This is a genomic window from Selenomonas dianae, assembly GCF_030644225.1.
GTDB lineage: Bacteria > Bacillota > Negativicutes > Selenomonadales > Selenomonadaceae > Centipeda > Centipeda dianae.
In genome coordinates this window covers 2,315,001-2,372,671 of the sequence record NZ_CP128650.1, presented here as the reverse complement: position 1 = coordinate 2,372,671, position 57,671 = coordinate 2,315,001, and the positions used below count along the sequence as shown (strand labels likewise).

The window sequence follows — 57,671 nt, the reverse complement described above, 5'->3', positions numbered from 1 at the left end:
CTGATAGGCGGTGTAGTAGAGTTTCTGTGCGAGTGCGCCGAGCGTCGCTTCAACCTTGCCGCGTTCTTCGGGATTCTTGGAGCCGGGGTTCAGTCCTGCGTTGTCGGTGCGGAGGGTGATGCCGCTGTTCGGTGCTGCCTTTTTGATGACAATATCGCCGCCGATGATGGAGGACGGATTTGCAGCGTCATGCTTATACATGAGATTTGTATAGCCACTGTAGTTCTCAATCGAGATGGGGCGATCGTCCTCCTGATGGATGGTGCCCGCCTTCTCGGGGGTCTCCCCGCCGATCAGTGCGCGCAGTTTGCTGCCCGTAAAGTCATGCGTCCGACCGCCCCATTTTCCTGTGAGGAGTGTGCCCCATTTGCTGTTGTGCCATGTCGCGCCGTTCTGGAGGTACAGGTTCAGTCCCGTTTTCTCGCGAACGGCTTGTTTTTCAGGCTTGTAGGTTGTATCCTTCTCTTTGAAGTCGTCGAGCACAACGCCATGCAGTACGGAGTCCGCTGTCGTCAGTCCGAGGTTGATGGTGGTCGGCGCATTCCCGGGCGTGGTCTTGCCATCCTCGCGGCTGATGAGCGCAATGTTCCCGTAGACCTTGGTCGTGCGGGTGCCGGCACCCGTCACGTTGCCCGCGCTGTCACGCACGACGTTCATGTGGATGGTGCCCTCCTCCGCGTTCAGTGCGAAGTGGGGCAGTGGGGTATCCTGCTTCGTGCGGATCGTGCCGCCGCCGCCGATCGTGATGAGGGAGCGTGCGCCCGCATGGACACCGGTGCCATCGACATCGACATCCACATCGCCGCCGATGGTCACCGTGCTGCCCGGCTTGTCCTCGTCATAGTTCAGCCCTGCAAAGATGCCGTTGACATAGTAGTGGCTCAGGAACTTGGGTGGACGGTTGGGAGAGTCCTGCTCCTGCTCGGGCACGCGCACATGGACCTTGGCGTTGCCGTTTACGACGATATTGCCATGATGCACGGTCGCAATGCCGTTCGTAAAGGTGGGATCCTGCTCGCCTGATCCGTTCGGCGCTTTGTAGTATTTGTTCTTTACCGTAATATCCACATCGCCGTTCACGGTCACCGTGCTGTGAGGTACATTGTACTTTGTATTATCCGAGCCGCATACGATGCCGAACGTCTCCTTGCCGCTGCCGCTTTTTGCAATCTGGTCGACGTTGATGACGACCTTTTTCGCTGTGATGGTGATGTCCTTGGTCTTTTTATAGTTGTGATCCGCTTTAAATCCACGTTCGCAGTAGCTCTGGATGCCGTACTGATCCTTGGAGTTCAGCGTGAGCGTGACCCCCGGGGCGCTGACCTTGATCGGATTCGCTTCCCCCGTGATGGATCTCACATTGAGGGTGCTGTCCTTGGTGAACGTGTAGGTCTTTGTTGCGCTGTCCCATACATTATATTTCTTAAAGTCACTGGATGAGGCAAAGAGCGCAGGTTTCCCGTCGATACGCCCATTGTTGAACGTCGTCCCCGTCTGCTCCGCCGCAAAGGCAGAGGAACAGACACTCAGTCCCAGCAGCACGCTGAGTGTCAAAGCACCATACTTTTTGTGTGTCATTCGGACACCTAAGAAATTCCGCATCAATTGCCCTCCATTAAACTGCGTGTAAATTACTGCTTATCATAATATAATCAGTTCTTATTCCTGTCAACATTTCTGTGAAAAAAATCACATTCAATTTAATTATGAATTTAATTCCTCTTGTTTATATTGTTTGGATCTATCATCTGAGGCGATATGGGGCTGACTGCGCTGTATGGCGACATCGTGACAGACCCTCAAAAATCTGTTATAATGGAAAAGATTTCTATAGAAGGAAGGGAATGTAGATCAACTCTGTTGAAAGGATATGAAATGAGTGAGCAAGGTGCAAGACCCGCCGCAACGGCGGGGGTCATGACTGCCGCAGCGGTGGTCTACGCGCTCGCAGCGATCTATCTGCCCATGCTGACGATGATGATGGGGATGCTGTGGCCGGTCTTTATCGCGCTCGTGACGGTGCGCGAGGGGCTGCGTTGGGGCGTGCTTGCTGCTGCGGCATCCCTCCTGCTGACAATGCTGTTTGCGACGCCGGCGACGGGGGCGTTCTTCGTGCTCTCGTTCGCGCCGACGGGGATTGTTCTCGGCGCGCTCTTTCGGCGGCGGGAAAAGACCGTGCGCGCCCTCATGGGCGGCGCACTCGCCTCGCTCGTCGGAAAGGCGGCGGCGGCGGGGATGATGCTGCTGCTCTTCGGGCTGAATCCATTCGCGATGGATCTGTCGGCGGCGGATGCGACGATGGATGAAACGCTCGCCATGTACCGCAGTTTCGGCATGGATGAGGCACAGCTGGAGGAGACACGCGCTGCGTCGGCGCAGGTACTGGATCTGTTCGTCCTGATGCTGCCCGCGCTCTTTCTCGGGAGTTCTGTGATCGAGGTGATGGCATCGTTCGTGCTTCTGCGCAAGGTGCTCGCACGCCTCGGGATACCCGCCGCACCGCTGCCGCCGTTTACGACGTGGCACCTGCCGGTCTTTTTCCCGTATCTCTTTGCCTTCTCCCTGATCGGGATCTACTGGGGGGCGACGCGGGACATCGCGTGGCTCTATCAGGTGGCGCTGAACGGCTATCTGATCGCATTCGTTGCGGGTCTGGTGCAGGGGATTTCCCTCGTGCAGTTCCTGATGCAGCGCTTCGGGCTCTCTCTGTTTGTGCGTATTCTGATCTATGCGTTCATTGCACTCAACGGCTTTCTGACACAGATCATCTCGTGGACGGGGCTGTTTGACATCGCCTTTGACTATCGGAAAAAATTTAGGAAATACAAGTAAGATACATAACATAATATATACAAAAGAAATGCAAAGTAGGTGATTCTATGCCGCGAAATCTATCCGCGTGGATTGATCTGACGATCCATCTGATCGTCATGCTCGCGCTCGCGCTCATGACGTATTGCTACAATTCCTATGTGGGCGCTGCCGCGCTTCTCCTGTGGGCGCTGCTCGCCGCATTTGCGTGGGAACGGTGTCATGACAGGGAACGGCGTTTTGAACGCTACTGTATGGGCATCATCCGTAATGTCAACAATGTGATGAACTATGCGGTCGATCGGCTCCCGCAGGCGATTCTCGTTGTGGCGCAGGACGGACACCTGGAGTGGTGCAACCGTCAGCTTGCGGAATATCTCGGCGGCACGAAGCCGGAGCAGGGGACGCGCATGGCGGACATCTGGCCGGATTTCAAGGTGGATGAGATCTGGGGGACGGAGGGCGGTTACCGCTTTAGCCATGAGGGGCGTACCTACCATGTCTACCATCGCGTTGTGCCGACGCAGATGGATGCGCTGATGGCGTTCTATGTCGAGGATGAAACGGAGCTTTGCGATCTGCAAAAGCGGTTTCGCGAGAGCCGCACCGCTCTCCTCTACATCCAGGTTGACAACTATGACGAGATCATGCAGGGACAGACGGAGGCGGAGAAGTCCATGCTGCTGCTCGCGGTGCGCGAGCGTCTTGATGCGTGGATCAATGGGCTTGGCGGCTTTATGCGGAGTGTCTCGGACGGGGTGTTCTTGGCGCTGCTCGACCGCGCCGCCCTCGATCATGTGATCGCGGAGAAGTTTGACATCCTCGATCAGGTGCGCAAGATCGTGAATACGAAGGGGATGCCCGTGACGCTCTCCATCGGTCTGTCGCTCGCGGCGGATCAGACGTTCAAGGAGCTCGGTGAGGAGGCGGCGGCAAAGCTCGACCTCGCGCTCGGACGCGGCGGTGATCAGGTGGCGGCGGGCATCAGCGGCAAGACGCAGTTCTTTGGCGGGAAGGCGAAGGCAGTGGAGAAGCACACACGCGTCAAGGCACGCGTTGTGGCGCACGCGCTGCGTGATATTATGGAGAGCGCGGACGAGGTCTACGTCATGGGACATCAAAATGAGGACTATGACTGTTTCGGCGCTGCCATGGGTGTGGCGTGTATGGCGCGTGCGCTCGGCAAGCCCGTGCACATCGTGCTCAGTGATACGAATGAGGGCATTGACCGCGTGCTCGATATGGTACGGAAGGATGAGTCGTATGACGAGATCTTTGTCCGTGCCGGCGATATTGCGGGGGTCGCCTCCGCAACGGCGCTGCTCGTTGTGGTGGATGCACACGTTCCACACATTCTCGCGGACAAGTCGCTGCTCGACCGCATTCCGAAGGTCGTCGTGATCGATCACCACCGCCGCAGCGAGAACTTTGTCAAAAATCCGCTGCTGGTCTACCTTGAGACCGCATCCAGCTCGGCGAGTGAGCTGGTGACGGAGCTTCTCATGTATTTCGGCGATACCGCGCGTCTGACGCGTCTCGATGCGACGGCGCTGTATTCCGGCATCGTGGTGGATACGAAGAATTTCAACGTCAGTGCGGGTGTCCGTACGTTTGACGCTGCGGCGTATCTCCGGCGTGCGGGTGCAGATCCTGTGCTCGTGCGGGCACTCTTTCAGAGCGACTACGAAACGACGGTGGCACTCGCACGGGCAAAGGCGAATGCAGAGTTCTTCGCGGGCGGGCTCATCGTCGGGAGCATTCCGGAGCGTCTGGCGAACGGACAGATCATCGCGGCTCAGGCGGCGGATGGGATGCTCCGCGTGGACGGGGTACGCATGAGCATCTACGTGTTCCAGATGCCGGGCGATATGGTCGGCATCAGTGCGCGCTCGACGGGTGAGCTGAATGTGCAGGTGATTATGGAGGCATTCGGCGGCGGCGGTCACGCAAATGTCGCAGGTGCACAGGTCAGGGGCGTACCCCTCTCGGTGGTGCGCGGAAATGTTGTTGAACAGGCGAGAAAATACATAGAGGAGAGTGACACACATGAAGGTCATATTGCAGGCGGACGTTAAAAATATCGGGAAAAAGGGCGAGATTGTGGAGGTTGCGGACGGGTACGGGCGCAACTTCCTCCTGCCGCGAAAGTTCGCGCTGCCCGCAAACAGCGCGAATGTGAATGTGGCAAAGGCACAGGCGGGTGCAAAGGCACGCAAGGATGCGATGGCGGTTGATGAGGCAAAGCTGATGGCGGCACAGCTCGAAAAGGTCGAGGTGGAGATCCCCGTGCGCATCGGCGAGAACGGGCGGCTGTTCGGCGCGGTGACGGGCAAGGATGTCGCGGAGGCGCTGAAGAAGAAGAACATCGACATCGACCGCCGCAAGATCACGATTCGCGGCGAGGTCGTGGGCGAGGGGCTGTATGAGGCAATCGTCAAGGTGCATCCGAACATCTCCACCACGATCAAGATTCATGTGAGAAAAGAGTAGACACGGTGTCGAGTGCCCTTCGCAAACACCTCGTTACGCAAGCGAACGTACACTTATCGCTGAGGGAAGAACTGACTCAATGAAGCGATTCAGATTGGTGTAGATTTTTCGTCCTGTCAAGAAGATAAACCGAAAGCATAGCGATGACTATGCTGAGAGTTTGTCGACGCAGAGAGGGCGGAAAAGATGCGACAAGATGAATGGCTGAGTGAGTTAGTTCTTCCCTAATACCTGCGGATTTCAAACGCGCTTGCTTGAACGAATGAAATCCTCAGGGGGTAGAACGTGGACTTTTCTCGCTTGCTTCACTAGGGTTTCTCAGGGCATCTCTTCCACCTATACATCATATTTCCAGTATTTTACAAAGAACTATCAAACACTATAAACGCAGGCTGATGAAGGCTTCTTCATCAGCTTTTCTCTCAAAAGGAAACAATTTCTATGTCATTTTTAAAGGATTTGTTCGGCGGGGACGGGAAAGGCGAAAACACGCCCGCGCTCACCCCTGAGGCACGCATCGACGCGGAGATCGCCGCACTCTTTCGGATGCTCGCGGATACGATGGGGACGGAGCGGCTTGTCATCCAGGCGGGCAAGATGAATGCAATGGCGCTCATGCGCTCGGAGAATCGCCGTGAGCGCGTGCTCGCCCTCATGCGGATCCTTGAGGAGGATCCGCTGCTTGCCCCGCCGCCGTCCGAGGCGGAGATCCCCGAGATCCTCGCCCGCATGACGGAGCAGATGGCGGGGATGCTCGCCCGCCGCGACCTTGAGGATCGGATCGAGCGCAAGGTGACGGAAAAGCTCGAAAAGGATCACGAGGAGTATGTAGACGATATCCGTCGGCAGGTGATCTCAGAGGAGAGCCCCGGCGCAGAGTCGCCGCACGACAAGAAGAAGCGCGAGGATCTGGAGGCACTGGAGGAGATTCACCTCACACAGTCCGTCATGGAGCTGCTGCGCCCGCGCAGCTTTGACGAGGTCGTCGGACAGGAGCGTGCCGTGCGGTCGCTCATGGCGAAACTGTCCTCGCCCTACCCGCAGCACCTCCTCCTCTACGGTCCGCCGGGCGTGGGCAAGACGACGGCGGCGCGGCTCGTGTTGGAGGCGGCAAAGAAACGCACCGTTTCCCCGTTCGCGGCATCCGCACCGTTCGTGGAGACGGACGGGACGACACTGCGTTGGGATCCGCGCGACATGACGAACCCTCTGCTTGGCTCGGTGCATGACCCCATCTATCAGGGAGCGCAAAAGAGCCTCGCGGACAGCGGCGTACCCGAACCAAAGCCCGGGCTTGTGACGGACGCGCACGGCGGCATTCTCTTCATCGACGAAATCGGCGAGATGGACGAGATGCTGCAAAACAAGCTGCTCAAAGTTCTTGAGGACAAGCGTGCCTACTTTGAATCGGCGTACTATGACCCCGACGACAAGCGCGTGCCGCCCTACATCCGCAAGCTCTTTGAGGAAGGGGCGCCGGCGGACTTTGTTCTCATCGGGGCGACGACGCGCGATGCGGATCACATCAACCCCGCGCTCCGTTCACGCTGCGCGGAGATCTACTTTGAGCCGCTGACTCCCGCACACATCCTTACGATTGTGGAGAATGCAGCGCAGCGACTTCATGTCTCCCTTGATGATGGCGCGGCCCAGCTCATCAGTGAGTACACCATCGAGGGACGCAAGGCGATCAACATTCTCGCGGATGCCTACAGCCTCGCACTGAACCGATTGTCGGATACGGAGATTGAGCGCATTGTTTCACGTGAAACAATCCACGAGGGACAGGATGCTTCCGCAAGGGAAACGGGGCAGCCTGCGATGGAAAATGTTTCACGTGAAACAATCAACGTCCCCCTCCATGTAACAAAGGAGGATGTTTACGAAGTCGCACAGGTCAGCCGCCTCTATCCGTTCGGTCGCAAAAAAGCATCCGATACCCCTGCGGTCGGCAGGGTGTTCGGCCTCGGGGTCTCCGGGTTTCTCGGCTCGCTCATCGAGATTGAGGCGGTGGCGTTTCCTGCCGCAGAGAAGGGGAAAGGGACGGTGCGCTTCAACGAAACGGCGGGCAGTATGGCAAAGGACTCCGTGTTCAACGCGGCATCGGTCATGCGCCAGCTCACCGGGCGTGACATCCACGACTACGAAATCCATGTCAATGTGATCGGCGGCGGCAACATCGACGGCCCAAGCGCGGGTACGGCGATCCTCGCGGCAATCGTGAGCGCAGTGACGGGGGCTGCCGTTCGTCAGAATGTCGCTGTGACGGGTGAAATCTCGCTGCAAGGGGAGATGAGACCCGTCGGCGGCGTGTTTGAGAAGGCATACGGAGCGCGACAGGCGGGCATCTCCACCCTCATCATCCCGTGGGAGAACGAGAAGGACATCCCCGAGGAACATCTGGGACTTGAGATACACCGTCTGAGGAAAGCGGAGGAGGCGTTTGCGATTCTCTTTGCGGACGATGCGTGGAAGAAGAAAACCGAAGAAGTGTAATATGAGTTGGGCGTTATCCTCCCCTTGCGAACGCTTAGTTGCGTAAACGGTCGCGTGCTCGTCCGCCGAAATACCTGCGGATTTCAAACGCGCTCCGCTTGAACGAATAAAATCCGCAGGGGGCGGGTCGCACGCTTTTTCCGTTTACTTCACTAGGATTCGCTGCGGGGAGGATATTATTCTGCGCATAGATACAGAATGATAAATCATCAAGAAGAATCTCTATCTCTACCGAGGCAAAGGGAAACACGAATGTTTATCTCGAAAGGAGAATCCGATGGCGGAAGGACGTATCCCACCGCAGAACATTGAGGCGGAGCTGTCCGTCCTCGGAGCGATGATGCTGAAACCTGCGGCGGTCACACAGGCGATCGAACTGCTGCGTGCGGACGAGTTTTATCGGCAGGCACATCGCGCTGTATTTGAGGCGATGGAGGAACTGGTTCGCAACGGCGAGCCGGTTGACATCGTGACGGTGACGGAACTGCTGAAAAAGAAGAATCTCATCGAGCAGGTCGGCGGCATCTCATTTCTCGCGAACCTGACCAATCGTGTGCCGAGCACGGCGAACCTCGTCCACTATGCGAAGATCGTGCGGGAGAAGGCGGTTCTGCGTGCGCTCATCGACGCGAGTACGGAGATCGCAGGCGCGGCGTATGAGGCGAGCGAGGACATCGCCGAGCAGCTCGATGATGCGGAGCGCAAGATCCTCGCCATCGCAGGCGGACAGACGACGGGTACATTTGTGCCGATCAAGGACGTGGTCTTTGATGCCGTGGATCGTGTCAGCGAGCTTGCCAAGGCAAAGGGGGGGATCACGGGTCTCTCGACGGGGCTTGTAACGCTCGACTCCGTGACGCGCGGCCTGCAAAAATCCGATCTCATCATCGTTGCGGCACGCCCTGCGATGGGGAAGACGGCATTTGTCCTCAACCTTGCGACCCATGTCGCGCTCCAAGGCGGGACGGTCGCATTCTTTTCTCTCGAAATGCCGCGCGAACAGCTCATGCACCGTATCTTCTGCGCCGAAGGGCAGATTGACGCGACGCGTCTGGCACGCGGGGAACTGGACGATGAGGAGTGGGAACGCCTCGTCAAGGTCGCCGACCGCATGATGAAGACGAACCTGTACTTTGACGATACGAGCAGCACTACGGTTCTTGACATCCGTACGCGTGCACGCCGGCTCAAGGCGGAGCACGGACTGGATCTGATCGCTATCGACTATCTGCAGCTGATCCAAGCGCCCGGACGCGCGGAGAACCGCACCCTTGCCGTCGCCGAGATGACGCGTTCGCTGAAGGTGCTCGCGCGCGAGCTCTCTGTGCCGATTGTCGTCCTCTCGCAGCTCTCGCGTGCAACGGAGGGACGCTCGGACAAGCGCCCCATGCTCTCCGACCTGCGTGAGTCCGGCTCCATCGAGCAGGATGCGGACATCGTCATGTTCCTCTATCGTGAGGACTACTACAATCAGGATACGGAGAACGCGAACATCACCGAACTGAGTATCGCGAAGCACCGCAACGGCGCGACAGATACGGTGAAACTGTTCTTTCAGAAGGAGTATACGCGCTTCCGCGATCTCACACGGGAATCCTGATTGTTTCACGTGAAACAATCATTTTCTCACCCCTCTTTTCAAAAAAGAGGGGATTTTTTTTGTCATTTGTGCTATGATGAAGGGAGTTCATATGTATGGATTGCGTGCGTCCTGTACGCATCAATAGGCAGGGGAGGAAGAGTCGTGTTAAAGAGTATTGCGATCATGACGAGCGGGGGAGACAGCCCGGGGATGAATGCGGCGGCGCGCGCGGTTGCACGTACGGCACTCTATGAGGGCGTGAAGGTCTGGGGCATCACTGACGGGTATCACGGGCTCTTGGAGGAGAACCTTCGGGAACTCCAGTCGCGCGATGTGGGCGACATTATCCAGCGCGGCGGGACGTTCCTCGGGACGGCACGCTGCAAGCGGTGGCAGACCCCCGAGGGACGCCGCCTCGGACATGAGAATCTCATCAAGCGCGGGATTGAGGGGCTCTGCGTGATCGGTGGCGACGGGTCGCTGCGCGGCGCACAACTGCTCTCCGAGGAGTACGGTTTTCCGATTGTAGGACTGCCGGGGACGATTGACAACGATGTCTGGGGCATGGACTACACGATCGGCTGCGACACGGCGGCGAACACGATCATCGACGCGATCAACAAGCTACGCGATACGGCATCGGCACACCGCCGCGTCATTGTCCTTGAGGTCATGGGGCGCGGCAGCGGATGGCTCGCCCTCGTCTCGGGGATCTCGGGCGGTGCGGAGTACATCATTGTGCCCGAGGAGGAGTTCGATCTGGAACAGCTCACGCAGGATCTTTCCCGCGCCTATGAGCACGGCAAACGCTACATCCTCATTGTGGTTGCCGAGGGCGCGGCATCGGGACAGGAGGTCTGTGACTACATCGCATCGCATACGGACATCGAGACGCGTGTCTCCGTGCTCGGTCACATCCAGCGCGGCGGCTCGCCGACCGTCATTGACCGCGTCCGTGCAAGTCAGCTCGGGGAGCAGGCGGCGCTCGCCCTCATCTCGGGGCTCTCGGGCGTGGTGTTCGGCTACAGCAAGGGACACGTCGTCTCGGTCAACCTCTACGATGCCGTGAACAACAAGAAGAAGCTCGACCCCGACTATCTGCATCTGGCGAAGGTACTGTTCTAAAACGCAGGGTTGGGCTTTCCCCCTGCAAAATCAGTTGTTAAACAGAGCCTACGTCAAATGATACGGATATACGTGCTCCACGCAAACACTTAGTTGCGCAAGCGTTCGTGTGCTTGTACGCTCAAATACCGCCAGACTTCTTAAACGCGCTACGCTTGAACGAAAGAAGTCCGGCGGGGCGTACCGCACAAGCGGTCAACGTCATCCAATCACACTTCGCTAACGCTTGTGTTCTTGGGACGTTTTCCCATGCGACCTGTTACCCAATCAGCTTCGTCCTGCGGACTTGCTTCTTGGACAGGTCAGTATTTTCCCGCTTGCTCCACTAGGGTTTGCTTAGGAGCATCGCTGTCCGCATTCTTCCGTAACACTTATCATAGAATCGTTAAACACCACTCCCGCAGAAAGGATGATCCCGTGGCAAAGATCATAGCGATTGCCAGTCAGAAGGGCGGCGTCGGCAAAACGACGACGGCGGTCAATCTCGCCGCCGCTGTCGCACGCATGAAACGCCGTGTCCTGCTCGTTGACATTGACCCGCAGGGGAATGCGACGAGCGGGTTCGGCATTGACAAGAATATGCTCATGACCACGACCTACCGTGTCCTCATCGGCGGGGACAGCCTGCGGGATGCGGTAATTCACTCGGATTACCGCGTGGATGTCCTGCCCGCGAACGTCGAGCTTGCGGGCGCGGAGGTGGAACTGGCGTCCCTTGCACGGCGGGAGACGCGTCTTAGGGATGCGCTCTCGACCGTTGCGCACGACTACGACTACATCTTCATCGACTGCCCGCCGTCGCTCGGCTTTCTCACACTGAACGCACTCACGGCGGCGCACGCCGTCCTCATCCCGATCCAGTGTGAGTTCTACGCACTCGAAGGGGTGGCACAGCTGATGAACACGATCGGCCTCGTGCAGGAGAGTGCGAATCCCGCCCTCACCGTCCAAGGGGTTGTGATGACCATGTACGATGGGCGCACACGCATTGCGACGCAGGTCGTCGAGGAGGTAAAAAACGTCTTTGGTACGGCGCTCTATCGTACGTTGATCCCGCGTAATGTGCGGCTCTCGGAGGCACCGTCCTTCGGACAGCCCATCACCTCCTACGACATCACATCGCGCGGTGCGGAGAGCTACATCGAGCTTGCGAGGGAGGTCATGAAGCGTGAAGAAAGCTAAGACCGGCGGTCTCGGGCGCGGCCTCGGCGCACTCGGACTGGGGAAAAACATGATCGCAGGGCAAAAGCCGACGGATGCACCTGCCGCAGAGAGGCGGACGGCTTCTCCCACAGAGCAGACGGCATCCGCCGTACCGGCAAGCCCTGCACAGATCGCTGTGGATGCCATACAGCCGAACCGTTTTCAGCCGCGCCGTGAGTTCGACGAGGCGGCATTGGAGGAGCTGCGCGAGTCCATCGCACGGCATGGCATTCTGCAGCCGCTCTCCGTGCGTGCCATCGGCGACGGCAGATATGAGCTGATCGCGGGCGAGCGCCGCCTGCGTGCGGCACGCCTTGCAGGGCTCACGCACGTTCCCGTCGTCATGCGCACGGCGACGGATGCCGAGATGGCGGAGATGGCGCTCATCGAGAACATCCAGCGCGAGGATCTGAACCCGATCGAGGAGGCGCGTGCCTACGAGCAGTTGCTGACGAAGTTCCGCCTCTCGCAGGAGGAACTGGCGCGGCGCGTGGCACGCAGCCGCTCGGCGATCGCCAACAGCGTGCGCCTCCTGCGCCTCGCCGAGGGCGTACAGGCATTTATCGCGAACGGTGTCCTCACGATGGGGCAGGTGCGCCCTCTCCTCGCAATTGACAGCCACGCGCTCCAATACGAGGCGGCGGAGTACATACAGGAGCATGAGCTCTCGGCACGCGGCGCGGAGGCACTCGTGAAGCGGCTCGCCAAAGACGCGAACGCCCTCAAAAAACGGGAACAGACGGAAAAACAGGAGCGTACGCCGGACATCTTCGTCCGTGCGGCGGAGGAGCGTCTGACGCAGAAACTCGGGACGAAGGTCCGTATACAGGAGGGACGTGAGAAGGGAAAGGGACGGTTGGAGATCAGCTATTTTTCCGCCGATGATCTCGAACGCCTGTTGGGACTTCTCACGGGCACGGATGGCCCGTCCAAGGAGGATAAGCGTGCGGCGCTGCGTGCGATCTCCACGCAGTCCTTCACCGTCTGACTGCCGACATAGGGAAGGAAGAAAACATTGTTTCTGAACAGTCTCGTCAACTATATCACAGCACATGAGGCAGCACTCCTGCTGACCTCCATGCTGCTTATTCTGGTCTTACTGATTTTGGTCATCTATACCATGGTGCGCCTCAGCTCGATGCGTGCACGCTACCGCGAGATGATGCGCGGCACGCAGGCGGACGATCTGGAGGGAATGCTGATCGGACACATCCACGAGGTCGAGGCGATCGCTGCGACGAATGCGCAGATTCTTGAGGAGAACGAGCTCATCCGGCAGTTCATCCGCAAGTCGATCGTGCGCGTCGCCTCCGTCCGGTTCCGCGCGTTCGAGGACATGGGCGGCGATCTCAGCTATGCGGTCGCCATGCTCGATGCGAACAACGACGGCGTGATCTTTTCGAGCATCTTCGCCCGTGCGGACTCGCGCAGCTACATCAAACCGATCAAGAACGGCTCCTCGGAGTATCCGCTCACCGATGAGGAGAAGGGCGTGCTGCGCGAGGCGATGGCGCAGCCGCTGCCGATCAAGTATTGAGGAAGCATAGAAAACCTGCTGGCACTCAGCAGGTTTTCATTTTTTTCGGCTAGGATAGGTCGGAGGAACAGTGCCGTCTGTCTGTGCGCTCCTCGCAGAACCCTCGTTACGCAAGCGGTCGGACACTTGCTTCACTAGGGCTTGCTGCGGAGCAACACAGACCGTCCGTGCCCTTCCCCGTTGAACAAGGAAAGACCTCTATATCATCCAGGAGAACAGCTTGAACGAAGAAACACGCTATCAAATCCAATTCATCGACAACGCAGCGGATGTGACGCGCACGGTGCGTCTCTCGCTGCGTTCTGCACGCTTGCTCGCCGTGGGGGCTGGGGCGGCGGTCGCTGTCCTTGCAGCGGCATCGGTGCTCTCCATTTATACCCTCATGCGGGGCGATACGAACAATGCGGAGACGGCACAGCTGCGCGAGGCGAACCGCATCCAACAGGAGCAGATTCTGCAGGTATCGAAAAGGGCTGCCGCCCTCCAACAGGATCTCGATCAGCTGCGCCGCTCCGAGGACGGGCTGCGTGCCATCGTCGGCGCACCGCCCGCCGCTGCGGACGAGACTGTGCAGGAGGGGACATATGCCCCGACGGGCGGCGCACCGCATGACCTCACCACCGCCGATGTCGGTGAGGCGCTCACGATGATCGAGCAGCGTCTTGGTACGCGCCGCTCCTCCATTGACCTCCTCGCCGAGACCCTGCGCAGGGAGTTCCCCGGGGCGGCAGGGTTCGTCTCGGACGATGCCACACATACCGTACCCTCCATCTGGCCGGCGGCGGGCTATGTCAGCTCGCCCTACGGTCTGCGTTTTGACGGCACGGAGTTCCATCAGGGGATCGACATTGCCGCCGAGATGGGTACGCCCATTGTTGCGACCGCCGACGGCGTTGTCACGGCGGCGGGATGGAACGGCGGCTACGGCAACATGGTCGATGTGGATCACGGCGGCGGCATCGTGACGCGCTACGGACACGCCTCCGCGCTTGCCGTCACGGTTGGACAACAGGTACGGCGCGGCGAGGTGATCGCCTACGTCGGCTCGACGGGACACTCGACAGGTCCGCACGTTCACTATGAGGTGCGCGTTGACGGTCAGCCCGTCAACCCCGCAGGATATTTATAAGGGAGAACGGTATGAAATCCATCATTTGTATGATTGCCGCAGGGCTTTTCCTCCTGTCCGCATGGGGCGTGCGTGCGGAGGCAAAGGACATCCACGAGGTTATGACGGCACAGGAGCAGCATGAGAGCGCCGCGCCCGCAGATGCGGATGCAAAAAATGCGGACGAGGAGAGCACTCTTGAGGAGGAGCTGGATGAACTCGGTGATGCGTCTGTCGGTTCGCACGAGGAAGAACGCACATCGCATCCTGCGCATGAGGGCGCAGCAGCGCAGGAGTCTGCTGCAAAAGAGCCCGCACCGCAGGACGGTGGGCACGGGATCGGCATTGCTCCCACGGCATCTGACAATGCTGCCTACGGCGCGGCGACCGCGATCGAACCCGTGACGCTCGCGGAGGGCGACTGGGTCTTTATCGAGGGCGACGAGCGGCGCGGGTGGTTCTTTGACCGCACGCGGATGCAGCGGAACGAGGACGGCACACTTTCCTACTGGCAGCTCATCCTCTACAACGACCTCGGCAGCGCACAGTTCGTGCGTGCGATGCACGACGAGGCATACGAAAACGTCCGTTACACCCTCCAACGGCGCGTGCTCGACCCCAAAAAGAACACGATCCGCACCTATGAGATCATCGCCTATGACGGCGCGAACACGGTGATCACGGATGCGGAGCGCGACGGGCACGCTGCCGAGATCCGTCCGAACACCATGGCGGAGAAGGAGCGTGACGCCGTGAAGAAGGCGGCGAAGAAATACAAGGTGAAAAATAAATCTCGGACATACTGAGAATAAATGTCGTATATTGACATTTTCCACAAAATCTGTTAGAATTAACAAACGATTAAGAAAGCGTAATCCGTGCTTCCTTCCATAGCAGAGGGGGAAACTCCTCTCCGTTTCCGAGCAAAAATATCTAAGGGCATGTGCCTATGATATTGCGCCTGCGCTGCGGCTCGGCCAAGACGCGCACAGGGTTCGGGCAGAAATGCCCGTGCCTTCCCGTCGGGAGGCATCGTCTCTCCCTTGAAAAGGAAACGACAGAATCGCCAATCACGGGATGTGTCTGCATCTGTTTCGATGTGCATAGATGCGGTGGATACGACTGTGTCATGGGCTGTTTGTCGTGCCTTGGGTACGGGGGACAGCCTTTTTGCGTGAAAAAACGAACGTAAAATTAGTTTCTCTGCCGCACAAAAGTGTATTTCTTTTTTTTAGGAATCGGTGTATAATTATAAAAATTTTCTATAACTATGAGTAATCATTATCAATTATAAATGGTGTATAGATTAGGAGGATTCGTGTGAGTAAAAGGGAGAGCTTGTGGGAGGCCTATCTCGCAAAGGGCATGAGTCGGCGCAGCTTTTTGAAGGGCTGCGTGACGCTCACGTCGCTGATGGGGCTGAGCACGGACATGATGACGAAGGTCGTCGAGGCGGCGGAGACGAAGCCGCTGCCGGTCGTGATCTGGCTGCACGGGCACGAGTGTACGGGCTGCGATGAGTCGTTCATCCGCTCGGGTGCGCCGCTCGCGTCCGATCTGGTGCTCAGCAACATTGCGCTGGAGTACAGTCATGTCCTCAGTGCCGGCTGCGGCGAGCCGTTCGAGGAGCACCTCGAAACCACGGTCAAGAAGTACCACGGTGAGTACATCCTCGCGGTCGAGGGTGCGGTCGCGGCGGGCGAGCACGCCTACACCTGTATGTCGGGCGGCAGACCCTTCATGGAGACGTTGAAGCACGTCGCGGCAGGGGCAAAGGCGGTCATTGCCTACGGCACGTGTGCAACGGCGGGCGGCATCCAGGCGGCTGCGCCGAACCCGACCGAGTCGCGCGGCATCCGTGCCTTCATCGGGGCGAAGCCCTACATCGCCGTGCCCGGCTGCCCGCCGATCCCCGAGGTCATGACGGGGGTCGTCATGCACGTTGCGCTCTTCGGCACGCTGCCGCCGCTCGACGGGGAGGGGAGACCGCGCCAGTTCTACGGCAACCGCATCCACGACACCTGCTATCGCCGTCCGTTCTTCGATGCGGGGATGTTTGCCGATCGCTTTGACGATGCGGGCGCAAAGGCGGGCTGGTGCCTCTATCACCTCGGGTGCCGAGGACCTGAGACATACAATTCCTGCGGCAATCTGCGCTGGTACCAAGGAATGTCGTACCCGATCCAGTCGGGTGCGCCCTGCATCGGGTGCAGCAATGCGAATTTCTGGGATGATGCGCCCTTCTCGAAACGTCTGCCCGAGTATGACGGCATCGACGTGGATATGGTCGGTGCGGGGCTTGCCGTGGCGACGGCGGTTGGTGTCGCGGCACACGCGGGCGCGAGCCTTGTGCAGAAGAAATGTCACGAGAAGCAGCTTGAAAACGAGGGAAAGCAGGTGCATGAATGAAACACGTTGTTGTTGACCCGATTACGCGCATTGAGGGGCATCTGCGCGTCGAGATCCAGGTGGATGAGGCGACGGGCAAGGTCACGGATGCCATCTCCTCCGGAACGGCATGGCGCGGGCTTGAGCTCGTCATGAACGACCGCGACCCGCGCGATGCGTGGGCGTACATCCAGCGCATCTGCGGCGTCTGCACGTCCTCCCATGCACTCGGCTGTCTGCGTGCGGTCGAGGATGCGCTCGGCATCACCATCCCGAAGAACGCACACTACATCCGCAACATCATCGCGGCATCCCTCGGCCATCAGGATCACATCATCCATTTCTACCACCTCCACGCGCTCGACTGGGTCAGCCCGTTGGAGGCTCTGAAGGCGGATCCTGCGGCGACGGCGGCACTCCAGAACACGGTGCTCAGGGCCTACCGTCTGCCCTTCCGCGGCCCACAGGGACTTGAGACGGAGGCGTATCCGCACGACTTCCCCGTCTCGAACGCGGACTACTATGCGGCGATCAAGGCGAAGGTGCAGAAGATCGTGGAGAGCGGCCAGCTCGGTATTTTCTCCGCGCAGTGGTGGGATCACCCCGACTATCAGATGCTGCCGCCCGAGGTGCATCTCATGGCGATTTCCCACTATCTTGAAATGCTGGACAAGCAGAAGGATCTCGTCGTTCCGCACGTCGTCTTTGGCGGCAAGAACCCGCACCCGCACTATTGTCTCGGCGGTATGCCCTGCTCCATCTCGATGGAGGACGGCAACGCACCGATCAACACGGCGCGGCTTGCGATTGTGGATCGCTCGATCCAGTCCGCACGCCACATGATGAACAACTACTATCTGCCGGATGTGCTCGCCATCGGGCATCTGTATGTGCAGAAGGGCTACACCTCGGGCGGCGGGCTCGCCAAGGAGCGCGTGCTCGGATTCGGGATGTTCCCCGAGGAGCCGTTCTCAGGCGCAACGAACGGCGACTTTTTCAAGGATCTGCTCGTACGCTGCAACGGCGTCGTCGAGAACTTTGCGGGCGGCGTGATGCAGGCGAAGGTCTATGACTTTAAGATGGAGGATGTCTCCGACCCCGAGGTCATCAGCGAGAGCGTCGAACACGGCTGGTACGAGTACAGCGGCGGCGACAGCAAGGGGCTGCACCCGTGGGAGGGCGAGACGAAGCCGCACTACACAGAGCCGAAGGAAGGTACCAAGACGGAGTGGAAGGCGCTGAACGAGCAGGGCAAATACTCGTGGCTCAAGACGCCGAAATGGCGCGGCAAGCTCTGCGAGGTCGGCCCCTTGGCGCGCTACATCGTCCTCTACACGAAGGCAAAGCAGGGGCTGCTCGGCGACCTCACGTGGGCGGAGCAGATGATTGTCGATCAGATCGACGCGGTGACGAAGGTGCTCGGCGTTCCTGCCGAGGCGTGGCTGCCCTCGACGGTCGGCCGCACGGCGGCGCGTGCGCTCGATGCGCAGCTGCAGGCGGAGATCAGCAAGTTCTTCTTTGACAAGCTCGTCGCGAACATTAAGAGCGGCGACACGCGCGTGGTGAACAACGACAAGTGGGATCCCTCCTCGTGGCCGAAGGAGGCGAAGGGCGTCGGCTTCTACGAAGCGCCGCGCGGTGCGCTCAGTCACTGGGCGGTCATCAAGGACGGCAAGATCGCCAACTATCAAGCGGTTGTGCCGACGACGTGGAACGCCTGTCCGCGCGATGATGCAGCGGGACACGGTGCGTACGAGATGGCGATGATGGATACGCCCGTCAAGATCGCCGACAAGCCGCTGGAGATCGTGAAGGCGGTGCGCTCGTTCGATCCGTGCATGGCGTGCGCGACGCACCTCTTTAACGCAAAGGGGGAGAAGATCCGCGTCGTCACGACCGACCCCTACGCCGGCGTGCGCGTGGACGAATAGGGGGCGATCCGCATGAAACAAGAAGTACGCAAGGAATATTACCTCTTCAGTCCCTTCCTGCGCATCTTTCACTGGCTGATGGTCATTGCGATCATCGTGCTCTTTATCACGGGCTTCCTCATCACGAAGCCGCCCGTCATTCTCGCCTCCGAGCCGACGGATACGCCGCTCCTGATGAACCTCGTGCGCAACATCCACTTCATTGCGGCGTTTGCGTTCTGTGCGGGCTTCATCGGGCGCGTCTACGGCTTTATCATCAATCGCGGCGACCGCCTTTTCCCGCATTTCTGGAAAAAGCAGTACTACCGCGACATGATGGATGTCGGTCTGCACTATGCGCTCATCAAGCCGTCGCACGCGCCGTTCCTGCGCAACCCTCTGGCGCGCGCTTCGTATGCAGGGCTGTATGTGCTCGTCGCCATCGAGGTGCTGACGGGCTTTGCCATGTACTATATGACGGAGCCGTCGGCGATCGGCGGCATCCTGTTCGGCTGGGTGAACCGTGTCCTCGGCAACGAGTTCATGTCGCATTTCGTGCATCACTATGCAGCGTGGGCGATCATTCTCTTTGCCATCGGACATTTCTACATGGTCATCCGTGCGGAGTTCATGGAGGGCGAGGCGGAGGTGTCGAGTATGTTCGCAGGGTCGAAGCTGCTGCGGCATACGCCCGCCGATGCGAAGGATGTGGAGTAAACCTTTGGGAGCGTTTCTGCGTGTCCAACGCGAACGCTTCATTGCGCAAGCGTAGAATACAAAGGAGATTTTTATGTGTAAAGAATGCGGTTGTGGACTCGCGGAGAGCACCACGCATTTACAGTTTTTTGTCAAGGGCTATACGGAGGAGAATGCCGCCGCTGTGGAGAAGGCACTCCTCGGGCTGCCCGGCGTTCTCTATGTGCATATACATACGCATGACGGTGAAACGACAGTGGACTATGATCCGGCAAAAACGAAGATGATGGAGCTGATCTCCACGTTTGCCGCGCACAATCTCTCGGCGGAGCTCTAGGATGCACGAGATGGCGATTGCCGAGGGAATCTTGGACATCGCTCTTGACTATGCCCATGAAAATAAGGCACAGCGCATTGACCGTATCCATCTCCTGCTCGGTGAGCTCTCGGGGGTGGAAACGGAGGCGCTGACGCTTGCCTTTCGGGTGCTCGTACGCGGGACCATGGCGGAGACGGCGGCACTGACGTGGGAGTGCATTCCCCTTGCGGGACGCTGCCATGATTGCGGCAGAGAGCGGCGGCTGCGCCCCGCAGACGTTCTCTGCCCCGTCTGCGGCGGCGGGATGGAGATGACGCACGGGCGCGAGATGCGTGTGGACTATATAGAGATGGAATAGGATATGAAGGTAGTTGTAAAGGCGGACATCCTCGGCAGGAACGAGGCGGCGGCGGCGGAGAATGCGGCGCTCTTTGCGCGGCACGGGATCTATGCGCTGAACCTCCTCGGCTCGCCGGGCTGCGGCAAGACCTCGCTGCTGGAGCGGACGCTTGCGGCGCTCGGCGGGGAGCTGCGCATGGCGGTGATCGAGGGCGATCTGTTCACGACGAAGGACGCGGCGCGCATCGAGCGGTGCGGCGCACCCGTCGTGCAGATCAACACGAGCGGCGGCTGTCATCTGGATGCGGCGATGGTCGCGGCTGCTCTGGACAAACTCGATCTCACCGCGCTCGACCTCGTTGTGATCGAGAATGTTGGCAACCTCGTCTGCCCCGCCGAGTTCGCGCTCGGCGAGGATGCGAAGGCGGTCGCGCTCAGCATCACGGAGGGCGACGACAAGCCGCTGAAATACCCGCTCATTTTCAAGGAGTCTGCCGTGGCGCTCCTCAATAAAATTGACCTCTTGCCCTATACGAATTTCGACAGGGCAGCGGCGGAGCAGGACATCACGGCACTCCATCCGGGGATCGCGGTGCTGCCCATCTCGTGCCGCACGGGCGAGGGTCTCCCGGCGTGGCAGGACTGGCTGCGCGGGCAGGTGCGGGCGAAGAAGAAACAGGCGTGACAATAGGAGGAAGGCGATGAGAGTGATCCATGACCAGTTGGTTGCGGTGGCACCCGTGACGGTGCTCGGGATCGGCAATATCATTTTACGGGACGAGGGCTTTGGCGTGCGTGCCGTGGAGTATCTGGAGGAGCACTTCCGCTTTCCGCACGATGTCCGTTTGCTCGACGGGGGGACGCTCGGTCCCGAGCTGCTGCATTTCGTCACGGGGACACAGAAGCTGCTCATCCTCGATGCCGTCGCGGGCGATGCGCCTGCGGGTACGGTCTACCGCTTTGAAAACGATGCGGTGATGGCGCATTTTCAGGAGAAGATGTCCTCGCACGAGATCGGGATTCAGGATGTGCTCGCGTGGCTGACGGTCACGGATCGGGCGATCCCGAACGTCGTTGTGCTCGGGATGCAGCCGTATGAGGTGACGGCGGGGCTGACGCTCAGTCCGGAGATGGCGGCGGCACTGCCGCGCTTTGCGCATCGGGCGGTGGAGGAGCTGGTGCGTTGGGGCATTGTTCCCGCAGAGCGGCCGGCACAGCGTCGTCGGAGCGCGTGAGCGTGCATTCGGGCGGAAATCTGATACATCCTGCGGGAGGCGCGCGTACAAGGCGCGCTTTTCGTGTTTCGGGGATTGTGCAGGGGGTGGGCTACCGCCCCTTTGTCTACCGTCTCGCACGGGAACACGGTCTTGCGGGATGCGTGTGGAACGACAGCGCGGGCGTCGGCATCGAGGCGGAGGGGACGGCGGCGGCGCTCGACGCGTTTGCGACGGGGCTGCGTGACAAAGCTCCGTGCGCGGCATCTGTGACTGCGGTGACGTTCGCGGAGATTCCCCCAACGGGCGCGGAGGATTTTCACATCCTTGCCAGTCCGCAGGGCGCGGCGGCACGGACGCTCGTTTCACCCGATCTCGCCGTCTGCGCCGACTGCCGCCGTGAGATTTTGTCTGCGGAAAACAGGCGGTACGGCTACGCCTTTACAAACTGTACGAACTGCGGCCCGCGCTACTCGATCATTCGCGGCGTGCCGTATGACCGCCCGCTGACCTCGATGGCGGCATTTCAGATGTGTCCCGCGTGTCAGCGGGAGTACGACGATCCCGCTGACCGCCGCTTTCACGCGCAGCCGAATGCGTGCGCGGTGTGCGGCCCCTCCTACCGTCTCCTCGTCGATGGGGCGGCGGAGGAGGGCGAGCCGCTCGTGCGGGCGCGGGCGATTGTCGCGGCGGGCGGCACCCTCGCGGTCAAGGGCATCGGGGGCTATCATCTCGCGTGCGATGCGCGCAGTGACGCGGCGGTGCGTTGCCTGCGGGCGAGGAAGCACCGTGAGGCGAAGGCGCTCGCCGTGATGGCGGGGTCGATGGAACTGGTGCGGTCGCTGTGCGTCGTCTCCGAGGAGGAGGAGCGGTGGCTCACCTCGTCCGCCGCACCGATTGTACTGCTCCGTCGGCGTGCGGATGCGGCGGATGCTGTTGCACAGAGCGTTGCGCCGGGGAATGCATATCTCGGCGTGCTGCTGCCGTATGCGCCCGTGCATCTGCTTTTGCTTGGGACAAACGATCTCTGGGTGATGACGAGTGCGAATCTCAGCGGCGCGCCGATGATGTACGAGGATGATGTTGCCGTGCGGGGGCTGGCGGGGATTGCGGATGCGGTGCTCGTGCATAACCGCGCGATTGTACACCGCGTTGACGATTCGGTGATGCGCATGACGGCGGGCGGGCGGCAGATGATCCGCCGCAGCCGCGGCTTTGCCCCGATGCCGCTCGCATTGTCCGCTGCGCACGGGAATGCCGTTCTTGCGGGCGGGGCGGAGCTGAAAAATACATTTTGCCTCACGCGCGGCATGGAGGCGTTTCTGAGCGAGCACATCGGGGATTTGACGGAGTGCAGTGTGCTCGCCTCGTACGAGGCGACGATTGCGCATTACGAGCGGTTCTTTGCCGTGCAGCCGGAGATGCTTGCCGCCGATCTCCATCCTGCGTACCTCTCGGGGCAGTACATGGCGGTGCGTGCCGCGCGGGGGGGACTTTCACTCGTCCGCGTGCAGCACCATCATGCCCACATCGCGGCGGTGCTCGCAGAACACGCCTGTCATGAGCGCGTGCTCGGCGTTGCACTCGACGGGACGGGATACGGGGACGACGGCACGGCGTGGGGCGGGGAGTTCATGGCCGCCAATCTCGCGGACTATGAGCGGTTGGCACATTTTGCATATCTGCCTCTGCCGGGCGGCGACCGCGCGGCGAAAGAGCCGTGGCGGCTCGCGCTCTGGGTGCTCCATGGGATGTATGGCGGGGATTTGGAAAAATATGCGCCGCAGTTCGCGGCGGAGCTTCCGACAGGATGGGAACTGCTGATGCAGGCGACGGCGGCGGGGGTGAATGCGCCGCCGACTTCGAGTGCGGGGCGGCTCTTTGATGCGGCGGCGGCGCTCCTTGGCGTATGCCGCGTGAATGCGTACGAGGGACAGGCGGCAATCGAGCTGGAGCTCTGTGCGCGGCGGGCGCGGCGGACGGGTGTCGTGCTGCCGTATCGTATGAACTGCGTGTCTGTGCCGATGACGGTGGACTTCCTGCCTGTGCTGCACGCACTGGCGGACGGGGCGGAGCGGCTGACGGAGGAGGAGCGTGCGGGACGTGCGCTCGATTTCCATGTGACGATGGCGGCGGCGGTGACGGAGATGCTCGGCATTCTGGCGGCGCGGACGGGGATTCGCACGGCGGCGCTTTCGGGCGGCGTGTTTCAGAATGCACTGCTGCTTGAGAATCTGCTCGCGCGTCTCGACGATTTCCGTGTGCTCCTGCCGCATCTCGTCCCGCCGAACGATGGCGGGATCGCGTACGGACAGGCGGCGGTGGCGCGCGCACGGATGGGATGATAGAATATTATTATGGGAGCATCGCACTGCTTGCGTTACTTTACGGCATGACGATGAAACATGCCATAGATATAATCATAGGGAAGGATACGGTATGTGTTTAGCAGTTCCTGCAAAAATCGTTGACATACAGGATCAGCTTGCCTCGGTGGAGGTGAGCGGGGTGCGCCGCGCGGCAAGCCTCATGTTGCTGCCCGAGGCGGCGGTGGGGGACTATGTGCTCGTTCATGCAGGCTTTGCAATGCAGGTTGTAGAGGCGGATGAGGCGGAGCGCATCGAGGCGCTGCGGGCGGAGATGCACGGTGCGCCGCGTACGGTGGAGGCACTTTCATGACGGCTGTGCAGGAGACGCAGCAGCTTGCGGCGGCAATGATCAAAGAGATGCGGGCGGTGCTCGCATCGCACGGCAAAGCCATCCGCATTATGGAGGTCTGCGGCACGCATACGGTTGCGATTTTCCGTGCGGGACTGCGGCAGATTTTGCCCGAGGGCATCGAGCTGGTCTCGGGTCCCGGCTGCCCCGTCTGCGTGACAGCGGACGACTACATCGATGCGGCGATTGCGTATGCGGGGATGGCGGATGTCATCATCACGACGTTCGGCGATATGCTGAAGGTGCCGGGGACGCGCTCAAGCCTTGCCGCGGCGCAGGCGCAGGGCGCGGATGTCCGCATCGTCTACACGCCGCTTGATGCGCTCACGATTGCGGCGGAAAACCCGAGCAAGCAGGTTGTATTCCTTGCCGTCGGATTTGAAACGACCGCCCCGACCGAGGCGGCGGCGGTGCTCGCAGCGAAGGCACAGGGGCGCGGGAACTTCTTTTTGCTGTCTGCGCAAAAGCTTGTCCCGCCCGTGATGCGTGCGCTCCTCGATGGTGGTGAGACGCACGTTGACGGATTCCTCCTGCCGGGACACGTTGCGGTGGTGACGGGGACGGATGCCTTTGCGTTCCTCGCGCAGGACTACCATATCCCCGGCGTTGTGGGCGGCTTTGCCCCGCTTGAAATTCTGCGTGCCCTGCATCAGATCGTGCGTCAGATTGGCGCAGGGGAGGCGCGCATTGAGAACGCCTACGAGAGTGTTGTGCGGCGGGCGGGCAATCCGGTCGCGCGTGCGGCGATGGAGCGCGTCTATGAACCTGCGGCGGTGCGCTGGCGCGGGCTGGGGATGATCCCTGCCTCGGGGCTTTCGATGCGGGAGGAATATGCAGCGTTCGACTTTGCCCGCGTGCGCCCGCTCGTGATCGACGTGGGCGGCGACGGGCGGCACGGCTGCCGTTGCGGCGAGGTGCTGCGCGGTGCCATCGTGCCGCGCGACTGCGCTCTCTTTGGCAGGGCTTGTGTACCGGAACACGCGATTGGCCCCTGCATGGTGTCGGTCGAGGGGACGTGTGCCGCATGGTACAAATACGGGGGAGGAAAATTCCGCTATGGAGCATGAGGTCATCACACTTGCGCACGGTGCGGGCGGACAGGCAGGTCACGCGCTGATGGAGGAGGTCGTGTTGCCGGAGCTCGGCAATACGATTCTCAATACGCTGCATGACGGCGCTGTCCTGCCGCTCACGGGACGCGCGGCGTTTACCACGGACTCCTATGTTGTGCAGCCGCATTTCTTCCCCGGTGGGAGCATCGGGCGGCTCGCGGTCTGCGGGACGGTCAACGATCTCGCGATGACGGGGGCAGTCCCACGCTGGCTCTCGCTCGCCGTGATCCTTGAGGAGGGCTTTCCCATCGCCACGCTGCGCCGCATCGTGCGCGACATCCGCACGGCGGCGGAGGAGGCGGGCGTTCTCATCGTCACGGGGGATACGAAGGTCGTGCCGCGCGGCTGCGGCGACGGCATCTACATCAACACGGCGGGCGTCGGGGAGCTGATCGCGGGCGCGGACATCGCTCCGACGAACATCAAGGCGGGCATGGACATCATCGTCTCGGGGACGCTCGGCGACCATGCGGCGACGGTCATGGCGGCGCGGCACAATCTGACGCTCCCGCCCGAAATACAGAGCGACAGTGCGCCGCTCTGCCATCTGACGGCGGCGATGCTCGCGGCGGCACCGTCCATCGCCGTCCTGCGCGACCCGACGCGCGGCGGCGTGGCGGCATCGCTGAACGAACTGGCGGGCGCGGCGGGCGTCGGCATCCTGCTGGACGAGGCGGCGATCCCCGTGCATCCCGCCGTGCAGGGGGTCTGTGACATCCTCGGGTTCGACCCGCTGACGCTTGCGAACGAGGGGAAACTCCTCGCCTTTGTCCCGCCCGAGGACACGGCGCGTGTTCTTGCGGTGATGCACGCCGATCCGCACGGACGCAGTGCCTGCGTGATCGGACGTACGACGGCGGAGGCGGCGGGAACGGTCGGGTTGCGCACCGCGCTCGGCGGCATCCGCGTGGTGGAGATGCCGCTCGGGGAGCTTGTGCCTCGGATTTGCTGAATATCTACAGGCGTTCCCCGCGCGAACGCTTAGTTGCGCAAACAGCCGCGTGCTCGTCCGCGAGGGAATCACGGACGCATTCAGTTGTCCATCTTGGCACATCTTTTTCGCCCTCTCTGCGTCGATAAATCCTCAGCATAGCCACCGCTATGCTTCCGGTTTATCTCCTTGATAGGACGGAAAATCCGCACCAATCTGAACAGCATCATTGCGTTCGTGATTCCCCAATACCTGCGGATTTCAAACGCGCTTCGCTTGGACGGTCAAAATCCGCAGGGGGCGGGTCGCACGCTTTTCTCTGTTTGCTCCACTAGGGTTCGCTTTGGGGCACATATCTCCATGGATTGCATACGCAGAAATTTTGGTTCGCAATTTTCCGCACACGAAAAAGCGGGCAGTGGTCAGCCGCCCGCTTTTTCCCTTATCTATCTGTAGTAGGATGATAGATCACTTCGTGAGATGCACGTCGGGGATCTCGACATCGTGGTGCGTGTCGGGGTCGACGTTGGAGTATACGCCCGGCTTCGTTTCGAACGCCTTGAGATTGTCCGCGTTTGCCTCCAGCATATCCTTGACGAACTCCTCCACCGCATCTGCATAATAGATGGTCATTTCAGTTCCCCTTTCTGTCCGTGCTGAATGTATCTGCATGGTCTTTAACTTAGCACTTTTTCCATATTGTATAAAATATTTCTTTCTGATAAAATGATAGTGTCAACCTATGAAAAAAATTTATTTCATGTGTGACTTTTATACTATTCCACTATTTCGGCATATAGTAGACTAATATAGGGGGAACAAATGGCACTAGGAATCATACTAAGGGAGATGAGCCGGATGACATTGGTACAGATGCGGTATTTCTACGAGGTCTGCCAGTGGCAGAACATTACGAAGGCGGCGGAGCACCTGCACGTCTCGCAGCCGACCGTCACCGTCGCCATGCAGGCGCTTGAGGCGGAGACGGGGCTGAACCTGTTCCACCGCGAGGGACGCAAGATCACGGTGACGACGGACGGGGCGAAACTCCTCGGTAAGGTCTCCTACATCCTCACGGAGGTTGCGCGTCTGGACGATGAGATCCGCGATATGGCGCACCGTCATGCGAAGGTGCGGATTGCGATGCCGCTGCAGCTCGGCGTGGTGTTCCTGCCGCACATCCTCGGGAACTTCCGCCGCGAGCACCCCGAGATCGACCTTGAGATCATCGAGACGGGCGGCGTGAGCGCGCTCCAGATGGTCGAGGAGGAAAAACTGGACTTTGCGCTGACAAACTACACCGTCGATTTCAGCGCACGCCTGACGTATGCGAAACTCTTTGACTGCGAGTGTACCTTTGTCACGCGAAAGGATCACTCCTTTGCGCGGCGGCATTCGCTCAGCATCACAGATCTCCGGGACGAACCGCTCATCATGCTCGACAGCAACTTCTTCGTTGACCGCCTCGTACAGGATGCCTACGGGCGTGCGGGCGAAAAGCCGAACGTCGTCCACTACTCGCCCTACCTCCACACCGTCAAGAACCTCGTGCACGCGGGCATCGGATCGACATTCCTCGCGCGGCCGTCCGTGCTGCCGTCGGACAACTTCGTCCAGATCCCGCTGATTGATCCCATCTTTATCAACAGCGGTCTTGTTACGAAAAAAGGCCGCCAGACCTTTGACGACGTGCGCCTCGTCATGACCTATCTGCGCGGCCTCGCAAAGGAACTCCTCGGCGACGGGAAGAAGGGATGATGCCTTTACATTTTGGCGGCGAGGGGCTATGATGGAGGAAAGAGCATATGAGACAGACAAAACGTACCTACAAAGATTCGCTCTTCCGGGATATTTTCAACAACGAAAAGCGTCTGTCCGAGGTCTATACATCACTTGCAGGCGAGCCGACAGAGCCCTCCGAGATTCGGATCACCACGATGGATGAGACGTTTTTCAGCAGTGAGAAAAATGACGTGAGCTTTCTCGTGCGGGATCGCCACATTGTTCTGCTTGAGCATCAGAGTACGGTGAATGAGAATATGCCGCTGCGTCTGCTCTGGTACATCGCCGAACTCTATCGTCAATACGTCGATCCCAAAGCCCCCTATCGGGCAAAACGTATCCCTCTTCCCGCCCCGAAATTCTACGTTCTCTACAACGGGAAGGCGGCGATGCCGCAGGAGTGGCGGCTGCGGTTGTCCGATGCCTTTGGTGGAGCAGCGGATGTGTTGGAGCTGGTTGTCGATGTCTTCAATATCAATGCGGGGGCAGGACACGAACTCCTTGAACACTGTGCTCCGCTCCGTGCGTACAGTGCCTTTGTTGCACAGGTACGCGCCTTGGCACGGGCGGGAAAACTCCTTGCGGAAGCAGTTCCTGAGGCAATTCGCTATTGCATCGAAAACAATTACTTGCCGGACTATTTTACGGAGAAATTGGAAAAGGAGGTCTTTGACATGGTGAATTTCGAGTGGGACGAAGAACTCGCGCGTCAGGTGCGTGCTGAGGAAGCGTGGGAAGATGGCATGGAGCGCGGAATGCAGCAGGGGATGCAGCAGGCGCTTGCCTCCTCCATTGACAATCTGATGAAGAGCATGAACTTTTCCGTGGAAAAGGCGATGGACGTGCTGCAAATCCCCGTGGCAGAACGCGCGAAGTATGCGGCACTGGTACGCAGTTGAAATGACGTACGCGCCATGCAGCACCCCCGTCTTTGCAACATTTAGTATGCAAAGGCGGGGGCTTTGTGTTATAATGAAACGAATACTGTCTTGGCGCAGGCTTTTTTGCATACGCTATTATTATAGGAAGCACTGATAAATTCAGCCACGCCATCTTGACGCATCTTTTTCGCCCGCACTGTGCCCGCGATCCTCCACATAGCTTTGGCTATGCGTCCGGTTTGCCTCCTTGTTCGGACGAAAAATCTACGCCAATCTGACGGACTTCATTTTATCAGCGATTCCTATAGATCCACAGCACAGACATAGGAGTGTGAAACTACTTGTTCGGAATATCTTCGATTCTCAAACGCTTTCTCGGCGACAACAATGACAAGGAGATCGCGCGCTACCGTGGCATTGTTGAGCAGATTAACGCGCTCGAACCTCAGATGACGAACCTCACGGACGACAAGCTCACGGGCTACACGCGCAAATTCCGCGAGCAGCTCGCAGAGGGCGTGACGATGGAGGAGATCCTGCCCGAGGCGTTCGCCGTTGTACGCGAGACCTCGCGACGCGTGCTCGGGATGCGTCATTTCGACGTGCAGATGATCGGTGGCATCTGCCTCCACGAGGGGCGGATCGCGGAGATGCGCACAGGCGAGGGCAAGACCCTCGTCGCGACGACGGCGGTCTACCTCAACGCGCTGGAGGGCAAGGGCGTCCACGTCGTCACGGTCAACGACTACCTCGCACGGCGCGACAGCGAGTGGATGGGCAAGCTCTACCGCTACCTCGGGCTTTCGGTCGGTCTCATCGCGCACAACATGGACTTCCCCGAGCGCAAGGCGGCGTATGCGGCGGACGTGACGTTCGGCACGAACAACGAGTTCGGCTTTGACTACCTGCGCGACAACATGGTGCTCTCCGAGGCGCAGATGGTGCAGCGTCCGCTGCACTACGCCATTGTGGACGAGGTGGACTCCATCCTCATCGACGAGGCGCGTACCCCGCTCATCATCTCAGGACCCGGCACAAAGTCCACGGACAACTACCGCGTCATGGCGGAGGCGGTGCGCCACCTGAAGGAGGGCGAGGACTACACGGTCGACGAGAAGCAGAAGACCGTCGCGCCCGCCGACTCCGCCGTACCCAAAATTGAAAAAATCGTCGGCATCACAAACCTCTACGCACCCGAGAACATCGAGCTTTCGCACTGCTTTACGGCGGCATTGCGCGCGAAGGCGCTGATGCACCGCGACCGCGACTACGTTGTCAAGGGCGACGAGATTGTGATTGTGGACGAGTTCACGGGTCGTCTGATGGAGGGACGGCGCTACTCCGACGGGCTTCATCAGGCGATTGAGGCGAAGGAGGGCGTGAAGATCCAGCGTGAGTCGCAGACCCTCGCGAGCATCACCTTCCAGAACTACTTCCGTATGTACGAGAAACTCGCGGGCATGACGGGTACGGCAAAGACCGAGGAAAACGAGTTCCTAAAGATCTACAACCTGCCCGTTATCGTTATCCCGACGAACAAGCCCGTACAGCGCATCGACGAGCCGGACGTGATCTACAAGACGAAGGCGGCGAAGTACCGCGCCGTCGGAAATGCGGTCAAGGAGATCCACGAAACGGGGCAGCCCGTCCTCATCGGCACGACCTCCATCACGCAGTCCGAGGAGATGTCGCACGTCCTCAAAAGGAATGGCATCCCGCACGTCGTTCTGAATGCGAAGTTCCACGAAAAGGAAGCCGAGATCGTCGCAAATGCGGGGCAAAAGGGCGCGGTTACCATCGCCACGAATATGGCGGGACGCGGCACGGACATCAAGCTCGGCGAGGGTGTCGAGGCACTTGGCGGACTATACATTGTTGGTACAGAGCGCCACGAATCGCGGCGCATTGACAATCAGCTGCGCGGACGTTCGGGTCGTCAGGGCGATCCCGGCGCGTCGAAGTTCTTCCTCTCGCTGGAGGACGATCTGATGCGTCTCTTTGCCTCTGACCGCATCGCGGGCATCATGGACCGCCTCGGCATGGAGGAGGATGAGCCGATCGAGCACGCGATCATCACGCGCTCCATCGAGCACGCACAGAAGAAGGTCGAGGCACGCAACTTCGACATCCGCAAGCACGTCCTTGAGTACGACGATGTCATGAATCAGCAGCGCGAAGTCATCTACGGTGAGCGCAGGAAGATCCTCAAGGGTGAGAACCTGCGCGAGAACATCCTCGCGATGGTGAAACACATCATCAAGGACGAGATGACGCAGTACGCGAACGAAAAACTCTACCCCGAGGAGTGGCAGCTCGATGCGCTCATCGAGGACGCAGAGAAGGTCTATGCGCCGAAGGGGCGGCTCAAAAAGGCGGAGCTGGAGGCACTGGCACGCGACGAGATCCAAGAGGAATTGGAAAAGATCGCCGAGGAGGGCTACAAGAACCGTGAGCTGATGTTCGGCGAGGAGAATATGCGCGAGCTGGAAAAGGTCGTCATGCTCCGCGTCGTGGATCAGAAGTGGATGGATCACCTCGACCACATGGATATGCTGCGTGAGGGCATCAACTTGCGTGCGTATGGACAGCGCAACCCTCTCGTTGAGTATAAGATCGAGGCGCTGACGATGTTCGAGGAGATGGAGGCATCCATCATGGATCAGATTGCCTCCCTCATGTACCATGTGAGCATCGTCACGCCGCAGGCCGCACCACCCGCCGCCCCCGTGGCGGAGGACGGCACGCCGCGCCCCGCACCCGTCATGGACGAGGGCGCACAGCGGCGCGCGGAGCAGCTGCTCGCACGCGAGCGGTCAAAGCTTGAGGATCACCTCTCGACCGCACGTGCCTCGCACGGCGACGAGTCCGCGCCCGCCGAGGCAAAGAGTGCGAAGAAGGACGAGAGCGGCAAAAAGGTCGGGCGCAACGATCCGTGTCCCTGCGGCAGCGGCAAGAAGTATAAGAACTGCCACGGGAAGAATAAGTAGGGAAGCGTCCCGCTGATGAAGATTGTCAAACAGGTGACACTGGATTGCGCCGTCGTGGATGATGCACATTGGTTCAAACTGGGCTATTCTGCCGACCTGCATACACATCTGATGGTCGTTTCTGTCGCATGGGTCGCCGGGTACGAGCGTTACTACCGGATGGGGGAGGATGATCGTGCGCTCTATGCATCGGATCGGGCATCATTTTACAGGAAGTACGCAAACGAGATCGGGCAGAGCGGCAACACCTGTTATACTGAGCGATTGATTGGCGCACAGGCGCTCCGGGATTATGACGGACGGCGCAATTCATTTCAGAGGGCTTATCCTGCGAAATACGGGAATCCGTTTCAACATTACGCCTATATCGGGGGCATCCTGTTTGCACGTATTCTGTGGGAACGGAGTACGTATTATGTGCCGCCGATGCAGGTAGTTGATGCGGGAGACGGCACATGGCACTTCCCCCTGCGCGAGCGGTGCCGTCTGCTCTGCGACGATGTGGGGGAGCCCCTATGCTACTACTATATAGAGGAAGAACAGAACCATGCTGGAAGATCTGAAACCGATACTGAACGATCTGGGTGAAAAGCTCGATCAGATGCGCATTTCTCTGGAGATCCCCGCGAAGGAGGAGAAGATCGCCGAGCTTGAGTACAAGATGGGCGAGCCATCCTTTTGGGACGATGCGGCGGCGGCGCAGCAGTTGAATCAGGAGCTCGCCGCGCTGAAGGGCGGCGTGGACACCTACCGTGACCTCAAGGCGAAGTACGAGGATGCCGAGACGCTCTACGAGATGGGGATTGAGGAGGGCGATGCCTCGATGGAGGGCGACATCCGCGCGGAGCTGACCCTCATCGCGGAGGGGCTGGAGACGCTTCAGCTTGAGGTGCTGCTCTCGGGCGCGTACGACGCGAACAACGCGATCCTTACCCTCCACGCGGGCGCAGGCGGGACGGAGGCGCAGGACTGGACGCAGATGCTGCTGCGGATGTACGGACGCTGGGCGGAGCGGCACGGCTTCACGGTCGATACCGCCGACCTGCAGCCGGGCGAGGAGGCGGGCGTGAAGTCCGCAACGCTCTTTATCAAGGGACACAATGCCTACGGCTTCTTAAAGTCGGAGAAGGGCGTTCACCGCCTCGTCCGCATCTCCCCGTTTGACGCGCAGGCGCGGCGGCACACCTCGTTCTCCGCGTGCGATGTTATGCCGGAAATTGACGATGCCGTGGAAGTCCCCATCAATATGGACGATGTGCGCGTCGACTACTTCCGCGCGAGCGGCGCGGGCGGGCAGCACATCAACAAGACCTCATCCGCCGTGCGCATGACACACGAGCCGACGGGCATTGTCGTGCAGTGCCAGAACGAGCGCTCGCAGCTGCAGAACAAGGAGCAGTGCCTCAAGATGCTCCGCGCAAAACTCTTTGAACTCGAACAGGAGAAGAAGGAAGAGGAGATCGCAAAACTCGAAGGCGTGCAGCAGAAAATTGAGTGGGGCAGCCAGATCCGCTCCTATGTGTTCCAGCCGTACACGATGGTGAAGGACGTGCGGACGAACGCCGAGACGGGCAACGTGCAGGCGGTCATGGACGGGGAGTTGGATCCCTTCATCCGCGCGTATCTGAACGCAAAGGCAAATCACGAGATCTGACAGAGAGCTGCCTCCCGGCGGCGGAGGCGGATCAGGGTGGCATATCGAAGGAGTTTTTATGCAAAAAATATCGGCCGGCATCCTGCTCGTTATTTTCTTTTTCGTCTGCATCATCTTCATGCTGCCGCACACGATCACAACGATGGTGATGGACGGGCTGCGTGAGCGCACGGGCGCGGAGGATGTGCAGCTGTCGATTACGGACAGCCCGCGCATCGTCTTTGGCGAGATCGGGGCTCTCGACTGCGTGATCCGAGAGGGGCGCATCGGCAAGGTGTTCGTGCGCGAACTGACCGTCACGGGGACGAACCTGCGCTTTGATATGAAGCGGCTTTTCATCGAGCAGCAGCTGATCCTCACCGCGGCGGAGAGCGTGGAGATGCGCGGCGTGGTGGATGCGGATGCGATTCGCGAGCTCATCACGAATGCGGCGGAGAAATTCACCAATGTCGCCGTTACCGTCCGTCCCGGCAGCGTCCTCGCCACGGCAAAGACGCGTGCCTTCGGACAGGTGTTCGATGTGACGCTTGAGGGGGGCTTTGTCGTCGAGAGCGGCGATCTCTACTACAAGGCGCGGCACATCGCCGCACGCGGCATGGGGCTGAACGCGCTCAGCATCGACGGGCTCTTCCCCGATGTGCTCGTCGCGCGTGCTGATGCGCTGCCGTTCGGGCTCGCGTTCGAGGCCGTCGAGGAGAAGGACGGCGTGGTGATCCTCACGGCGGGGAAATAACCTGTACGCAGAAATAGCTTATGCCTTGCGTGCTCCTCGCAGAACCCTCGTTACACAAGCGGTCGTGTGCTCGTCCGCCGAAATACCTGCGGATTTCAAACGCGCTTCGCTTGAACGAAAGAAATCCGCAGGGGGCGGGTCGCACACTATACTCCGCTTGCTCCACTAGGGTTTGCTGCGGAGCATCGCGCGGCACATCATCCTTTCATCCACGGTATTACCCCGACCGATTTGAATATAAGGATAGCGGTTGGACAAGGAATCATACATGAAGAAATTTCACTATCATCCGATTCTGCTCGCGGCGATCCTCATCGGATTCATCGCGAGCCTCATCATTGGCATGGAGCGTCACGCCGTCGAGGAGAATTCGCGCACGGTGGAGCTCGTCGTCGACTACGAGGGACTGTTGGAGCTCGCCGCACGCGAGGGACTGCCCGCAGAAACGGTGCTCGCCCGCGCCAAGGAGGCGGGGATCACCTCGCTCGCCGTCTACGAAACGACCTTTGAGAAATTCAACAAGAACGGCAAGGCAAACGCCGTCACGGGCGCGGACATCCTCGCCGCCTACCACACGGGAACGCTGACCGACCCGCGCTGGCGCACCCTCGTTGAGGAGGGCAAAATCGTCGGCACGGAGATCTACGTCGTCTCACATGATCCCGTAACCTACGCCGAGCTGAAAGAGGATCTCTTCCGTCGTTTTGGCTCCGCACGCGTCACTGTGTACACGGTCGGCACGGATGAGGTGCTTGCGGTCAAGGATTACTATGAGGCGTTTGAAAAGCGCAACATCGGCTTGCCGTCCGACGAGATGCGTGCCGTAAATGCGGCGGGCTTCGACGTGCTCGCACGCCCCTCGAACTATGCCTCCTGCACGCCGGAGGACGTACACGCAGTCTTTGCCCGCATGGACGGCATCGCGGTGTCGGGGATCGTATTCTCGGGACAGGAGTGTCTCGGCGCACCGAAGGCGCTTCAGACGACCATTGACGAGATGAATGCGCGCCGTCTGCCCCTCGGGCTGATCGAGGGCGTGACCCAGCTCCAGTTTTACCGTCAGCAGGGCATGGACGAGATCGCGAAGGGTCTCGGCTACGACCATGTCGCACGCCTCTACTCCATCCCGAAGGACGAGCTGAAAAAACTCAAGATCGACGCCGCCGTCGAGCGGTGGGGGACGACGGACGAGGAGCGCAACATCCGCATCGACCTCCTGCGCATCTACGACGAGCCCGCACCCGGCATGACCCTCCTCGATACGAACATGAAGTATTTTGCGGACACGCGTGCGGCACTCGAATCGAACGGGTTCAAGATCGGGCGGGCGGGTGTGTTCGCCTCCTATGATCCGTCCCGCGTCCTGCGTGCCCTCGTTGCCATGGGCGTGGCGGCGGCGGGCGTACTCTATCTCTCGCTCGTTATCCCCGCACTGAACCGTCGGAGAAAAGCGGTCGTACTTTTCTTCGCTGTGGCGGCGCTCATCTGCGTCATGCCCATCCTCATCGGTGCGGGCGGCAAGGTGCGCGTCCTCGCGGCACTCGCGAGCGCGAATCTGTTCCCGACGCTCGCCATCGTCGCGCTCCTCGACCTCCTGCGCGGGCGGCGGTTTCAAAAGAACGCGCCCACGTGGCGCATCCTCGTCGCGGGTCTGGTGCTCCTCGGCATCACAAGCGCCCTCTCCCTCGTCGGCGCATCCTATCTCTCGGGATCGCTCACGGATACGCGCTATCTCCTTGAGTTCGACATCTTCCGCGGGATCAAGCTCACGTTTGTCCTGCCGATGATCCTCGTCGCCGTCGCATTCATGCAGCGGTTCGACATCTTCGATGGGCAGTTTGACGCATCGGCGGGCGTGCTCGGACAGCTGCGCGAGATCCTGGCGACCCCCGTGCGCGTCGGCTCGCTCCTCGGCGGACTTGTTCTCATCGGCGCACTCGTCGTTCTCGTCCTGCGCAGCGGGCACACCTCGGGGATGCCCGTACCCGGCATCGAGCTGAAGATGCGTGCGGCACTGGAACAGCTCTTTTACGCCCGTCCGCGCACGAAGGAGTTCCTGATCGGACACCCCGCCTTCCTCCTCGCCCTCTACGGTGCGGCGCGGCGGTGGCGGACGTGGATCATCTTCGGCCTCGTGCTCGCGGCGACCATCGGACAGGGGTCGATGGTGGAGACCTTCGCACATATGCGGACACCGATTGAGATGTCGCTTGTGCGCGGCATCGGCGGCATCTGCTTCGGCGGCGCAATCGGCGCGGTGCTCGTCGCACTTGTCGCGGCGTGGAATCGTCTCTTGGAGCGGGTGAAAAGAGTGGTCTGATGTGCGTATTCTTTGAGAACGTCGTTCTGTGTGAAAAACTGACGATGCTTTGTCAAGGTGTTGCTGTGAATGAGGAAGGGCGAAGCCCAAAAGCGAACCCTAGTGGAGCAAGTGAGTAAAGTATGCGTTTTGCCCCCGGCGTACTTCTTTCGTCCAAGCGAAGCGCGTTTAAGAAGTGCGCCGGTATTTAGGCAGATAAGCATACGATCACTTGCGCAACTAAGCGTTCGCGTTGGGGTCGCCCTTACATAAGGAAGCACTGATAAATTCAGCCGTGCCATCTTGGCACATCTTTTTCGCCCTGTCTTTGTCGACAAATCCTCCACATAGCCTTTGCTATGCGTCCGGTTTGTCTCCTTGACCGAACGAAAAATCTGCACCAATCTGACAGACTTCATTTTATCAGCGATTCCATAAAACTTTTTACATTTATACAGGAATGGGAAAACGGAACGGAGGGCATTTCACCCGATGAAGCGGATCGTTGTATCGGGGTACTACGGCGCGAAGAATGCGGGCGATGAGGCGATGCTCGCGGCGATGCTGGAGGTACTCGCGGATTTGGACCCGGAACTTCATATCACCGTCATTACCGCCGATCCTGCGGATACCGAGCGCCGTCATGGCGTACACGCAGTCGGCTCGTTTGATGTGGGCGGAATCCTCGGCGCGGTGCGCCGGGCGGATCTCCTGATCAGCGGGGGCGGCAGTCTCCTTCAGAACGTCACGAGCCGCCGCAGCCTCTACTACTACATGGGTATCATCCTGCTTGCGCTCATGCTCGGCAAAAAGGTCATGCTCTATGCGCAGGGCATCGGACCTGTCACGGGGCGTTTTGCCTGCCGCTGTATGCGCTGGCTCGGCAACCGCGTCTCCCTCATCACCGTGCGGGACGAGGGCTCGATGGCGGAGCTGCGCCGTCTCGGCATCACACGCCCGCCGATGGAGTGTACGGCAGATCCCGTGCTCGGCATTCATCCCGTCGGACGGGAGGCGGGGCGCACCATTCTCAGCCGTTATGGCGCGGACGGGGCAAAGCCCGTCGTCGGCATCTCCGTGCGCGATTGGCAGGGGTGGCAGCACTACAAGGAAATCCTCGCCGAGATCAGCGACGCCATCGTGCGCGAGCTCGGCGCGCGCGTCGTCTTTCTCCCCATGCAGTACCCCGAGGACGTGCGCACGGCAAAGACCGTCGCCGCGTGGACGAAGGAGGACTGCACCATCCTCGATGCGGAGTACAGTACGAGCGAGCTTCTTTCCCTCGTCGCGAACATGGATCTCATGATCGGCGTGCGCCTGCACGCGCTCATCTTCGCGGGGGTCATGGGCGTGCCCATGATCGGCATCTCGTATGACCCGAAGGTCGATCGCTTCCTCCGCTCCATCGGCGAGAAACCCGTCAATGATCTGCAGGACATCACCACCGCGAGCGTCCTCAAGGAGGTGCGCCGCAAGTGGGCGGCACGCAGTACATTCACGGCGGCGAATGCCGACCTCCTCGCACGGATGCGCACTCTCGCCGCACACAACGCAGAGCTGGCGATGGGGCTTGTGCGGGAGAAATCTTGATGATGACTTGTCAAACGTCGCGTGAATTGCTATAATAAAAACAGAAAGAAACGTCCTATGACGGCATCTTTCCGAAGTTGCGAATTGTTTTTGAACAACCGCTCACTTGGCAGAGTGGGCGGTTACTTTTTGGTTATCGCGAGAATGTAGCCGGTGGCAACGATTAACAACAAAATCGCACCGATTTCAGACATCTCACTCACCCCCCTTTCGGGGGAAAGACACCGCCGCGAGATTGCTCCCGCCTAAGGACGTTTCAATTCTATTATAAACGCAAGCAGATCAAAGTGCAAACGCATTTTCCGAAATACAAAAAAAGCCGCATCCGCTTCTATGTATTATGACTTGTCAAACGCCACGTGAATTGCTATAATAAAAACAGAAAGAAACGTCCTATGACGGCATCTTTCCATGATGATTGGTCAATTTTTATCTCAACTGCTCATTTGTGGGAATGGGCGGTTACATACGAAAAGCCGCATTCGTTCATAAGAGCGAATGCGGCTTTTCGTGTACGTGTCAGTGGTTGCGTTATCCGCGCAGCGTCCGCATCAGAGCCTCCTTGTTCGCGTGCGGCGTGGTGGTCGGCCGTCCGAGATCTGCGCGTGATCCGATGGCGGTCTTTACCTCAAGGAAGGTGAGCGTACGGGTGCCGGAGAGTTGCGCGAGGGAATTCGTGAGTTCCTGCGCCGTCTGCGCGGTGGGGAGGACATGGTAGCCGACATTGGCGGCGATGGCGGGGAAGCTGACGCTGCCCGCCGCCGTCGGTGCGCCGCCGACACTCTCGTGCGCCTCGTTGTTGAGGAGGATGTGTACGAGATTTTTTGGAGCCGCTGCGCCGATGGTCGCGAGTGCGCCCATGTGCATCAGCGCCGCACCGTCACCGTCAAGTACGACGACGCGCCGCTGCGGCTGATGGAGGGCGATGCCGAGCGCGAGGGCGGAGGCGTGTCCCATCGAGCCGACGGTGAGGAAGTCGTGCGCGTGATCCGCGCCGCGTGCCTCGCGCAGTTCAAAGAGTTCGCGTCCCGTCTTGCCCGTGGTGGCGACGATGGCAGCGTCGCCCGCCGCATCGAGGATGTGTGCGATCGCCTCTTCACGGCGCAGCGCATACGCATTTCCATACGTGCGCTTCGGATACGTGAGCGCACCGTCCCGCACGAGGATGGCGCACTGTCCGCCCGCCGCAAGCCGGGGGCGCATCTCCTCCCTCCAAGCCGCGACCTCTGCCGCCGCCGTCTCCCTCGTTAGGACGAATGTCTGCACACCCATTGTCGCAAGAAGTGGCACGGATAAACGTCCCTGCACGAGGTGTTGCGGCTCGTCGTGCCGATCCGGTTCGCCGCGCCAGCCGACGACGAAGATGCACGGGATGCCGTAGACCTCCTCGTGCAGCAGCGAGAGCAGCGGATTCACGAGGTTGCCGAGCCCGCTGTTCTGGAGGTAGACGAGCGGCGTCTTGCCCGTCGCGAGGTGATAGCCCGCCGCGAGCGCCGCCGCACTGCCCTCATTCACGGCAATGACGTGCGCAGGACTGTGCGCGCCGTAGGTGTCCATGAGATGATCGACGAGCGGACGCAGCTTCGAATCGGGGACACCCGTAAAGAACTCTGCGCCGAGCGCAGAGAGAAAATCATTGACGTTCATACGCTCTCCCTTTTTACCTTTCCATCGCAGTTCGGTTCCTTTGTCCCATGTCACGATATGTTGTGGATCCTTGCGCCGCATCCCTCGCGTGAACACGGAACGTACCACCCATGCCAAACATACCACCCATAGCACGATCCTTGCGCCGCATCCCCCGCGTGAACACAGAACTCCGCGCAGAACCCTACTCCTCCCCGAACCACTGCGGACGTGCCGCGCGCATCGCCGGCCATCGGTCGCCGTTGTTTGCAATCTCCCGTGCGATTTCGCGTGCGCGCGGGTAGAAGAACGCACGCAGAGTGGGGCTGTCGATTTCGCAGCCCTCCTCGCATTCGTGGGCGCGCGGGTAGATGGCGGTCTTTGCTCCCGCAAAATCCACCGTCCCGTCCTCATCGACGACACCCCGCGTCTCAAGGCGCAGCGCGTGTTGCTGCGTGCGTATGGCGAGCTTGAATGTCTGCCCCGGAAACATGGACATACTGACGGCGGCATCCCGTGCCGTACCGCCAAAGACGGCGGGGAGGTTCCCGTCGATGTCCTCTGCGACGGGGAAGCCGCAGAGTGCGCCGAGGGTCGGGTAGATGTCCGCACTGCTCGTGAGTTCCTTCGCGACAATGCCGTGCGGCACGCCCGCCCCCCGCACCATCCAGACGGCGCGGGTCGCATTTGCGGAAATTATATCCACCGGCTCTGTGTGTGGGGCATCTGTGCCGAGGCTGTCCGCGACACCTGCGGTTGGTGCGGCGAATACGGAGTTCCCGTGGTCGGCGTAGAGGTTTACGATGTACTCCTCCTCGGCGTAGTGCTCCTCGATATAGCGGAGGAGGGGGGCGATGTTCCGATCTGCTTTGCGCAGACCCTGCCGAAACTGCTCCTGATAGACGAACAGCTTCGGCAGACGGACGCTCGGCACGTGCGCATCCGCCTCGAAAAGCCGCTGTGCGAGGGGCAGATGGGCTTCCAGTGACGGGTGGAACTTGAACCCCGCCGCATTCCACGGATGTACGTCGCTGATGTGCAAAAAGAGAAACTGATCCGCCTCGTCAAAGGCTTCCAGCTGCATGATCGCACGATCCGCCGCATCGAGCGCGGGCTGTTTCCATGAGGAGATGTTGAGCTGCCGATACCCGCGCATCGCTCCGCAGTAGACGTTGTCACTCGACGCCGACGGCGCGGTGGTATAGTAGCCGAGATCCGCCATACATTCCGAGAGGGTCTTGAACGCGAGCGGCAGTTCGTGACTGTCATTATCGTTGAAGACCATCGTATGATGCGGATAACGCCCCGTCTCGATGGTGGGCAGCGAGGGATGGGTGTACTCGGAGACAGAGAAATGTTGATCGAAGATCACGCCGTGTGCAAAGAACCGCGCGATGTTCGGCATCATCTCCGGAAAGTAGGATTGCGCGATGTTCCACGACAGCCCGTCCACGAGGATGTTCAGCACGAGTTTTTTTCGCGCAGGGCTGTGCCCGAGGCGGATCGGCGTGCCGACCGCATACGGCGCATCCGTCGCAGCCGTGAGACGCGTCGTCTCGGACAGGCGGAAATGGCTGAATGCGCACGTTCCGAGATATGCCGTTCGTGCAGGCATATGCTGCGTTTCCACGGTCAGCTCCTGCAGGTGCTCCGTACCGGCGACGGGGAGGACGACCTCGCTCCCCTCCGGGACGTTGACCTCCACCGTACCGCGCACCTCCACCGCCTGTTGGAGCTGAAACCAGAAATCACGATGCCCGCACCGATAAAATACATCCGTGTGCCGAAGTTCCTCTGCCAAAAACGTGTGGTCGGAGAGAAAGGAGTTGTCCGTATAGCACGCCACCCAGAAGCGTTGTGCCTGCGGCGGCGGGGTGAGCGGCAGCGGCTCGCCCAGAAAGATGTCGGTCTGAAAAGCAGGGTCGTCGCCGTTCATGGAGACGCGAGCCTTTGCGAGAGGGGCGAAATTGCCGCAGCCCAGTGCAACCGTGAGACGGGCGCGGCCTTCCGTGCCGCCCTGCCGTATGAGCTCCGCAGGAATTTCGGGCGCGAAGTAAATGCTGTAGGCGTTCCCGTACATCGTGAGTGCGTCCGCCGTACGCCCGAGCCGCACGTAGATCGCGGCGAGGAGCTTCCACACCTCATAGTTCACGGGACGCAGTGCATAGGCGCGCTCGGCGCAGATGAGCGCCGCCTGTGCATCTCCGTGATGGAGGAGATAGCGTGCGGCGAAGATGTCCGCATTTGGTGCATCCGTGCCCCCCCTCAAAAGACACTCCGCCTCCCGATATGCCGCAAGGCGTGCGAGGAAGTCGTCGTCGTATGCGTCTCTTTCACAGCGTGCGCACAGCGCGGAAAAGAGATCATGGAGACGTGTATCATTTTGCCAAAACACGCTGAGATCGTCCGTCATGCTATATCTCCTTCGGTGGGGGGAACTGCTCACCGTTGCTCCCGATCCCCTGCAAAAATGCGCGGACGCGCGGATAGAAGAACGCCCGCAGCGCGGGGCTGTCCACCTCGCAGCCCGCCTCCCGCTCATGTGCGCGCGGATAGATGGCGGTCACGGCACGCGCGAGATCGACCGTCCCGTTCGGTGCGACACCGTCCTCGGTCTCCAGACAGAAACTATGCGTCTGCGTGCGTGCCGTGAGGAAGTAAGGCTTGCCGGGGTACAGCGAGTTGCTGAACGTGATGTCGCGTCCCGTCCCCCCAAAGACCTGCGGCAGAACACCGTCCACATTCTCTCCCACGGGAAAGCCGCAGAGGTGGGCGAGCGCAGGATAGATGTCAACGGGGCTTGTCAGCTCGTCCGTGACCACCCCTTCGGGCACCCCTGCGCCACGCATCATCCACGTTGCACCCGTGAGGAGCGGATCGACGATGTGAGGATGTTCGCTGAAAATAGAGACCCCGTGATCGGAGTAGAGATTCACGAGGTAGTCCTCGGGGGCGTAGTTCTCCTCCAGATAGGCAAAGAGCATCCCGAGCGTGCGGTCGAGCTCACGTACGCCGAGACGGAATGCCTCCTGGTTCAAGGGACTCCCGATCAGATAGGGACTGGGCGGCGCATTGACGAGCTCCGTCAGGCGCGGCCGCAGCGGCAGATGCGCCTGTGCCGCCGTGCCATACTGGAACAGCGGAGAGGGGAACGGATGCACATCGCCTGAGTGGATGAGGATGAAATGATCGGCATCGCCAAGCCCCTCAAGATGGCGGATGACCCGCGCGACCGCTTCGTAGTTCTGCTGGCGGTAGGACGCGATCAGCAGACGGTCATAGCCGCGCGTGACACCGTTGTATATGCCGTCGCCAAGCCCCATGAGATTTGCCGTCGCATAGCCGAGCTCCCGCATCCGCTCCGCGAGCGTCACATACTCCGTGCGGAGGGAGACGTGGACGTTGCTGTGAAAGATCTGACTGTGCTGGGGATACATCCCCGTTTCGATCGTGGCAAACGACGGATAGGTGTACTCCGCCACAGAAAAATGCCGGTCGAAGATCGTCCCGCGTGCGAAAAAGCGTGCCGTCTGCGGCATCGCGGCGGCAAACGAATTGCGCAGCACCTGCCACGGCAGCGCGTCGGCGAGAATGTTCAGGACAAGACGCCGCCGCTGCGGGCTGTGACCGATGTGGATGGGGGTGCCGACGATAAAGGATTCCTTGGACGCGAAATCCGTCGTCTCGTTGAGACGGAAGAAATTCGGCGTCGCACCGTTGAGCCATCCGAATGCGTGGAAGGAAGGCGTGGTGATGCGGAGGTGCTGCGGCGTGTGCACACCGGGAACGGGCACCACCGTCCCGATGACGGGGAGGACTACCTTCTGCCCCGGTGCGAGATCGATGTGCGCCGTACCGGGGGCACGCGTACCGCGCATGATGTCAAATACGAAATCTCCCGCACCAAAGGGCAAGACCCCCGGCGCATTTTGGAGGACGCTCATCATCCATGCCCTGTCCCCCTGCATCCCCTGTTCTGCGTATACGCCGACATAGTAGGGAGGGGTATGTGTATCTGCGGGGAGATGTTCGCCGACAAAGACCCCGCCTGCGGCGGTGATGCCCTTTTCCGGATCATAGGACATCCGCACCGCCGTCGGGGCAGATGCGGGGCGGGACATAACGACGGACAGGCGATCGAGCACATCGCCCGTCATTGCCTCCGCCGGATAGCCCTCGATGGAGAACGGCATCGGATGGAGGCTCGCCGCATATCCCTGCATCACGAGCGCTTCCCCATAACGGCCGAGCGCCTCATAGGAACGGATGAGCACATCCCATGCGGCATGGTTCACGGCGTGTCGGAGCAAGGAACGCCTGCCGCAGACGATCGCCGCCTCTGCGTCTCCGTGATGGAGGAGATAGCGTGCGGCGAATATGTCCGCATTTGGTGCATCCATGCCCCCCCTCAAAAGACACTCCGCCTCCCGATATGCCGCAAGGCGTGCGAGGAAGTCGTCGTCATAGGCGGCACGCTCTGACCGTTCCAAAAGTTCGTAAAAGAGCGTGCGGGCGCGTTCGTTGTTTTGCCAAAACACGCTGAAATCGTCCGTCATGCTATATCTCCTTCGGTGGGGGGAACTGCTCGCCGTTGCTCCCGATCCCCTGCAAAAATGCGCGGACACGCGGATAGAAGAACGCACGCAGCGCGGGGCTGTCCACCTCATATCCTGCGATGCCCTCATGTGTGCGCGGATAGATGGCGGTCACGGCACGCGCGAGATCGACCGTCCCGTTCGGTGCGACACCGTCCTCGGTCTCCAGATGGAAGGTATGCGTCCGCGTGCGTGCCCGCAGACAGTAGGTGCGTCCCGGATAGAGCGAGTTGCTGTAGGCGATGTCGCGTCCCGTGCCGCCAAAAAGACGCGGACGCACGCCGTCCACGCTGTCCCCCACGGGAAAGCCGCACAGGTGTGCGAGCGTCGGGTACATATCGACCGCACTCGTCAGTTCGTCCGCGACGATCCCCGCAGGCACGCCCGCCCCGCGCATCATCCATACGGCGTGCGTCATATCCGGGCTGACAATGTAGTGATCTTTGCTGAATACGGGTACGCCGTGATCGGAGTAGAGATTGACGAGATACTCCCCCTCCGCATAGTTTTCTTCGAGATAGGAAAAGAGCGTCCCGAGCGCACGGTCGAGATCGCGGATGCCCTGCCGACACGTTGCGTCGGCGAGCGGTGTCGTCCGCAGATAGGGGCTCGGCACACCGTCCTCCGCACCCGAGAGACGCTCCGCGAGCGGCAGGCGTGCCTGTACGCTTGCCGTGACTTGAAAGAGCGGGTACGGCCACGGATGGACGTCCGCCGTATGCAGAAAGATGAAGTGATCCACATCGCGCATCCCGTCGAGATGGCGGATCGTGCGCTCCACGCCCTCGTAGGCGAGCGTGCGGTAACCTGAGACGATGAGGCGGTCGTAGCCGCGCGTCGTGCCGTTGTAGACACCGATGCCGTCCCCCATGAGGCTCGCCGTCGCATAGCCGAGCGTCCGCATCCGCTCGGAGAGCGTTACATACTCCGGCGGCAGGGAGATGGCGATCTTGTCGTTGAAGATGTGGCTGTGGTGCGGGTACATCCCCGTCTCGATGGTCGGGAGCGAGGGATAGGTGTACTCGGACACGGAGAAATGCTGATCGAAGATCACGCCGCGTGCAAAGAACCGCGCCGTGTTCGGCATCCACTCCGCGAAATGCGCGCCGAGGATTTCCCACGGGAGCGCGTCGGCGAGGAGATTCAGCACGAGTGGGCGGCGCTGCGGGCTGTGGCCGACGGAGATCGGCGTACCGACGAGGAAGGCGTGATCGGAGGAGAGCGTCGTGCGCTCCGTGAGACGGAAGAAATTCGGCGTGGCGGGGCTGAGCGGCGTATCCTTTTCGAGGCTGTCCGTCTTTACGTGGAGCCGCTGAAATCCCTGTACCCCGAGCACGGGGAGCACGATCTCCTGTCCCGCCGCGAGCGTGATCTCGGCGCGTCCCGGCGCACGTCGGGCACGGATGAGATCGTAGACGAACTCGCCGCCGACGTTCTCGGCAAAGCCCTTGGCATCCTCGATGGTATGGAGCAGCCATGCCTTGTTGCCCTGCTGCTCCTGCTCCGTATACGTCGCCACATAGTAGGGGGGGTGGATGTCCGTCTCCTGCGGGAGGAATTCGCCAGCAAATACTCCCTCGCGTGCCGTGAAGCCCGCTGCGGCATCGTAGCTCATGCGGGACAGTGCCATCGGCGCATAGCTCGGCTTGCCCATCGCAACGGACAGGCGGTCGAGCACCTCTCCTGTCAGCAGCGCGGGCGGACAGTCCGTCGTGAGCGGGCGTCCCGTGAGCTTTGCCGCACGTCCCTGCATGACGAGGGCATCCGCATAGCGTCCGAGCGCGGCATAGGCACGTGCGAGCACGTCTAAGAGGCGCGGCTCGACGGGGCGGCTGCGAAAGGCTCGCTCCCCGCAGAGCGCGGCATTCTCCGCCTCCCCTTGCGCGAGCAGATACTCCGCCGCGAAGATGTCCGCGTGCGCCGCCGTGCCGCCCGCCTCCCGATAGGCGGCAAGTGCGGCGAGGAAGTCGTCGTCATAGCCTACGCTCGCCGCATGGGTGAGAAGTGCGTAAAAAAGTATGCGGGCGCGTTCGTTGTTTCGCCAAAATACGCTGAAATCGTCCGTCATGCTATATCTCCTTCGGTGGGGGGAACTGCTCGCCATTGCTCCCAATCCCCTGCAAAAATGCGCGGACACGCGGATAGAAGAACGCCCGCAGTGCGGGGCTGTCTACCGCACTGCCCTCCTCGCGTTCGTGTGCGTTCGGATAGATAGCGGCCGTAGCACGCGCGAGATCGACTGTTCCGTTGATGGCGGCAACATTCTCGGTTTCCAAACAGAACGTATGGGTACGCGATCGCGCCGCGAGGAAGTAGGGTTTGAGCGGATAGAGCGAGTTGCTGTAGGCGATGTCGCGTCCCGTGCCACCAAAAAGACGCGGGAGCACGCCGTCCACATTCTCCCCCACGGGAAAGCCGCAGAGGTGGGCAAGCGTCGGGTAAATATCGACTGCACTCGTCAGTTCGTCCGCGACGATCCCCGCCGGTACGCCCGCCCCACGCATCATCCATGCCGCACCTGTCATATGGGTATCCACGATATAGTGTTCCGCACTGAAGATCGGTACGCCGTGATCGGAGTACAGATTCACGAGATATTCTCCCTCTGCATAGTGCTGCTCGATATAGGAGAACAGTGCGCCGAGTGCGCGATCCGTATCGTGTACCGCCTGCCAAAATGCGGTTTGGTAAAATGCACTCGGGCGCAAGTAGGGGCTGGGTATTTTTTTCTTTTCACCCGCGAGCCGACCCGCGAGCGACAGCTCCATTTGCGCGGCGGTAGAGATCTGGAACAGCTCGCTGCTCCAAGGGTGCACGTCGTTGAAATGCAGAAAGATGAAGTGATCCGCCGCGCCGCAGCCGTCGAGATAGCGGATCGTGCGCTCCACGCCCTCATAGGCGAGCGTGCGGTAGGGGGTGACCAGCAGACGGTCATAGCCGCGCGACGTACCGTTCCATATGCCGATGCCCTCGCTCATGAGATTCGCTGTGGCATAGCCCGATGCACGCGCCCGCTCGGCAATGGTGACGAAGGTCGGATCCAGTTCAATCGCCGCCCATTCGTTGAAGATGCCCGTATGGTGCGGGTACATCCCCGTCTCGATGGTCGGGAGCGAGGGATAGGTGTACTCGCATACCGAAAAGTGCCGATCAAAGATCGTGCCACGTGCAAAGAAATGCGCTGTAGCGGGCATGTGCGACGCGAAGTCCGTGCGCAGCAGCGTCCACGGAAGGGCATCCACAAGAATGTTGAGGACGAGTTTTCGGCGTGCGGGGCTGTGTCCGAGGTGAATTGGCGTACCGATAATGACGTCTGCGTCGGAGCGGAAGTGTGTCGTCTCATCCAGACGGAAAAAATTCGGCGTTGCAGGATTCAGACGGATGTCGTCGCATACCGTCTCCGACTGTGCCGTGAGAGACTGTCCGTCCGCCGTGCCGTAGATCGGAATAATTGCCTGCGCACCCTCTGCGATGTCAATGCACACCTCTCCCGATGCGCGTGTGCCGCGCATGATGTCGAACGTGAAGTCTCCACCGACATTCTCGGCAAGCCCCGGCACGTTTCGGATCGCGTTCATCAGCCATCGTTTGTTGCCATGTATCTCCTGATCCGTGTATGCGCCGACGTAGTAATGCGGTGCGATATGCTCCGAGACGGGCAGAAACTCCTCGAAGAACACCGTCGAACGGGCAGTCAGCCCCGTCTCGGCGGTGTAGGTCATGCGGCTGAGTGCATAGGGCGCATAGGCCGCCTTGCCCGTTGCACGCGAGAGCCGGTCGAGGGTCGCGGGGGTCAGCACAGAGGCAGGCATATCAAGGGAGATCGGGACTTTGAAGAAGTTCAGCGGATAGCCCTGCATGATGAGGGCATCCGCATAGCGTCCGAGCGCAGCATAGGCACGTGCGAGCACGCGCCAGACACGCGGCTCGACGGGGCGGCTGCGAAAGGCGCGTTCCCCGCAGAGCGCGGCGTCCTCCGCCTCCCCCTGCGCGAGCAGATACTCCGCCGCGAAGATGTCCGCGTTTGGCGCATCTGTGCCCCCCCTCAAAAGACACTCCGCCTCCCGATAGGCGGCGAGTGCGGCGAGGAAGTCGTCGTCATAGGCATTTCGCTCCGCGCGTGCGAGGAGGTCGTCAAAAAGCTCCTGCGCCCGCGCATTGTTCTGCCAAAATACGGTGAAATCGTCCGTCATGATGTCCTTTCGTTTTTGCGAGGCGATACGCCTCGCAGACCCCTCGTTACGCAAGCGATTCCTCCCCCGTACCGTACGGGGGGATCCCCCTAAGCCTTCAGCGCTTCCTCAAACACGCGGAAGAAGCCTCGGATGTCCGCTTCGTCAATCGCACCAAGCGCACAGAGGCGGAATGTCGATGCGGTCTGCATCTTGCCGGGGTAGATCGTATAGCCGCGCTCGTAGCAGTAGTCATGGACGCGCATAAAGTCAAAGTTCGCAGGGTATTCCACCGCAACGACGAGCCCCGACTGGATTTCGCGGGGAATCGCTTCCGTTAGCCCGAGCGCCGCAAGACCCTCGTGGATGGCGTTGATTGTGCGCGTATGGCGTGCCCATTTTTTCGCCGCGCCCTCGGCGAAGTATTCGGCGAGCGCACGCTTTGCTGCATAGACGGTCTGCACGGGCGGGGTAAAGCGCATCTCGCCCGTCTGCTCGAATCCCTCATACTGCATGACGAGATTCGTGTAGTACGAGCGCACGGGATAGGACTTTGCGGCAGTCAGCACGGATTTTTTGGCAAGGACGTATGAAAGTCCCGTCATACCTTGGATGCCCTTCTGCGCCGAGGACATACACACGTCGATGTTCATTTCGTTCACGGTGAACGGAATCATCGCGTAGGTCGAGATCGTGTCTGCGATCATGAGTGCCCCGTGTGCGTGGGCGCATGCGCCGATCTCCCGCACGGGGTTCAGGATGCCTGTACCCGTCTCCTGATGCGTTGTGTAGACGGCGGTGATGTCGGGGTGCTCGATGAGCGTGCGCTCCACCAGTTCGAGGTCGGGCAGCCCGTCAATCGGAAACTGTAGGTCGATATGCGGAACGGCGTAGGCGCGCGCCATCTCTGCCGCCCGCGCGGAATACGCCCCGTTGTTGACGATGAGGAGTTTTCCGTCCGCAGGGATGAGCGAGCTGACGCACGCGTCCATGCAGATCGTGCCCGAGCCGCAGAAAAGGACGGTCGTCCACTCCGCTTCATTCGCGTGGACGACCTTTAACAGATTGCTGCCGAGATCGCGCATCAGCTGCCCGAACTCCCGCTCGCGCGGGCAGATGTCGGGGACGAGCTGCGCCGCCTTGACGGTGTCCGTGGTGGTCGCAGGACCGGGATTGAGGAGAATGTTGCGTTTGATGTTCATGGTTCATCTCCGATACATAACATACAATAGAAACAAAGCCCCCCAATTACATGACATCAATCAGTCGGATGATGTCCTTGATCGGCAGCAGCGTGCTGTCGATCTCGTGTGCGCGGTGGTGTGTGAGGATGGAGCGTGCCGCGCCCTCCATGGCGGGGAATGCCGCCCGCGTGAGTTGGTTCGCGTAGATGACGATGCGTACGCCGTGCGCTGCGAGCTGTGCCTCCGTGATTGTGTTGTAGGAGGAGGGAACGGCGACGATGGGGACGTTCGGATGCTGTGTGTGGAACGCATCGCAGAACGCAATGACCTCGTCGGGGGACTTCGCACGCGAGTGGATCATGATGCCGTCCGCGCCCGCCGCAACGTAGGCCTCCGCGCGTTCGCGTGCGTCCGCCAATCCTTTTTCCAGAATCAGGCTCTCGATGCGTGCGATGATCATGAACTCCTCTGTCCGCTGTGCCGCCTTGCCCGCAGCGATCTTCTCGGAGAAGTTCTCGATGCTATCCTGCGTCTGCGCGACCTCCGTGCCGAAGAGGGAGTTGCGCTTTGCGCCCGTCTTGTCCTCGATGATGACGGCGGACACGCCGATGCGCTCCAGTGTGCGGACGTTGTAGGCGAAATGCTCCGCTGTGCCGCCCGTGTCCATGTCGAGGATGATGGGCTTCGTTGTCACCTCCATGACCTCGTTGATGGTCTGGATGCGGTCGGAGAGATCGACCAGCTCGATGTCGGGCTTGCCGCGTGAGGTCGAATCACAGAGGCTTGAGACCCACATCGCGTCGAACTGGTCGAGGCCGCCGTCGTTCTCCACAACCGTCTTTTCGGCAATCAGCCCCGTCAGCCCGTTGTGTACTTCGATGGTCTTAACGATGGGGACGATGGAGAGGAGGCGGCGCAGCCGTCCGCGCCGCGCCTCGGGCATGGCGAGCTGTTCGCGCATCCGCCAGTCGATGTTGCGCACCTCGGCGTTCTCTGTGTACGGCGGCTCGATCAGCTCGCCGCCATAGCGTGCGAGGCAGGCGAGGACGTTCTTGCGGATGGAGGACTCGGGCCCCTGCGCCCAGTTGCTCCCGTGCACGACGTAGTCGGGGCGCAGACGGTCAAGGATCTCGTCGTACATGATGTGCTCCTGCACGACAACCTCCGCGACATCGGGCAGGGCGCGAATCATCTCTATGCGCTCCGCGAGCGTCTTGGTCGGAAAGCGGTTGTAGCGCACCATCTCCGCATCGGAGAGCACGCCGACCGTCACCTCGCCCAGCTCCGCCGCCGCACGCAGGAGGTTGCGATGCCCTGCGTGGATGATGTCGGTGCAGAAGCAGGTGTATACACGTTTCATAGATTTTCCCTCTCGTCCATTTCGTTGATTCCTGCGGTGCATCCCCTTCGCAGAACCTCGTTACGCAAGCGGTCGGGCACTTATCTGCCGAAATACCTGCGGATTTCAAACGCGCTTCGCTTGAACGGTAGAAATCCGCAGGGGGCAGAACGTACCCTTTTCTCCGCTTGCTTCACTAGGTTTGCTACAGGGGAACGCACCGCCTTCCCGGCAGAGACCCTCCTGACGCTTCACCGTTATCCTCCCCATTTGCGTCGGGCATCGCACGTCCGTAACATTTGACGAAGCCCTTTCGTTTTACGGTGCGTAACGAGGGCTCTGCGAGGAGCTCGCACGTCCGTAACGTTTGACGAAGCCCCATAACATTCAACCCATATACTTCATCTGCTCCTCCAATGCCCGCAGCTCCTCCACCGTATCAATCTCCCACACGTCCTCCCGCGTACACTCCCGTATGTGGATGGAGAACTCTGGCAGATAGTATTTCAACGCAATCTCGTCCCAGTAGAGCTGACGATACTGCTCCTCGGCGTAGAGCGCATTCGCACAGTCTGCCAGCCGCGCTCCGTCCGCCGCCGTCCAGTAGGACAGCCCGAGCATCTGATGGCACGGATGGTCGCTCGCCGTATCAATGTGCGTGATTTTCCCGCTCGCATCCGTGTCAAAACACCAGTCGTCCGTCGATTCGACAGGAAACGCGATGTAGTTCGTGCGCGTCTGCGTGGGTGTGATGATGGCGGGATTGGCGAGGTAGAGATCGCCCTCGATCACATAGCTGTCCTCCAGAAGTCCCGCACGCCCCGCGAGGGTGATGGACGAGATGTTGTTGCTCGTTTCCCAGTCGGGATTGTCGAGAAATGCGATCTGTGGGTACGTTTCGCGGAGCGCGTTGAACGCCTCGCCGCGATAGCCACGTACCAGTGTTATCGACGAAATCCCCGCTGCATGAAGCGCATCGAGAATGGTCGCGATGATTGGCACGCCGCTGACGGGGACGAGCGGCTTCGGCAGCGTATCCGTCAGCGGTGCGAGCCGCGAGCCGCGTCCCGCCGCGAGAATAACGGCGCGGGTCACGCGATGTGCGCCGTCACTTCCTGCCGTGCGCGGTGCAGTTCCTCCTCGCGCGTTCATCAGCACAGACCCATCTTCCGCATCGTTTTCCGCAGCGTCTTCTCCGCGATGTGCGCGGCACGCTCCGCGCCCTTTGCAATCTCCGCATCGAGATACGCCTTGTCTTCCATCAGGCGCGCGTAGTTCTCACGCACCGGGCGCAGCTCGTCCGCGACCACCGTGCCGACGGCGGTCTTGAAGTCGCCGTAGCCTTTTCCTGCGAACTCCGCCGTGATTTCCTCCATCGTTTTGCCCGTGACGGCGGCGTAGATTGTCATTAGGTTGTTGATGCCGTCTTTGCCCTCGCGGAACGCGACCTCTGCCGCGCTGTCCGTCACGGCGGACTTGAACTTTTTGAGGATCGTCTTCTCATCGTCGAGGATGTAGATCGTCGCCTTTGCATTCTCGTCCGACTTGCTCATCTTTGCCGTGGGGTCTTGGAGGCTCATGACGCGTGCGCCCGCCTTCGGGTAGTACCCCTCGGGCAGACGGAACGTCTCGCCGTACACATGGTTGAACCGTGCCGCGACATTGCGCGTGAACTCAAGGTGCTGCGTCTGATCCGCGCCGACGGGCACATAGTCCGCCTGATAGAGCAGGATGTCACCCGCCATCAGCGCCGGATATGTGAATAGCCCCGCGTTGATGTCCTCGGGATGCTTCGCGGACTTGTCCTTGAACTGCGTCATGCGCGAGAGATCGCCGAACGGGCTGAGACACGAGAGCATCCATCCCATCTGCGCGTGCGCGGGGACATGGCTCTGGATAAAGACGAGACTTTGGTCGGGGGCGAGCCCGCACGCGAGCAGCAGTGCAAACGCCGCACGGCTCGCCCTGCGGCGCTCGGCGGGATCGTGGTAGACCGTCAGCGCGTGCAGATCGGCGACAAAATAATAGCAGTCATACTCCTCCTGCAGGTGCCGCCAGTTCTTCACCGCCCCGAGATAGTTGCCGAGGGTGAATGTGCCGGTGGGCTGAATGCCGCTCAGGATGATCTTGCGGCGGGAGCTGACTGCTGTTGTATTGTCGTTCATGACGTTCCTTCCTTTGTCTGTAGAATATTTCTCCATTATATACCATGAGAGAAAGATAAGCAAAGGGAGAATGGTGTGTTTGCCATGCGTACTCCTCGCAGAACCCTCGTTGCGCAAGCGGTCGTGTGCTCGTCCGCCGAAATACCTGCGGATTTCAAACGCGCTTCGCTTGGACGGTCAAAATCCGCAGGGGGCGGGTCGCACACTTTTCTCCGTTTGCTCCACTAGGGTTTGCTACGGAGCACTGCATGGCAGCGTTATGTTTCATCAATACGCATTCTACAACAAAACCCTAAAAATCTCCTTGCCAACATCTCTCTCCTCTGTTACAATATCTTCCGTACCATCAAACACGAACCACAAGATATAGTATAAGGAGCTCAAAATATGACAGTGACGACCGTAACGAAGCGTGCAGGACACGCCGTCCCCTATGACCGTGCGAAGATTCGCAATGCGATCGCGGCGGCGAGCAAGGAGTACGTTCACCCGATGACGGGCATCGAGATCGACGCGGTGACAAACGCCGTAGAGGAGGCGTTCGGCGACCGCACGGAGATCAGCGTCGAGGAGATCCAAGATCTCGTCGAAAAGCAGCTGCTTGTGCACGGCTTCCACGACATCGCCCGCCGCTACATCACCTACCGCCAGCGGCACGCGCAGCGCCGCCTTGCACAGAAACACCTCATGGCGAGCTACCGCGACATCTTCTTCGCGGATGCCGTCGACTCCGACCTCAAGCGGGACAATGCGAACATCAACACCGACGCGTCCATGGGCATCATGCTCAAACTCGGCGCGGAGGGCGCGAAGCACTTTGTCGACAACTACGTCCTCGACGAGCGTTACGCTGCTGCCGACCGCGAGAACTTCATCCACATTCACGACAAGGACTTCTCACTCATCACGTTCAACTGTTGCCAGATCGACCTGCTCAAACTGTTCCGCGGCGGTTTCTCCACGGGACACGGCTTCCTGCGTGAGCCAAACTCCATCCGCGCGTACGCGAGCCTCGCGTGCATCGCCATCCAGTCGAACCAGAACGATATGTTCGGCGGGCAGAGCATCAACGCATTTGACTATGCGATGGCGGACGGCGTGAAAAAGTCGTTCCGCAAGGCGGTTGTGGAGGAGGCGTGGAAGGCACTGCTCTACCGTCTCGGACGCGGGCATTTCACACACGACGCATTCAAAAAGGCACTGCGTGAGGAGCTCGACTTTGCCGTTTGCATTTACGCGGAAAAGCAGGACGACGAACGCGCGGAGAAGGCGCGTGCCGAGCTCCTGCGTGCCCTGCACGCCGTCTACAGCGCGGCGTTCGAGACCCCCGTGGCGCAGGAAATGGAGGCGGATGCACGCACCGTCTATCAGCTCGCGTGTGAGAGCGTCGAGGAGGAGACCCATCAGGCGATGGAGGCGCTCATCCACAACTTTAACACGCTGCACTCCCGCGCGGGCGCACAGGTGCCGTTCAGCTCCATCAACTACGGCATGGACACATCGCCCGAGGGGCGGCTTGTCGTCCGCGAGGTCTTAAATGCCATTTGGAGCGGGCTTGGCAACGGTGAGACGGCGATCTTCCCGATCTCCGTCTTTCAGCTCAAGGCGGGTGTCAACTACAACCCAGAGGATCCGAACTACGACCTCTTTATCGAAGCCTGCCGCGTCAGCGCACGCCGCCTGTTCCCGAACTTCGTCAACCTCGACGCGCCGTACAACCTTCAGTACTACAAGCCGGGGGACTACAACAGCTATGTCGCCACAATGGGCTGCCGCACGCGCGTCATGAGCAACGTCAACGGCCCCGAGCAGTCGGGCAGTCGCGGCAACTTCTCCTTTACCACGATCAACCTGCCGAAGCTCGCACTGGAGGCAAAGGGCGACCTCGATAAGTTCTGGGAGCTGTACGATCACTACATCGACCTCTGCCACGACTACCTGCTCGACCGCTCGAAGATCATCGAGGAAAAACACGTCTACAACTATCCGTTCCTCATGGGACAGGGCGTCTGGCTGGACAGCGAAAAGATGAGCCCCGTCGACTCGATTCGGGATCTTCTCAAACACGCTTCGTACTCCATCGGTTTCTGCGGCCTTGCCGAGTGCCTTGTCGCACTCACGGGCAAGCACCACGGTGAGAGTGCGGCGGCGCAGGAGCTCGGGCTGAAGATCGTCGGACACATGAGGGAGCGCACCGATGCGTACACCGAGGCGGAGCACCGCAACTGGTCAACGTTCGGCACGCCGGCGGAGAGCACGGCGGGGCAGTTCCAGCGTGCGAACAAGAAGGCGTACGGCATCGTTCCGGGTGTCACCGATCGCTCCTACATGACGAACTCCAGTCATGTCCCCGTCTACTACGACATCAGCGCCTATGACAAGATCTGCATCGAGGCGCCGTACCACGCGCTTGAGAATGCGGGGCACATCGCCTACATCGAGATGGACGGCGACCCCTCGAAGAACGTCAAGGCATTCGAGAAGGTCGTCCGCGCCATGCACGATGCGAACATGGGCTACTTCTCCATCAACCACCCCGTCGACCGCGACCCCGTCTGCGGCTACACGGGGCTCATCGAGAACGAGTGCCCGCACTGCCACCGCAAGGAAACCTCGTTCGGGACAATGACCGTGCCGCGTATGAGGGACTAAAGAGCAACAGACAGAGAGTGTACCACAAACATCGCGTTTGAGGTGCACTCTTTTTTCTGCTACAATAACAAATAAAGGAGGGATTGCAGTGAATGAAAAGCGATGGCAAACCTATGATATGACGGTGAACGGTCTGCCGCAGAGGATCCGCTACAACGCGGATACGGTGGAGGGCCTGTTTCTGCCGCTGCTGCGCCGTCTCACGGAGATGCAGCGTGCGGCGGCGCGGCGCATTCTCGTCTTACTCGCCGCACCGCCCGCCACGGGGAAATCCACACTCCTCCTCTTCCTCACACAGCTGGCGCAGGAACACGAGGAATTCATGCGCGTTCAGGCACTCGGTATGGACGGGTTTCACCATCCGAACCGTTATCTGGAGTCGCATAGCATCCTGCGCGACGGTCTGGAGATGCCGCTGAAATCCATCAAGGGTGCGCCCGAGACCTTCGACGTGGCGCATCTTGCGGCGAAACTCGCGGCGGCAAAGGAGGGGGCAACCCCGTTTCCCGTTTATGACCGCCGCATACACGACGTCGTCCCAGATGCGCTCATCGCAGACGCGCCCATCCTCCTCGTCGAGGGAAACTGGTTGCTGCTTGATGAGGAGCCGTGGCACGATCTCCGTCCCCTCGCCGACTATACCCTCCGCATCGACGTGCCGCCCGCACTCCTGCGTGACCGCCTGATCGCCCGCAAGGTGCAGGGCGGACTCTCCGAGGCGGAGGCGAGCGCGTTCTACGAGAAAAGCGATGCCCCGAACGTCCTGCTCTTCGCCGCGCACGTAGGCTCGGCGGATGAGATCTGGCGCATGGAGGAGGACGGTGACTTCGTGCGCGGATAAAGCTGCATACGAAAAATCCCACTGCGTTCATCGGGCGCAGTGGGATTTTTTCGTGTGTTTTGTGCTATACTGAAGCTGCCACGGCCTTTACCGAAGCCAATATGGTTAGGGGAGGAGGCTATCAGATGACACTAACAGACTTTTTGCTTTTCCTGCTGAACAGCGTACTCGGGAGTATTCTCGGGGCACTGATTTTGCAGAGGCTGAGGCGGTAGAAGCAACCGCCATTGTGGCATCAGCCTGACGCGACATTACCGGTCGCAAAGAAAGACCCCTGCGGTTACCAAGCGCAGGGGATTTTCTTTCTTTTGGCCTAAAATGACACATTCAGACTTTCTATGGTTATTATATCATTTTTTTTTTGCTTTTTCAAGTCTTAAGGAATCGCTGATAAAATAAAGTCCGTCAGATTGGCGTAGATTTTCTGTCCGATTGAGGAGGCAAACCGGACGCATAGCAAGGGCTATGTGGAGGATTTGCCGACAAAAAGCGGGCAAAAAAGATGCGCTAAGATGGCGTGGCTGAATTTATCAGTGCTTCCTTAATTCACCCCGCCGCCGCATTCTCGATGATCGGCGCGGCTCCCTCGGTGATGCATTCCTTCGTCACGGTGACGCGGCGCGGCGCACTCTCGCGCGGGATGTCGAACATCACGTCGAGCATGACCTCCTCGATGATGCCCTTCAGACTGCGTGCACCGGTCTTGCGCTCGATTGCCTTCTTTGCGACCGCACGCAGCGCGTCCTCCGTAAAGACGAGCTCCACGCCGTCCATCGCAAGCAGCTTCTCATACTGGCGCACGGGTGCGTTGATCGGCTCCGTGAGGATGCGCAGCAGTGCGTCCTCGTCGAGCGTTTCGAGCGTGCAGATCACGGGCAGGCGTCCGATGATCTCGGGGATGATGCCGTACTCCATCAGATCCTCGGGCGTTACCTGGTGGATCAGCGTGTCAAACTCCTTTTCCACCTCTTTGCCGCGCACCTCCGCGCCAAAACCCATCGCGACGTTGCCCTTGCGGAGACGCTTTGCAATCGTCTTTTCGATGCCGACGAACGCGCCGCCCACGATAAAGAGAATGTTCTTTGTGTCCACCTTGATCGTCGGCGCCTCGGGGTGCTTGCGCTGTCCGCGTGCCGTGAACTCCACCACGCTGCCCTCAAGCATCTTGAGAAGCGCCTGCTGGACGCCTTCG

General features: G+C 60.2%; 45 protein-coding genes, 1 pseudogene and 1 riboswitch (2 of these 47 cut by a window edge). Of the genes and pseudogenes, 33 read left to right on the top strand and 13 right to left on the bottom strand.

Features of this window, described 5'->3' with window-relative positions; genetic code table 11:
- Positions 1-1,602, bottom strand: partial view of an autotransporter outer membrane beta-barrel domain-containing protein gene (locus QU667_RS11490; RefSeq protein ID WP_304987287.1) — the 5' portion only. Its footprint begins 1,047 nt before the window's first position; only the first 1,602 of its 2,649 coding nucleotides appear in the window; the start codon lies at positions 1,600-1,602; its stop codon lies beyond the left edge, outside the window.
- A gap of 273 nt (positions 1,603-1,875) precedes the next feature.
- Between QU667_RS11490 and QU667_RS11485 the strand changes: the two genes are divergently transcribed.
- The 22 genes from QU667_RS11485 to hypE all read left to right on the top strand — a co-directional run bounded on the left by QU667_RS11485 (position 1,876) and on the right by hypE (position 26,000).
- A complete protein-coding gene (locus tag QU667_RS11485) occupies positions 1,876-2,832 on the top strand; it encodes a YybS family protein (protein ID WP_304987286.1) in 957 nt (318 codons plus the stop codon).
- A 47-nt stretch (positions 2,833-2,879) separates the two neighbouring features.
- A complete protein-coding gene (locus QU667_RS11480) occupies positions 2,880-4,886 on the top strand; it encodes a DHH family phosphoesterase (RefSeq protein ID WP_304987285.1) in 2,007 nt (668 codons plus the stop codon).
- The gene (rplI, locus tag QU667_RS11475) at positions 4,858-5,301 is read left to right on the top strand and encodes a 50S ribosomal protein L9 (RefSeq protein WP_304987284.1); all 444 of its coding nucleotides are present in this window, start codon (positions 4,858-4,860) and stop codon (positions 5,299-5,301) included. The genes QU667_RS11480 and rplI overlap by 29 nt, the downstream gene beginning before the upstream one ends.
- Positions 5,302-5,742: 441 nt before the next feature.
- Positions 5,743-7,797 carry a S16 family serine protease gene (locus QU667_RS11465; RefSeq protein ID WP_304987283.1) on the top strand — a complete coding sequence of 685 codons (2,055 nt, stop codon included), beginning with the start codon at positions 5,743-5,745 and terminating at the stop codon, positions 7,795-7,797.
- 277 nt (positions 7,798-8,074) lie between these two features.
- Positions 8,075-9,397, top strand: coding sequence for a replicative DNA helicase (dnaB, locus tag QU667_RS11460; protein WP_304987282.1), 1,323 nt, complete (start codon positions 8,075-8,077; stop codon positions 9,395-9,397).
- Between the two features lie 144 nt (positions 9,398-9,541).
- Positions 9,542-10,504, top strand: a complete 963-nt coding sequence (gene pfkA / locus QU667_RS11455) for a 6-phosphofructokinase (protein ID WP_304987281.1) — start codon at positions 9,542-9,544, stop codon at positions 10,502-10,504.
- 417 nt (positions 10,505-10,921) lie between these two features.
- Positions 10,922-11,686 (top strand): ParA family protein, encoded by a 765-nt coding sequence (locus tag QU667_RS11450; protein WP_304987280.1) that lies wholly within the window; start codon positions 10,922-10,924, stop codon positions 11,684-11,686.
- Entirely contained in the window at positions 11,673-12,695 is a 1,023-nt protein-coding gene (locus QU667_RS11445; RefSeq protein ID WP_304987279.1) for a ParB/RepB/Spo0J family partition protein, read from the top strand. The genes QU667_RS11450 and QU667_RS11445 overlap by 14 nt, the downstream gene beginning before the upstream one ends.
- A gap of 27 nt (positions 12,696-12,722) precedes the next feature.
- A complete protein-coding gene (locus tag QU667_RS11440) occupies positions 12,723-13,244 on the top strand; it encodes a DUF4446 family protein (RefSeq protein WP_304987278.1) in 522 nt (173 codons plus the stop codon).
- A 220-nt stretch (positions 13,245-13,464) separates the two neighbouring features.
- Positions 13,465-14,373, top strand: a complete 909-nt coding sequence (locus tag QU667_RS11435) for a M23 family metallopeptidase (protein WP_304987277.1) — start codon at positions 13,465-13,467, stop codon at positions 14,371-14,373.
- A gap of 11 nt (positions 14,374-14,384) precedes the next feature.
- Positions 14,385-15,158: a hypothetical protein gene (locus QU667_RS11430; RefSeq protein WP_304987276.1), complete on the top strand. Its 774-nt coding sequence runs from the start codon at positions 14,385-14,387 to the stop codon at positions 15,156-15,158.
- A 99-nt stretch (positions 15,159-15,257) separates the two neighbouring features.
- Positions 15,258-15,422, top strand: a riboswitch (molybdenum cofactor riboswitch).
- Between the two features lie 250 nt (positions 15,423-15,672).
- Complete coding sequence (locus QU667_RS11425; protein ID WP_304987275.1) at positions 15,673-16,761, top strand: hydrogenase small subunit; 1,089 nt, start codon at positions 15,673-15,675, stop codon at positions 16,759-16,761.
- Positions 16,758-18,671: a nickel-dependent hydrogenase large subunit gene (locus QU667_RS11420; RefSeq protein ID WP_304987274.1), complete on the top strand. Its 1,914-nt coding sequence runs from the start codon at positions 16,758-16,760 to the stop codon at positions 18,669-18,671. Before QU667_RS11425 ends, QU667_RS11420 begins: the two co-directional genes overlap by 4 nt.
- Positions 18,672-18,683: 12 nt before the next feature.
- The gene (gene cybH / locus QU667_RS11415) at positions 18,684-19,367 is read left to right on the top strand and encodes a Ni/Fe-hydrogenase, b-type cytochrome subunit (RefSeq protein ID WP_304987273.1); all 684 of its coding nucleotides are present in this window, start codon (positions 18,684-18,686) and stop codon (positions 19,365-19,367) included.
- A 73-nt stretch (positions 19,368-19,440) separates the two neighbouring features.
- Entirely contained in the window at positions 19,441-19,683 is a 243-nt protein-coding gene (locus tag QU667_RS11410; RefSeq protein ID WP_304987272.1) for a heavy-metal-associated domain-containing protein, read from the top strand.
- A gap of 1 nt (position 19,684) precedes the next feature.
- The gene (locus tag QU667_RS11405; protein ID WP_304987271.1) at positions 19,685-20,023 is read left to right on the top strand and encodes a hydrogenase maturation nickel metallochaperone HypA/HybF; all 339 of its coding nucleotides are present in this window, start codon (positions 19,685-19,687) and stop codon (positions 20,021-20,023) included.
- Positions 20,024-20,026: 3 nt separating this feature from the next.
- The gene (hypB, locus tag QU667_RS11400) at positions 20,027-20,689 is read left to right on the top strand and encodes a hydrogenase nickel incorporation protein HypB (RefSeq protein WP_304987270.1); all 663 of its coding nucleotides are present in this window, start codon (positions 20,027-20,029) and stop codon (positions 20,687-20,689) included.
- Between the two features lie 16 nt (positions 20,690-20,705).
- A complete protein-coding gene (locus tag QU667_RS11395; RefSeq protein WP_304987269.1) occupies positions 20,706-21,239 on the top strand; it encodes a HyaD/HybD family hydrogenase maturation endopeptidase in 534 nt (177 codons plus the stop codon).
- Positions 21,236-23,563 (top strand): carbamoyltransferase HypF, encoded by a 2,328-nt coding sequence (hypF, locus tag QU667_RS11390; RefSeq protein ID WP_304988462.1) that lies wholly within the window; start codon positions 21,236-21,238, stop codon positions 23,561-23,563. Before QU667_RS11395 ends, hypF begins: the two co-directional genes overlap by 4 nt.
- 94 nt (positions 23,564-23,657) lie before the next feature.
- A complete protein-coding gene (locus QU667_RS11385) occupies positions 23,658-23,897 on the top strand; it encodes a HypC/HybG/HupF family hydrogenase formation chaperone (protein WP_304987268.1) in 240 nt (79 codons plus the stop codon).
- Positions 23,894-25,003 carry a hydrogenase formation protein HypD gene (gene hypD / locus QU667_RS11380; RefSeq protein WP_304987267.1) on the top strand — a complete coding sequence of 370 codons (1,110 nt, stop codon included), beginning with the start codon at positions 23,894-23,896 and terminating at the stop codon, positions 25,001-25,003. Before QU667_RS11385 ends, hypD begins: the two co-directional genes overlap by 4 nt.
- Complete coding sequence (gene hypE, locus QU667_RS11375) at positions 24,993-26,000, top strand: hydrogenase expression/formation protein HypE (protein WP_304987266.1); 1,008 nt, start codon at positions 24,993-24,995, stop codon at positions 25,998-26,000. The genes hypD and hypE overlap by 11 nt, the downstream gene beginning before the upstream one ends.
- 447 nt (positions 26,001-26,447) lie before the next feature.
- Here hypE and QU667_RS11370 read toward each other — a convergent pair whose 3' ends face one another.
- Positions 26,448-26,612 (bottom strand): hypothetical protein, encoded by a 165-nt coding sequence (locus QU667_RS11370; protein ID WP_304987265.1) that lies wholly within the window; start codon positions 26,610-26,612, stop codon positions 26,448-26,450.
- A gap of 225 nt (positions 26,613-26,837) precedes the next feature.
- Here QU667_RS11370 and QU667_RS11365 point away from each other — a divergent pair, with 225 nt between their 5' ends.
- The 7 genes from QU667_RS11365 (at position 26,838) to QU667_RS11330 (ending at position 36,336) form a co-directional block, all read left to right on the top strand.
- Complete coding sequence (locus tag QU667_RS11365) at positions 26,838-27,737, top strand: LysR family transcriptional regulator (RefSeq protein WP_304987264.1); 900 nt, start codon at positions 26,838-26,840, stop codon at positions 27,735-27,737.
- 47 nt (positions 27,738-27,784) lie between these two features.
- Positions 27,785-28,660, top strand: a complete 876-nt coding sequence (locus tag QU667_RS11360; protein ID WP_304987263.1) for an RpnC/YadD family protein — start codon at positions 27,785-27,787, stop codon at positions 28,658-28,660.
- Positions 28,661-28,983: 323 nt separating this feature from the next.
- On the top strand, positions 28,984-31,629 hold the full coding sequence (gene secA, locus QU667_RS11350) for a preprotein translocase subunit SecA (protein ID WP_304987262.1): 2,646 nt from the start codon (positions 28,984-28,986) through the stop codon (positions 31,627-31,629).
- Positions 31,630-31,644: 15 nt separating this feature from the next.
- The gene (locus tag QU667_RS11345; protein ID WP_304987261.1) at positions 31,645-32,217 is read left to right on the top strand and encodes a hypothetical protein; all 573 of its coding nucleotides are present in this window, start codon (positions 31,645-31,647) and stop codon (positions 32,215-32,217) included.
- On the top strand, positions 32,177-33,283 hold the full coding sequence (prfB, locus tag QU667_RS11340) for a peptide chain release factor 2 (RefSeq protein ID WP_304987260.1): 1,107 nt from the start codon (positions 32,177-32,179) through the stop codon (positions 33,281-33,283). The genes QU667_RS11345 and prfB overlap by 41 nt, the downstream gene beginning before the upstream one ends.
- 58 nt (positions 33,284-33,341) lie before the next feature.
- Positions 33,342-34,016, top strand: coding sequence for a DUF2993 domain-containing protein (locus tag QU667_RS11335; protein WP_304987259.1), 675 nt, complete (start codon positions 33,342-33,344; stop codon positions 34,014-34,016).
- Positions 34,017-34,284: 268 nt separating this feature from the next.
- On the top strand, positions 34,285-36,336 hold the full coding sequence (locus QU667_RS11330) for a DUF5693 family protein (protein WP_304987258.1): 2,052 nt from the start codon (positions 34,285-34,287) through the stop codon (positions 36,334-36,336).
- A 251-nt stretch (positions 36,337-36,587) separates the two neighbouring features.
- On the opposite strand, the pseudogene QU667_RS11325 reads toward QU667_RS11330, so the two are convergent.
- Positions 36,588-36,734, bottom strand: a pseudogene (locus QU667_RS11325) (ABC transporter substrate-binding protein); the annotation flags it as partial.
- 73 nt (positions 36,735-36,807) lie between these two features.
- On the opposite strand from QU667_RS11325, the gene csaB reads away from it, so the two are divergent.
- Entirely contained in the window at positions 36,808-37,905 is a 1,098-nt protein-coding gene (gene csaB, locus QU667_RS11320) for a polysaccharide pyruvyl transferase CsaB (RefSeq protein ID WP_304987257.1), read from the top strand.
- 531 nt (positions 37,906-38,436) lie between these two features.
- Here the strand turns inward: csaB and aepY are convergent.
- From aepY to trpS, 9 genes are all read right to left on the bottom strand, one after another.
- Positions 38,437-39,552, bottom strand: a complete 1,116-nt coding sequence (gene aepY, locus QU667_RS11315) for a phosphonopyruvate decarboxylase (RefSeq protein WP_304987256.1) — start codon at positions 39,550-39,552, stop codon at positions 38,437-38,439.
- Positions 39,553-39,736: 184 nt separating this feature from the next.
- Positions 39,737-41,944, bottom strand: a complete 2,208-nt coding sequence (locus QU667_RS11310; RefSeq protein ID WP_304987255.1) for a sulfatase-like hydrolase/transferase — start codon at positions 41,942-41,944, stop codon at positions 39,737-39,739.
- Between the two features lies 1 nt (position 41,945).
- Positions 41,946-44,087, bottom strand: a complete 2,142-nt coding sequence (locus tag QU667_RS11305; RefSeq protein ID WP_304987254.1) for a sulfatase-like hydrolase/transferase — start codon at positions 44,085-44,087, stop codon at positions 41,946-41,948.
- 1 nt (position 44,088) lies between these two features.
- A complete protein-coding gene (locus QU667_RS11300) occupies positions 44,089-46,194 on the bottom strand; it encodes a sulfatase-like hydrolase/transferase (protein WP_304987253.1) in 2,106 nt (701 codons plus the stop codon).
- Between the two features lies 1 nt (position 46,195).
- Positions 46,196-48,319, bottom strand: a complete 2,124-nt coding sequence (locus QU667_RS11295) for a sulfatase-like hydrolase/transferase (RefSeq protein WP_304988461.1) — start codon at positions 48,317-48,319, stop codon at positions 46,196-46,198.
- Between the two features lie 89 nt (positions 48,320-48,408).
- On the bottom strand, positions 48,409-49,500 hold the full coding sequence (locus QU667_RS11290) for a 2-aminoethylphosphonate aminotransferase (RefSeq protein ID WP_304987252.1): 1,092 nt from the start codon (positions 49,498-49,500) through the stop codon (positions 48,409-48,411).
- Between the two features lie 46 nt (positions 49,501-49,546).
- Positions 49,547-50,842 carry a phosphoenolpyruvate mutase gene (aepX, locus tag QU667_RS11285; protein WP_304987251.1) on the bottom strand — a complete coding sequence of 432 codons (1,296 nt, stop codon included), beginning with the start codon at positions 50,840-50,842 and terminating at the stop codon, positions 49,547-49,549.
- A gap of 366 nt (positions 50,843-51,208) precedes the next feature.
- Positions 51,209-51,973 (bottom strand): phosphocholine cytidylyltransferase family protein, encoded by a 765-nt coding sequence (locus tag QU667_RS11280; protein ID WP_304987250.1) that lies wholly within the window; start codon positions 51,971-51,973, stop codon positions 51,209-51,211.
- Entirely contained in the window at positions 51,973-52,986 is a 1,014-nt protein-coding gene (gene trpS / locus QU667_RS11275; protein ID WP_304987249.1) for a tryptophan--tRNA ligase, read from the bottom strand. The genes QU667_RS11280 and trpS overlap by 1 nt, the downstream gene beginning before the upstream one ends.
- 387 nt (positions 52,987-53,373) lie before the next feature.
- Between trpS and QU667_RS11270 the strand changes: the two genes are divergently transcribed.
- The 3 genes from QU667_RS11270 (at position 53,374) to QU667_RS11260 (ending at position 57,024) form a co-directional block, all read left to right on the top strand.
- Positions 53,374-55,638 (top strand): anaerobic ribonucleoside triphosphate reductase, encoded by a 2,265-nt coding sequence (locus tag QU667_RS11270; protein ID WP_304987248.1) that lies wholly within the window; start codon positions 53,374-53,376, stop codon positions 55,636-55,638.
- Between the two features lie 88 nt (positions 55,639-55,726).
- Positions 55,727-56,479: a nucleoside/nucleotide kinase family protein gene (locus tag QU667_RS11265; RefSeq protein ID WP_304987246.1), complete on the top strand. Its 753-nt coding sequence runs from the start codon at positions 55,727-55,729 to the stop codon at positions 56,477-56,479.
- Between the two features lie 419 nt (positions 56,480-56,898).
- Positions 56,899-57,024 carry a secretion protein HlyD gene (locus QU667_RS11260; protein WP_304988460.1) on the top strand — a complete coding sequence of 42 codons (126 nt, stop codon included), beginning with the start codon at positions 56,899-56,901 and terminating at the stop codon, positions 57,022-57,024.
- 1 nt (position 57,025) lies between these two features.
- On the opposite strand, the gene clpX is transcribed toward QU667_RS11260, so the two are convergent.
- Positions 57,026-57,671 carry the 3' end of an ATP-dependent Clp protease ATP-binding subunit ClpX gene (clpX, locus tag QU667_RS11255; protein WP_304987245.1) on the bottom strand. Its footprint extends 647 nt past the window's final position, so the window shows 646 of its 1,293 coding nt (coding positions 648-1,293); its start codon lies off the right edge, out of view — the gene reads right to left on this strand; it ends in the stop codon at positions 57,026-57,028.

Coding starts and splice junctions, on each gene's coding strand:
- QU667_RS11485 (WP_304987286.1), top strand. CDS start 1,876: ATGAGTGAGCAAGGTGCAAGACCCGCCGCAACGGCGGGGGTCATGACT.
- QU667_RS11480 (WP_304987285.1), top strand. CDS start 2,880: ATGCCGCGAAATCTATCCGCGTGGATTGATCTGACGATCCATCTGATC.
- rplI (WP_304987284.1), top strand. CDS start 4,858: ATGAAGGTCATATTGCAGGCGGACGTTAAAAATATCGGGAAAAAGGGC.
- QU667_RS11465 (WP_304987283.1), top strand. CDS start 5,743: ATGTCATTTTTAAAGGATTTGTTCGGCGGGGACGGGAAAGGCGAAAAC.
- dnaB (WP_304987282.1), top strand. CDS start 8,075: ATGGCGGAAGGACGTATCCCACCGCAGAACATTGAGGCGGAGCTGTCC.
- QU667_RS11430 (WP_304987276.1), top strand. CDS start 14,385: ATGAAATCCATCATTTGTATGATTGCCGCAGGGCTTTTCCTCCTGTCC.
- QU667_RS11420 (WP_304987274.1), top strand. CDS start 16,758: ATGAAACACGTTGTTGTTGACCCGATTACGCGCATTGAGGGGCATCTG.
- cybH (WP_304987273.1), top strand. CDS start 18,684: ATGAAACAAGAAGTACGCAAGGAATATTACCTCTTCAGTCCCTTCCTG.
- QU667_RS11410 (WP_304987272.1), top strand. CDS start 19,441: ATGTGTAAAGAATGCGGTTGTGGACTCGCGGAGAGCACCACGCATTTA.
- QU667_RS11405 (WP_304987271.1), top strand. CDS start 19,685: ATGCACGAGATGGCGATTGCCGAGGGAATCTTGGACATCGCTCTTGAC.
- hypB (WP_304987270.1), top strand. CDS start 20,027: ATGAAGGTAGTTGTAAAGGCGGACATCCTCGGCAGGAACGAGGCGGCG.
- QU667_RS11395 (WP_304987269.1), top strand. CDS start 20,706: ATGAGAGTGATCCATGACCAGTTGGTTGCGGTGGCACCCGTGACGGTG.
- QU667_RS11385 (WP_304987268.1), top strand. CDS start 23,658: ATGTGTTTAGCAGTTCCTGCAAAAATCGTTGACATACAGGATCAGCTT.
- hypD (WP_304987267.1), top strand. CDS start 23,894: ATGACGGCTGTGCAGGAGACGCAGCAGCTTGCGGCGGCAATGATCAAA.
- hypE (WP_304987266.1), top strand. CDS start 24,993: ATGGAGCATGAGGTCATCACACTTGCGCACGGTGCGGGCGGACAGGCA.
- QU667_RS11370 (WP_304987265.1), bottom strand. CDS start 26,612: ATGACCATCTATTATGCAGATGCGGTGGAGGAGTTCGTCAAGGATATG.
- QU667_RS11365 (WP_304987264.1), top strand. CDS start 26,838: ATGACATTGGTACAGATGCGGTATTTCTACGAGGTCTGCCAGTGGCAG.
- QU667_RS11360 (WP_304987263.1), top strand. CDS start 27,785: ATGAGACAGACAAAACGTACCTACAAAGATTCGCTCTTCCGGGATATT.
- QU667_RS11345 (WP_304987261.1), top strand. CDS start 31,645: ATGAAGATTGTCAAACAGGTGACACTGGATTGCGCCGTCGTGGATGAT.
- prfB (WP_304987260.1), top strand. CDS start 32,177: ATGCTGGAAGATCTGAAACCGATACTGAACGATCTGGGTGAAAAGCTC.
- QU667_RS11335 (WP_304987259.1), top strand. CDS start 33,342: ATGCAAAAAATATCGGCCGGCATCCTGCTCGTTATTTTCTTTTTCGTC.
- QU667_RS11330 (WP_304987258.1), top strand. CDS start 34,285: ATGAAGAAATTTCACTATCATCCGATTCTGCTCGCGGCGATCCTCATC.
- csaB (WP_304987257.1), top strand. CDS start 36,808: ATGAAGCGGATCGTTGTATCGGGGTACTACGGCGCGAAGAATGCGGGC.
- aepY (WP_304987256.1), bottom strand. CDS start 39,552: ATGAACGTCAATGATTTTCTCTCTGCGCTCGGCGCAGAGTTCTTTACG.
- QU667_RS11310 (WP_304987255.1), bottom strand. CDS start 41,944: ATGACGGACGATCTCAGCGTGTTTTGGCAAAATGATACACGTCTCCAT.
- QU667_RS11305 (WP_304987254.1), bottom strand. CDS start 44,087: ATGACGGACGATTTCAGCGTGTTTTGGCAAAACAACGAACGCGCCCGC.
- QU667_RS11300 (WP_304987253.1), bottom strand. CDS start 46,194: ATGACGGACGATTTCAGCGTATTTTGGCGAAACAACGAACGCGCCCGC.
- QU667_RS11295 (WP_304988461.1), bottom strand. CDS start 48,319: ATGACGGACGATTTCACCGTATTTTGGCAGAACAATGCGCGGGCGCAG.
- QU667_RS11290 (WP_304987252.1), bottom strand. CDS start 49,500: ATGAACATCAAACGCAACATTCTCCTCAATCCCGGTCCTGCGACCACC.
- aepX (WP_304987251.1), bottom strand. CDS start 50,842: ATGAAACGTGTATACACCTGCTTCTGCACCGACATCATCCACGCAGGG.
- QU667_RS11280 (WP_304987250.1), bottom strand. CDS start 51,973: ATGAACGCGCGAGGAGGAACTGCACCGCGCACGGCAGGAAGTGACGGC.
- trpS (WP_304987249.1), bottom strand. CDS start 52,986: ATGAACGACAATACAACAGCAGTCAGCTCCCGCCGCAAGATCATCCTG.
- QU667_RS11270 (WP_304987248.1), top strand. CDS start 53,374: ATGACAGTGACGACCGTAACGAAGCGTGCAGGACACGCCGTCCCCTAT.